Source organism: Sporomusa malonica (assembly GCF_900176355.1).
GTDB lineage: Bacteria > Bacillota > Negativicutes > Sporomusales > Sporomusaceae > Sporomusa > Sporomusa malonica.
Genome location: NZ_FWXI01000029.1, coordinates 1 through 57292, shown reverse-complemented (window position 1 = coordinate 57292; position 57292 = coordinate 1). Strand labels below are relative to the sequence as shown.

At 44.8% G+C, this 57292-nt stretch carries 48 protein-coding genes and 1 pseudogene; 39 read left to right on the top strand and 10 right to left on the bottom strand.

Annotated elements, in window-relative coordinates; translation table 11 throughout:
• The 8 genes from B9A22_RS26510 to B9A22_RS22495 form a co-directional block, all read left to right on the top strand.
• Nucleotides 1-2298, top strand: a 2298-nt coding sequence (locus B9A22_RS26510) for an autotransporter outer membrane beta-barrel domain-containing protein (RefSeq protein WP_139796349.1), incomplete at its 5' end; no start/stop codon positions are given.
• A 161-nt stretch (nucleotides 2299-2459) separates the two neighbouring features.
• Nucleotides 2460-2654, top strand: a complete 195-nt coding sequence (locus B9A22_RS22525; RefSeq protein WP_084578196.1) for a hypothetical protein — start codon at nucleotides 2460-2462, stop codon at nucleotides 2652-2654.
• Between the two features lie 36 nt (nucleotides 2655-2690).
• Nucleotides 2691-2912 (top strand): hypothetical protein, encoded by a 222-nt coding sequence (locus B9A22_RS22520; protein WP_084578195.1) that lies wholly within the window; start codon nucleotides 2691-2693, stop codon nucleotides 2910-2912.
• A gap of 370 nt (nucleotides 2913-3282) precedes the next feature.
• Entirely contained in the window at nucleotides 3283-3675 is a 393-nt protein-coding gene (locus B9A22_RS22515; RefSeq protein ID WP_084578194.1) for a DUF3592 domain-containing protein, read from the top strand.
• 44 nt (nucleotides 3676-3719) lie between these two features.
• Nucleotides 3720-3899, top strand: a complete 180-nt coding sequence (locus B9A22_RS22510) for a hypothetical protein (protein ID WP_084578193.1) — start codon at nucleotides 3720-3722, stop codon at nucleotides 3897-3899.
• Nucleotides 3900-3937: 38 nt separating this feature from the next.
• On the top strand, nucleotides 3938-4408 hold the full coding sequence (locus tag B9A22_RS22505) for a protease inhibitor I42 family protein (protein ID WP_084578192.1): 471 nt from the start codon (nucleotides 3938-3940) through the stop codon (nucleotides 4406-4408).
• Nucleotides 4409-4478: 70 nt separating this feature from the next.
• Nucleotides 4479-4865: a DUF1036 domain-containing protein gene (locus B9A22_RS22500; protein ID WP_084578191.1), complete on the top strand. Its 387-nt coding sequence runs from the start codon at nucleotides 4479-4481 to the stop codon at nucleotides 4863-4865.
• A 317-nt stretch (nucleotides 4866-5182) separates the two neighbouring features.
• A complete protein-coding gene (locus tag B9A22_RS22495) occupies nucleotides 5183-5749 on the top strand; it encodes a transposase (protein WP_084578190.1) in 567 nt (188 codons plus the stop codon).
• Between the two features lie 1410 nt (nucleotides 5750-7159).
• On the opposite strand, the gene B9A22_RS22490 is transcribed toward B9A22_RS22495, so the two are convergent.
• Entirely contained in the window at nucleotides 7160-8389 is a 1230-nt protein-coding gene (locus B9A22_RS22490) for an ATP-binding protein (protein ID WP_084578189.1), read from the bottom strand.
• 359 nt (nucleotides 8390-8748) lie between these two features.
• On the opposite strand from B9A22_RS22490, the gene B9A22_RS22480 reads away from it, so the two are divergent.
• Nucleotides 8749-9261 (top strand): recombinase zinc ribbon domain-containing protein, encoded by a 513-nt coding sequence (locus B9A22_RS22480; RefSeq protein WP_245824108.1) that lies wholly within the window; start codon nucleotides 8749-8751, stop codon nucleotides 9259-9261.
• Nucleotides 9262-9515: 254 nt separating this feature from the next.
• Here B9A22_RS22480 and B9A22_RS22475 read toward each other — a convergent pair whose 3' ends face one another.
• The 4 genes and pseudogenes from B9A22_RS22475 to B9A22_RS25080 form a co-directional block, all read right to left on the bottom strand.
• Complete coding sequence (locus B9A22_RS22475) at nucleotides 9516-10100, bottom strand: cupin domain-containing protein (protein WP_245824107.1); 585 nt, start codon at nucleotides 10098-10100, stop codon at nucleotides 9516-9518.
• A gap of 133 nt (nucleotides 10101-10233) precedes the next feature.
• Nucleotides 10234-11598, bottom strand: a complete 1365-nt coding sequence (locus B9A22_RS22470) for a nickel-dependent hydrogenase large subunit (RefSeq protein ID WP_084578186.1) — start codon at nucleotides 11596-11598, stop codon at nucleotides 10234-10236.
• Nucleotides 11573-12568, bottom strand: a pseudogene (locus B9A22_RS22465) (hydrogenase small subunit); the annotation flags it as partial. The pseudogene B9A22_RS22465 and the gene B9A22_RS22470, both read right to left, overlap by 26 nt.
• Nucleotides 12569-13198: 630 nt before the next feature.
• A complete protein-coding gene (locus tag B9A22_RS25080; protein WP_139796347.1) occupies nucleotides 13199-13429 on the bottom strand; it encodes a hypothetical protein in 231 nt (76 codons plus the stop codon).
• Between the two features lie 519 nt (nucleotides 13430-13948).
• Between B9A22_RS25080 and B9A22_RS22460 the strand changes: the two genes are divergently transcribed.
• The gene (locus B9A22_RS22460; RefSeq protein WP_084578184.1) at nucleotides 13949-14779 is read left to right on the top strand and encodes a class I SAM-dependent methyltransferase; all 831 of its coding nucleotides are present in this window, start codon (nucleotides 13949-13951) and stop codon (nucleotides 14777-14779) included.
• 242 nt (nucleotides 14780-15021) lie between these two features.
• Here the strand turns inward: B9A22_RS22460 and B9A22_RS22455 are convergent, their stop codons facing one another.
• Nucleotides 15022-15987 carry a helix-turn-helix transcriptional regulator gene (locus B9A22_RS22455; RefSeq protein ID WP_084578183.1) on the bottom strand — a complete coding sequence of 322 codons (966 nt, stop codon included), beginning with the start codon at nucleotides 15985-15987 and terminating at the stop codon, nucleotides 15022-15024.
• 198 nt (nucleotides 15988-16185) lie between these two features.
• Between B9A22_RS22455 and B9A22_RS22450 the strand changes: the two genes are divergently transcribed.
• From B9A22_RS22450 to B9A22_RS22390, 13 genes are all read left to right on the top strand, one after another.
• Nucleotides 16186-16560, top strand: coding sequence for an ATP-binding protein (locus B9A22_RS22450; protein WP_084578182.1), 375 nt, complete (start codon nucleotides 16186-16188; stop codon nucleotides 16558-16560).
• 92 nt (nucleotides 16561-16652) lie between these two features.
• Nucleotides 16653-16892 carry an ATP-binding protein gene (locus tag B9A22_RS22445; RefSeq protein WP_139796346.1) on the top strand — a complete coding sequence of 80 codons (240 nt, stop codon included), beginning with the start codon at nucleotides 16653-16655 and terminating at the stop codon, nucleotides 16890-16892.
• Between the two features lie 475 nt (nucleotides 16893-17367).
• Nucleotides 17368-18027 (top strand): GntR family transcriptional regulator, encoded by a 660-nt coding sequence (locus tag B9A22_RS22440; RefSeq protein ID WP_084578200.1) that lies wholly within the window; start codon nucleotides 17368-17370, stop codon nucleotides 18025-18027.
• Nucleotides 18028-18193: 166 nt separating this feature from the next.
• Nucleotides 18194-20563: a glycyl radical protein gene (locus B9A22_RS22435; protein ID WP_084578180.1), complete on the top strand. Its 2370-nt coding sequence runs from the start codon at nucleotides 18194-18196 to the stop codon at nucleotides 20561-20563.
• Entirely contained in the window at nucleotides 20550-21317 is a 768-nt protein-coding gene (locus B9A22_RS22430) for a glycyl-radical enzyme activating protein (RefSeq protein ID WP_084578199.1), read from the top strand. Before B9A22_RS22435 ends, B9A22_RS22430 begins: the two co-directional genes overlap by 14 nt.
• Before the next feature lie 231 nt (nucleotides 21318-21548).
• On the top strand, nucleotides 21549-22715 hold the full coding sequence (locus B9A22_RS22425; RefSeq protein ID WP_084578179.1) for a M20 family metallopeptidase: 1167 nt from the start codon (nucleotides 21549-21551) through the stop codon (nucleotides 22713-22715).
• Nucleotides 22716-22777: 62 nt separating this feature from the next.
• Complete coding sequence (locus tag B9A22_RS22420) at nucleotides 22778-23437, top strand: nucleoside recognition domain-containing protein (RefSeq protein ID WP_084578178.1); 660 nt, start codon at nucleotides 22778-22780, stop codon at nucleotides 23435-23437.
• Nucleotides 23430-23939, top strand: coding sequence for a nucleoside recognition domain-containing protein (locus B9A22_RS22415; protein WP_139796345.1), 510 nt, complete (start codon nucleotides 23430-23432; stop codon nucleotides 23937-23939). The genes B9A22_RS22420 and B9A22_RS22415 overlap by 8 nt, the downstream gene beginning before the upstream one ends.
• Nucleotides 23940-24051: 112 nt before the next feature.
• Nucleotides 24052-27561, top strand: a complete 3510-nt coding sequence (gene nifJ / locus B9A22_RS22410) for a pyruvate:ferredoxin (flavodoxin) oxidoreductase (protein WP_084578177.1) — start codon at nucleotides 24052-24054, stop codon at nucleotides 27559-27561.
• A 49-nt stretch (nucleotides 27562-27610) separates the two neighbouring features.
• Nucleotides 27611-27988: a RidA family protein gene (locus B9A22_RS22405; RefSeq protein WP_084578176.1), complete on the top strand. Its 378-nt coding sequence runs from the start codon at nucleotides 27611-27613 to the stop codon at nucleotides 27986-27988.
• Nucleotides 27989-28146: 158 nt separating this feature from the next.
• On the top strand, nucleotides 28147-28998 hold the full coding sequence (locus tag B9A22_RS26445; RefSeq protein WP_084578175.1) for a methyl-accepting chemotaxis protein: 852 nt from the start codon (nucleotides 28147-28149) through the stop codon (nucleotides 28996-28998).
• A gap of 14 nt (nucleotides 28999-29012) precedes the next feature.
• Nucleotides 29013-30179 (top strand): M20 family metallopeptidase, encoded by a 1167-nt coding sequence (locus B9A22_RS22395; RefSeq protein ID WP_084578174.1) that lies wholly within the window; start codon nucleotides 29013-29015, stop codon nucleotides 30177-30179.
• Nucleotides 30180-30407: 228 nt separating this feature from the next.
• Nucleotides 30408-30644, top strand: coding sequence for a hypothetical protein (locus B9A22_RS22390; protein WP_084578173.1), 237 nt, complete (start codon nucleotides 30408-30410; stop codon nucleotides 30642-30644).
• 530 nt (nucleotides 30645-31174) lie between these two features.
• Here the strand turns inward: B9A22_RS22390 and B9A22_RS22385 are convergent.
• Nucleotides 31175-31402, bottom strand: a complete 228-nt coding sequence (locus B9A22_RS22385) for a DUF1450 domain-containing protein (protein ID WP_084578172.1) — start codon at nucleotides 31400-31402, stop codon at nucleotides 31175-31177.
• 186 nt (nucleotides 31403-31588) lie between these two features.
• Here B9A22_RS22385 and B9A22_RS22380 point away from each other — a divergent pair, with 186 nt between their 5' ends.
• The 5 genes from B9A22_RS22380 (at nucleotide 31589) to gltA (ending at nucleotide 36090) form a co-directional block, all read left to right on the top strand.
• On the top strand, nucleotides 31589-31984 hold the full coding sequence (locus B9A22_RS22380; protein WP_176215653.1) for a carboxymuconolactone decarboxylase family protein: 396 nt from the start codon (nucleotides 31589-31591) through the stop codon (nucleotides 31982-31984).
• A gap of 54 nt (nucleotides 31985-32038) precedes the next feature.
• A complete protein-coding gene (locus tag B9A22_RS22375; RefSeq protein WP_084578170.1) occupies nucleotides 32039-33007 on the top strand; it encodes a DUF1858 domain-containing protein in 969 nt (322 codons plus the stop codon).
• A 27-nt stretch (nucleotides 33008-33034) separates the two neighbouring features.
• The gene (locus B9A22_RS22370) at nucleotides 33035-33703 is read left to right on the top strand and encodes a hypothetical protein (RefSeq protein ID WP_084578169.1); all 669 of its coding nucleotides are present in this window, start codon (nucleotides 33035-33037) and stop codon (nucleotides 33701-33703) included.
• Between the two features lie 117 nt (nucleotides 33704-33820).
• Nucleotides 33821-34699, top strand: coding sequence for a sulfide/dihydroorotate dehydrogenase-like FAD/NAD-binding protein (locus B9A22_RS22365; protein ID WP_084578168.1), 879 nt, complete (start codon nucleotides 33821-33823; stop codon nucleotides 34697-34699).
• The gene (gene gltA, locus B9A22_RS22360) at nucleotides 34699-36090 is read left to right on the top strand and encodes an NADPH-dependent glutamate synthase (protein ID WP_084578167.1); all 1392 of its coding nucleotides are present in this window, start codon (nucleotides 34699-34701) and stop codon (nucleotides 36088-36090) included. The genes B9A22_RS22365 and gltA overlap by 1 nt, the downstream gene beginning before the upstream one ends.
• A 27-nt stretch (nucleotides 36091-36117) precedes the next feature.
• Here the strand turns inward: gltA and B9A22_RS22355 are convergent, their stop codons facing one another.
• Entirely contained in the window at nucleotides 36118-36564 is a 447-nt protein-coding gene (locus B9A22_RS22355; protein ID WP_084578166.1) for a bleomycin resistance protein, read from the bottom strand.
• 48 nt (nucleotides 36565-36612) lie between these two features.
• A complete protein-coding gene (locus B9A22_RS22350; RefSeq protein ID WP_084578165.1) occupies nucleotides 36613-37302 on the bottom strand; it encodes a heparan-alpha-glucosaminide N-acetyltransferase in 690 nt (229 codons plus the stop codon).
• Nucleotides 37303-37490: 188 nt separating this feature from the next.
• Here B9A22_RS22350 and B9A22_RS22345 point away from each other — a divergent pair, with 188 nt between their 5' ends.
• The 4 genes from B9A22_RS22345 (at nucleotide 37491) to B9A22_RS22330 (ending at nucleotide 40141) form a co-directional block, all read left to right on the top strand.
• The gene (locus tag B9A22_RS22345; RefSeq protein ID WP_245824106.1) at nucleotides 37491-37838 is read left to right on the top strand and encodes an EamA family transporter; all 348 of its coding nucleotides are present in this window, start codon (nucleotides 37491-37493) and stop codon (nucleotides 37836-37838) included.
• Nucleotides 37839-37947: 109 nt separating this feature from the next.
• Nucleotides 37948-38577 (top strand): DUF47 domain-containing protein, encoded by a 630-nt coding sequence (locus B9A22_RS22340; RefSeq protein ID WP_084578163.1) that lies wholly within the window; start codon nucleotides 37948-37950, stop codon nucleotides 38575-38577.
• Nucleotides 38570-39562 (top strand): inorganic phosphate transporter, encoded by a 993-nt coding sequence (locus B9A22_RS22335; RefSeq protein ID WP_084578162.1) that lies wholly within the window; start codon nucleotides 38570-38572, stop codon nucleotides 39560-39562. The genes B9A22_RS22340 and B9A22_RS22335 overlap by 8 nt, the downstream gene beginning before the upstream one ends.
• A 153-nt stretch (nucleotides 39563-39715) precedes the next feature.
• Nucleotides 39716-40141: a helix-turn-helix domain-containing protein gene (locus tag B9A22_RS22330; protein ID WP_084578161.1), complete on the top strand. Its 426-nt coding sequence runs from the start codon at nucleotides 39716-39718 to the stop codon at nucleotides 40139-40141.
• Nucleotides 40142-40232: 91 nt separating this feature from the next.
• Here B9A22_RS22330 and B9A22_RS22325 read toward each other — a convergent pair whose 3' ends face one another.
• Nucleotides 40233-41144: a LysR family transcriptional regulator gene (locus B9A22_RS22325; protein ID WP_084578160.1), complete on the bottom strand. Its 912-nt coding sequence runs from the start codon at nucleotides 41142-41144 to the stop codon at nucleotides 40233-40235.
• Nucleotides 41145-41256: 112 nt separating this feature from the next.
• Between B9A22_RS22325 and B9A22_RS22320 the strand changes: the two genes are divergently transcribed.
• The 7 genes from B9A22_RS22320 to B9A22_RS22290 form a co-directional block, all read left to right on the top strand.
• Nucleotides 41257-45036 carry a phosphoribosylformylglycinamidine synthase gene (locus tag B9A22_RS22320; RefSeq protein ID WP_084578197.1) on the top strand — a complete coding sequence of 1260 codons (3780 nt, stop codon included), beginning with the start codon at nucleotides 41257-41259 and terminating at the stop codon, nucleotides 45034-45036.
• Nucleotides 45037-45114: 78 nt separating this feature from the next.
• Complete coding sequence (locus B9A22_RS22315) at nucleotides 45115-46248, top strand: ABC transporter substrate-binding protein (RefSeq protein ID WP_084578159.1); 1134 nt, start codon at nucleotides 45115-45117, stop codon at nucleotides 46246-46248.
• Nucleotides 46249-46264: 16 nt separating this feature from the next.
• On the top strand, nucleotides 46265-48043 hold the full coding sequence (locus B9A22_RS22310; protein ID WP_084578158.1) for an ATP-binding protein: 1779 nt from the start codon (nucleotides 46265-46267) through the stop codon (nucleotides 48041-48043).
• 3 nt (nucleotides 48044-48046) lie between these two features.
• Nucleotides 48047-48415: a VOC family protein gene (locus B9A22_RS22305; RefSeq protein WP_084578157.1), complete on the top strand. Its 369-nt coding sequence runs from the start codon at nucleotides 48047-48049 to the stop codon at nucleotides 48413-48415.
• 395 nt (nucleotides 48416-48810) lie between these two features.
• The gene (locus B9A22_RS22300) at nucleotides 48811-49395 is read left to right on the top strand and encodes a lipid-binding SYLF domain-containing protein (protein WP_084578156.1); all 585 of its coding nucleotides are present in this window, start codon (nucleotides 48811-48813) and stop codon (nucleotides 49393-49395) included.
• A 604-nt stretch (nucleotides 49396-49999) separates the two neighbouring features.
• Nucleotides 50000-51703: a ShlB/FhaC/HecB family hemolysin secretion/activation protein gene (locus B9A22_RS22295; protein ID WP_084578155.1), complete on the top strand. Its 1704-nt coding sequence runs from the start codon at nucleotides 50000-50002 to the stop codon at nucleotides 51701-51703.
• Between the two features lie 40 nt (nucleotides 51704-51743).
• A partial coding sequence (locus B9A22_RS22290) for a two-partner secretion domain-containing protein (RefSeq protein WP_139796344.1) occupies nucleotides 51744-57292 on the top strand: 5549 nt, incomplete at its 3' end.

The following is a 57292-nucleotide window of genomic DNA, read 5'->3' as shown; positions in this document are numbered from 1 at the left end:
GGCGGGACACAGCAGGTAGAAGGCAGCGCCGCCAGCGCCACCATCAACAGCGACGGAATGCAGAATGTGTACAGCGGCGGCAGCGCCACCGACACCACTTTAAACGGCGGATTGCAGTATGTGTCCAGCGGCGGCAGCGCCGTCGGCACCACCATCAACAGCGGCGGAAGGCAGGATGTGAACAGCGGCGGCAACGCCACCAGCACCACCATCAACAGCGGATATCAGATTGTGTACGCCGGCGGTAGCGCTACCACCACCACCATTTACAGTGGTGGCTTGCAGCGGGTGAATAGTGGCGGCAGTGCCACCGACACCACGATAAACAATGGTGGACAGCAGGTTGTGTTGGGCAGCGCCGCCAGCGCCACCATCAACAGCGGCGGAAATCAGTATGTATCCAGCGGCGGCAGCGCCAACGGTACCACTGTAAACAACAGTGGAACGCAGTATGTGTCCAGCGGCGGCAGCGCCAGCGGTACCACTGTAAACAGCAGTGGAAGGCAGTATGTGTACAACGGCGGCAGCGCAGTGAGCACCACGATATACAGTGGTGGGTGGCAGGCTGTGTACGACAGCGCAGTGAGCACAACTATCAGCGGCGGAGAACAGTCTGTTTATAGCGGCGGCAACGCCACCAGCACCACCGTAAACAGCGGCGGAAAGCAGTGGGTAAATGGCGGCGGCAGCGCCACCGGCACCACGATAAACAGCGGCGGCTACCAGGATGTGTATAGCGGCGGCAGCGCCACCAGCACAACCATCAACAGCGGCGGTTTGCAGCAGGTGAGTAGCGGCGGCAGCGCCGCCAGTACCACTATAAACAGTGGCGGACTTCAGCAGGTGAATAGCGGCGCCGTGGTCACCGGCACCACCGCCAACTCCGGCGGTGTCATTCAGATGAACTCCGGCGCGGCACTGTCCGGCACAACATCCCTTATTCTGGGAACCATCAACCTTAGCGGCACTTCCGGAACATACGCCATTGCCAACCTGGCCGTAACAAATGGCGGCACAGTCAGCCTCGCCAATGGCACCACCGCCGGCAACCAGCTCAATATTACCAACATGAGCGGCGGGGCAAAATTTGTCATCAACACCGATCTTGCCCACGGTCAATCGGATCAGATCAACATTACCAGCGCCGCCAATTCGCAAAATACCGTCCAGGTAGCGTATGACCCGGGGTTTGCGACAGGCAAGAATATCAGCGGCAGCGCCAGCTTTGCCACCGTATCGGGCGGCAGCGCCGCCTTCACGGCGGCGCCGACCGAATACGGCGCGTACCGCTTCACCCCGACCCTGTCCGAAACCACCAGCGGGGGCGTGGACACCTGGTCGGTAACCGGGCTTACTGTTCCGTCCGACGGTCCGGCCGGCGTGAGCGAAACCGTGCATACAGCCTCCGACATCAATGCCGGCAGCTTGATGCTGTGGCGCAGCGAAAACAACAACCTGACAAAGCGCATGGGCGAACTTAGAAATGCCAAAGGTCAGGAAGGGGAATGGGCCAGGGTTTACCGGGGCTCGGAAGAGACCGTTGATTCCTACGGCCGCAGCACTACATCGGATTACACTGCGATCCAGGGCGGCTATGACACCAAGCATCGCGTTGACGGCGGCACATGGTACACCGGCTATGCTCTCGGCTACCTCAGCGGGGATGCCGCCCTGGCCCGGGGCAGCGGCACGTACAGCAGCGTGACGGTCGGCGCCTATGGCAGCTGGCTGGGAGACAAAGGCCACTATTTTGACGTCATCGCCAAAGCAGGCCGGCTGCGGACCAGCTACTACAACTATCTGAACGACGCGGTAAGCACCAGGGTAGATGGCAGCTACGCCAACTGGGGCACAAGTGTTTCGGCGGAATACGGCTTTAGAAAAAAGCTGGCCGATAACTGGTATCTGGAGCCGCAGCTGGAAATAAACCTGGCCCGCGTCAATTCGGCGAGCTATACCACCAGCGACGGCACGTCGGCATACAATCAGGGGAGCAATTCCACTGTCGGCAGATTGGGCCTGGCCATAGGCCGGAACATGGATCAGAAGAACAGCTTCTATGTCAAAACCTCAATCGCCAGGGAGTTCAGCGCCCGTTCGGCGGTAACCATGTCGACAGGCGGTCTGACGCCGGTGACGCTGGAGCAAAATCTCAAACAAACCTGGCTGGAATACGCCCTGGGACTGACCACAGCCTTCAATAGCAGAACCAACGGCTACATGGAAATCAGCAAAACCACCGGCTCCACGACCAAGACCCCGTGGCTGGTCAACGCCGGGATCAGGTGGAACTTCTGATAATAACAAACCGGGGAAAGATAGAAATTTGAAGGTTTTTACGGCCGGGGAACAATAATGAACCCTAGTGTGACTGGTTGCGCGGAAACCACGGCTATAGCTTTATGAAACTCTAGCCGGTGGTTTCTTTTATCCCTTATGAAACTGTGGGAGGGATACTGATGCCTATCTGGACGGCTTCCGGTTTTAACTGGGACATATTAGCTATTCCTGCGATAATTGCTCGGATCGTACCGCAGAGAACTGGGGTCCGGCCGGCGGCTACCTGCCCGGCACAACCGGCGGATAATAATGCCGCTGGAAGGCTTTGTTCAGTCGCTGGCCGTGCAGGAGGATATCGTGAGGCACACGGTTAAGGTAGACAAATATTAACAATCAAGAGGGGGATAAAAATGAAACAAAATAAAAAACTCATTATTGTATTCTTATTAGTGGCTATAAGTATCATTGGTATTTCGGGTGTATACGCCGCCACCCGAGCCCTTGAATGTCCAAGTTGTCACGAGCAAACATATGCACCTAATGGGAGGAAATATACCGCAACTGACGCGAAACAATATGAATGTAGCAATTGTGGACACAAGGGAACTGCAAATGAGTCGCCAGATTTTTAACAAATAGTTATAAGCTGTAAAAAAATTCGTATGACTCAATAATGATAGACGGGCAAAATTGCTCATTTCAAATCCGCGCTTTGTGTCGTACCAGAGATGAAGCAAAAAGAACTTTCAAAAAAGAAGTTCTTAAATTCCAACGCTTATTATACTGTACTGTCAACCTCCGGCCAGGAATTATCAGAAGCGGGAGTAAGGAGGATTCTACAAGAAATGGTTGCTTATTGGGCTTGCTGCAGGCTGAGTCTGGTCTCAGGCAAGGTGAGCAGCGTTAAGAGGCTCACTTCTTCGCTGCATGGAATTTGAGAATTAGCAATCATGGCAGTTGAGACAATTCCTTGTGAGCTCACTGTACGCGAGAGGTGATAAAATGGATTTAATGATTTTTTCTGGCATAGGCTTTATTACCTTTTTAGCAGGGCTATTATCGCTGAAGAGGGAAATTAGATTATTCAAAAATGTTGTTACTACTACAGCAACTGTTGTTAAATATAATGAGTATGAGGATATAAATAGACTTACCATGTATACCATGGTTGCTGAATATAAGTTGATAGATGGCAGAATCATCCAAGCACCAGAGCAGGCAGGCTGCACTCGACGAAAATATTCAATAGGAACTGAGCTTCAGATCGGGTATAGTCAAGAAAAACCAGAGCTGTTTACTGTCAAAAATGATTATTCAAGAAAAGCTGCTATGGTAGGAATGTGTATTGTAGGATTAGCAATGTTTATATTTGGTGTATTATACGAACTTGGTTAGAGGAAATCAGGTATAGTTAGCATTACGTACATGAGGGTGACATTATGATTAGTTTATTGCGTGGTCTACGTTGGTTGTTATGTCTGGTTTATCTGTTAATAGTTTTTGCTATTCTAGATTTTTTGCCTGCCGACACTATGGAGGTTGCTGTAATATTATTTGTCATCGTTGGTTTTTGCGGGTATCGAATCCTCTTTGTTGGTGATGGTACCAGCATCTTTTGACGGCCAAAGTAGAAAACGAAAGGTGGGCGGTGGCTAGGGTGAAAATTCCATATGGAGAAATGCTCAAGAAGGTGTTTGCCATGCTGAGCATGTCATTCCTTATCTGGGGTATGGCAGCAGCAGGGGTATTGGCGGAAGACATGACTGTTCGGGAACCGCCTATAGCCATGACGGTTAAAGCGGATGCCGACGATGCGGCCAGCGAAGGCTTGGCTGTTGATATCAAAGCGGGCGATTTTTTCAAAGTCGAATTATATGCGGCCAGCGGCACCGGTTATGACTGGGAATTGCTCAATAAAGCGTTACAGTTGGTTAAAGTAGAGAAGCGCTATTCGGTGATGGAAACGCCAAACCTGCCAGGCGGAAAAATGTGTACGGTATATATTCTTCAAGCCAAACCAGACACTGTTGGTCAGGAACCCGTTGTTTTTTCGCTGCGGCGCAGTTGGGAACCGGCTAATATGGCAGCTAAGACAATTAACTGCGAGGTCAAAGTCAGCAAAGAGTAGCTGCGACTAGACTAAAGCAGCTTCTTTATGACTAGCCTTATGTGATAAATAATAAATGGAGGAGTGTAAAATGGCGAAAATGATTAGGGGTATTGTGGCAAAAATATTCCTGGGAGTACTGCTGGTGGCGCTTATTACTCCGCAGCAGGCGTGGGCGGCGACTAAGCCATCAACTCTGCACCTAATCAACAATCGATCCGAAACAGTGTGGGTATCGATTAGTAATTGGGATTTTGACAGGAACACATCGTTTACCAGAGGCTGGTATGGTGTTAAGCCGAATAGCAGTATAACTATCCCGGTTGGGCCTTATCTCGATTACGAGCAAAGCATCTACCTTTATGCCAAATCAAGCACCCGTGTGTGGGAAGGCACTTTGGCCGAACTTGGCGAATGTGATGATAGAGTTACTATGGCGTTGTCCGTACAGACACGAAGTTCGAATACTGGGGTGTAGGAGGATGGAAGGATAGCTGGAAAGATTGGAAAAGGTGCCTATTCATTTCGGTGAGTAGTGATGAGAGTGGTAATTTTACATACACATTTGATTAGTACCAGTGGTTTTACAGGAATTACGGTGAAAAAGATGAAAAATTGGTTATAGGCAAAATAATGTATCGTTTTGTGCCTGCGTGAAAGGTGGAATGGTTTGATAAGAGCCAACAACGCCCGCAAGAAGAATCTTACTAAAGGCAAGATAGCCAAAAATGCTAGACCACTTTGAACAATCTGCCGCGCGCTATTTAGAGCTACTAGAACAAGGTGACGACCCTGATGGCGCTACTGACGTCTACCGTACTTGCCGACAAAGGGTACTATACGGGAGAATGCCTAAGAAAGTGCGAACGAGGCCAGATTACGGCCATCGTATCCAAGCAAAATCCCCCATCGAGCACGGGAAATCCAGCCTACACATTAGACAAATTTAAGTATAATCAAGAAAGCGATTGCTATATTTGCCCACGAGGGGAAATTTTTCCTAACGTAAGCAAGAATGATGCAAAAGAAAAGGTGTACCGGAGCAAAGTATGCAAGAACTGCCCTTGTAAGGATGAATGCACAAAAAATAAACGAGGCCGGCAAATCATAAGAGGCGAATACCATGACATCATGGCGCGGGCAGATGAACGATTTGCGAAAAATATGACGCTTTACAAACAGCGGCAGATGATCGTGGAACACCCATTTGGAACCATCAAACGAGCAATGGGTTACACACACTTCTTGTTGCGGGGAGTAGAAAAGGTCCAGGGCGAAGCGGTTATGCATTGTTTAATGTATAACCTAAAACGCGTGCTCAGAATTTTAGGAACGGAAAAATCAATGGCAGCAATCAGCTAAGCGTTCAGCTTTTACTTCCAGGATTGCTGCCGTTTTTTTCATATTCTGCTCTTTAGACCATTAACCGCCTGAGAATATCACCATTTTTGCACAGTCTGACGTTTCTTTATTGTCAACAAACGATAAGTTGACGACAATAAATTGTTACAAACATTACCAAACAAAACTGTTCTCTCTCAATTAGAGGAACAGCTTTAGATTATAGACATATGCAACATTGCTTACATGCTTGGGTACAAAGTAAAGCTAAAGTAAAAAATGGTTTCTTAATGAGAAGAATGACGTGCGCCAGTCCTATTTCCTGGAGGACTCGGATACAGTATTTGGGGTGCCGAATCTTTACGCAAAAACTCCTATTTCGCGAATCAGTATCACGATTCTATCAAATGACACGTGGAGTACATAAGGAGATGTGCTCTTTTTTTAGTGGATTCATTTTTAAGATTAACGCAGTGCTAATGTACCCCGGTAGGCCCCTATCAATCTCTACAGCCTTTACCACCAAGACCGCCGCCCCCCTTCACGCGAAAAATTGCAGAATTAACAAGGGGGGATACCCCTTATGCCACCAAAACTCTATGGTTTTAGCGGTTGGTGGGCTTTTGTTTCCCTAAATTGTTCTGTACTCAGTAAGAAAAGGCAGTATAAAACGTTGTGAAAAATATAGTTTTACGCGCGTTTTTCGGCAAAAGTGCTGCAGATTTTACTTGATATTCTCTGTATTTGGAGTGATATATAGTGTAACGAAAAAAACAGGAACGGGAGTTTGGGGATCTGCTTCAAATCGAAGATAACTTTCCTAAGCTTGTGGTCAGTATGGACGATATCGATATGTCCCACAAGGGGATTGTACATTTGAATATCAAAGATTTTTTTGTTGAATAGTTGGTAAAGATAAGCCGCAAATATCTGAAAAAGAGCAGGTGATGATAATGAATGAGATGTTGTCCGATAAGGTCTGTGAGGATGTCGTTATAAAATACTTTAATAAGGTTGTTCGGAACGTGAATTTGAATTTGCTAAGACCCTTTTAGGAATAAACATGCCGCTTGACCAAATCGTTACAAACTGACCTGACCGTTGCGGAAGAAGACTTGCGTGACACCGATTTAGACTGGTGGTAGCCACGGGTCGATCAAGTTCTATGCGTAATGACAAAAAAAGGAGGCATTCCTAACATAACGCATGTTTTATAGGGTTCTGCTTAAGGTATTAGTGACGTTCTCTTCCTCTCCGCCAGAGAAATCAAGGCTTCCAGCGTTTTTGCTGGAAGCTTTTTTATTGCCGAAAAATAGCTTCTGGCAACAAGGTTGGCAACAAAAGAGCCGCAACTCTCTTTTTTGAGAGTATGCGGCTTTGATTTTTAGTCAAAGATGGCGGCGGCAATGTCGCAGATGTAAAAGAAAAAACTTATATCCCCCAAATAGGCACAATCAAATTCTGGCTGTCAAACGCTGACAACCTATCAGTCGTACAAAGCACAGCTCCTGTGCCACGCTCTAAAGTAGCCTTGTCAATCACGCCAAACACACGAGTGAGCTGCTTTTGCGGCGTGGCAGTTTTCTTGATTTCCATGGGGTATAGCTTGCCGCTGTCCTCTAGCAGAATATCAATTTCCTTAGTGTCCTTATCCCGATAGTAATAAATAAAGGCCTCCCAGCCGCAATTCTGATAGCTCTTGACAATCTCAGATACCACAAAATTTTCAAGAATAGCACCACTCATGGCACCGTTCATCAGGGTATCGCTGTTACTCCATTTGGTCAGGTATGCCACCAACCCGCAGTCATAGAAATAGAGCTTTGGCTTGGTTACCATGCGCTTGAGCATATTGTTAGAATATGGGTGGAGATAAAACACGATTCCCAGTCTCTCTAAAATCCCAAGCCAGTTTTTGGCGGTAATCTGGTCAATACCGGCAGCGTCAGCAATGGTCTTGTAGTTGAGCATCTGTCCGCACAAAGCGGCGGCGGCAGTGATGAAATCCATAAACCTGAGCGAATCGATAGTGCCGGAAAGTTCCTTTACATCCCGGTCTATATAGGTACTGATGTAGCTGGAATAAACTGCCCGATGGTCGCTATACTGTCCACTAATGAGGGCGGGCATACCGCCTCTGAAGATACGCTCATAAAGTGCAGGCGTATCGATAGGCGTGCGCTCCTTGATTCGTTGTGACAACTGTTCCAAATCCAGCACAAAAGGTGCAGTGGCAGCACCATAGATTTCCGCCTGTGACATGGGCGACATATGCAGCAGGCAGACACGCCCGGCCAGCGACTCCTGTATCCCCTCCATCAATTTGAATACCTGCGAACCAGTCAACCAAAAGTCACCGGCCCGCCGGTTCTGGTCAACGTGTATTTTGATATAGGTAAACAGCTCTGGCGCATACTGTACCTCATCGATAAACACCGGCGGCTTGTGGATTTGCAGGAACAGCTTCGGATCGTTCTTCGCCATTTGGCGCTCTGTCAAATCGTCCAGTGTCACATACTCCCGCCCTATGTTCTCCTCTGAAGCTAGTTTTTGAAGCATGGTTGTCTTGCCAACTTGCCTTGGACCTGTGAGCAGCAACGCGGGAAACTCCTTGTTAAGACGGAGAAACGTAGCTTCCATTGCTCTGTGTATATAATTCATGAGTTCACCTCGTCGTCTAAAAATAACGTTTATTATATTATAGCCGAACTGCGTTGCGTGGGCAATTGGGTTTCGTCTATTATTTATATTTATTATATTTTAGACGAAATTATTACAATATATACTGTAAATAAGAAGTTTCCAGTGTTAGAACGCGGGAAACTCCTTTCGTTAATTGGTTTGCTTAAACTATTCGAAGAGTGCAGCTACGAAGCACAGGTCAGATACTACGAAGAGCATATTAAAAAACGGCCAGAATCGGATTTTGCCACTATCTACGCTGACGAAGTGCATTACCGCACCAATACCAAAAGCGCACCGATTTTCATCGAATGATCGGCGATTGCCTGTTGGCAAAGATGGAACGCAGGCGAAATTTCGCGGTAGAACATAGTATTCAAAAGCTTGAGTACGCGACAACCACTAATCCTTTTGCGGGCAGGGTGATTTGCGGCTCTTATGGTAAAGCCTTTGGCAGAAAGGTATGGAATTCTACCGATGAACGATTTCGGAGAGTTATCTGGCGCTGCAATGGCAAGTATCCAGCCAAAGGTGAAAAGGGCTGTAATAGTAAGCATATTTATAATGAGGTTTTATACCAAGTCGTTATCAATATTTTTAACACGCTGATTGAAAACAGGGATTACTTTATAGCCAAGTGGAACGAGCGACTAAAAAGTGATAACGCTCTCTACCGATACAAGGCAAGGCAATTCATGAAGATAATTTTGGAGACTGCACCGCTAACGGAGTTTAAGATAGATTTATACAAGGCATTGGCTGAAAAGATGACAGTGGTTGACGGGAAGCAGATAATAGTGACGTTGCTTGATGGGACAGAATTAGAATGTGTATTTGAGCAAGAAAATTAATTGCCGGTGCCGTGCTTGGATTCCACGGTAACCGGCTTTTTTTGTTATGTTTAGATCGTCAATAAATAAAATTAATGTAATAGCGCCCCAGCACAGCGGATATTTAAAGAAAAAGACAGATTGCTGATAAAATTCACAAAATTAATTAAACACGAATATCGTATGTAAAATTCTGTGCTTTTTTCTTTTTTATAGATATAGTTTTCTAGAATTTTTTAATCCTAGAAAGCTAATTTCTAAGTCTTTTAAAAATCTCATCGGTAGTAGCCTTGGTGGTTATCTTCAGCATCTTCTTTAGTTTTATGAACTGTACTATGTGGATGCTGAGGCGGTGCATAAATAGAATATAATTTAATTGGTATATCGCCGGTGTTAATTAGATTATGCCATTTACCAGCAGGTATAATGAAGGCATAATTTTCCCGAACATTTACTCGAAAATTCAATCTGTTTTTTCTATCTCCCATTTTGACAAGTCCTTGACCTTCTTCAATGCGTATGAGTTGGTCGAGATTTGGGTGATTTTCTAAACCTATATCTTCCCCTACGTTGATACTCATCAAGGTAAGTTGAAAATATTTACCTGTCCATAAGGCAATACGAAACTTATTGTTTTGCTTTGTAGCTTTTTCAATGTTAATAGCAAAGGGGTTAGGCCCATAGTCCTTTAGTTTAATAGGATAACTGGCAGGAGGATAATGGCAATGGAATTGATTACAAGTATTATAAATATGTTCACAGTAAGGGCAGTGACACATTTTATAATTGGAATACATATCATCGTGATCGTACATTGGCATGTTAATCTGCCATGGATATCGATTTCTATTATAAACCAAATTTAACACTCCTCTCTCAACTTCAACATTATTATATTGACCTAGTATAATATATGAAGATATCATTACATAAGTTCTCTGTATAAAACCCGGAAATAAAAATGAGAGGGGAAATCCCTCTCACTAATGAAACCTAATGGGTTGCGCAGGATATGCATGGATCAAACGAGCGTATAATTCGGCCAAGAATAACATTTCTTAGTTCCGGTGACGGAATATCAGTGCCCACCAGGGCGCTTTCAGCCGGACCTCGATTATTTTGCTCGTCTTTTGGCGAGAAGTTCCAAACGGTCGGTGTAATAATATCATATCTCTCTACTTTTTCATCTCGCACCAGCGCAGAATGGAGCAATGGCCCTCGCATAGCATCTGTTACTGCAGTAGCCTGGTTACGGACAAGATCTTTTTTCTGATGGATAGGAGGTTCTTCTGGTTGTAGCTCATGAAGCCATTCTTCCATTAATTCTGATATAAGAAGAGTTTCTAAAGAACGAGCGATTATCCGATCCATGGTTGAAGTACCGCCGTCATAAAACCCGTTCATAAGCATACGGGCTAATGGACCGCCTTCATAATGTTTTCCCCGATATTGCACCGATTTGGTCCAGGTGTAAGCTTCCGGCTTGTGTGGGGCAGGGGAGAGTTCATCTGATTTTTGCCAAGCTGCACGTTCGAACCAAGCTCTCGAAATATCTTCTTGGATAAGGCCAAGATTAACATCACTTAATCGTCCATTTTCCAATACACCTGAGTGCCATAGCATTGGATTGTTTTTACTGCCAAAACGAAACAATCCAAAAGAAAGAAAGCGCCCAGGTGTTTCGCCAATATGAAAGTAGTCGCTATAGCATCTGGCGATTAGCTCAGTATCTGGCATTAAGTAGCGTTTCACAAAATCCTGAATATCGCGTACAAGTGCAAGAGCTTGGTTAATTTTATCTGCTGTTGGTGCTACAGCGACCCCGCCGTGAACAAAACTGTGTTGGTGGGGTGCCTTGCCGCCGAACAGGGCGAGAATTTGATGGCTCTTTTCTCCGGCTTTGATAGCTTCTAAATAGTGACTTGCTAAGCGTCGATTGTCTGTTTCATCAAATCGGCAGTCATAGCAATTTTGACTTAAAAATGGCGGTTGATTAGGCATGACGACAAAATCAGGTAGTCCAAAGAAATAGAAATGACGGATATGGTTCTGCAAGAAGTCTGCGCCCATCATAATGTTTCGTAAATACTGGGCGCTCTCCTCGATATCATTGTTGTACAACTGATCAAGCAGATAGCTTGCTACAGCTCCGTGGACGGAGGAGCATATGCCGCAAATACGCTGGGTGAGATAGATTGCATCAGTAACATGGTGGTTACGCATTATATACTCAAATCCACGAAACATCGTACAGCTAACATCTGCTTCGGTAACTAATCTATGTTCTACTTCAAGTTCAACAGAGAGTAAGCCACTTAGCCGTGTAACAGGGCTAAACAGGATTTTTTGCGGACTCATGTGTCTCCCCCTTTTCCGGTGTTATCTGTTGTGGGTGACCAGTTCCTTCGGATTTGTTTTTCTGAGGTAAAGGGGTGAAAAAGGGAGCAGACCCGTCAGGAAAGTCGCGATTGGTGCAACCGATACAAGGAGTATTTACTTTGACTGGCCAACTGACATGATTAATCCACTGCCTGTATGGGCAGTCTGACCCTGTACGCGGACCTGTGCAGCCTTGTGAAAACATGCATTCGATATCCCCAAGCTTTTCGGCAAAATCCTTTTTATCAAAATAAGACCGCCGTTGGCAATGCTGGTGAACGGTATGACCATAAAAAAGCTTGGGCCGGTTTAACTCATCCAGCTCAGGCTCGCCATACATCAAAAGATGAGCCAGTGTCCCTACAAACCAATCGGGATTAACGGGACATCCGCTGACATTGATTACGCGCCGCTTCAAAACCTTACTTACTCCTACTGAGCCGGTCACGTTGGGAGCAGCGGACGATACACCGCCAAAACTAGCACAAGTTCCAATAGCCACAACAAACTCGGCAGCTTCCCCTAGCCTCGTTACTGCTTCTAATGCTGTGATAGGACCTCTTCTCGTTCGGGCGATAACGTTATATATGCCACCATCTTTGGTTGGTATGGCACCTTCAACCACTAACGTAAACTTTCCATAGTAATTGCTTAGAGTATCTTCTACTAGACTTAGAGCATCACGCCCCTGGGCGGCCATGAAGGTGTTGCTGTATATTAAGTCGATCATATCTGTAAAAATCTGGTTCAAATATGGATAGGTTGTGTTCATAAACGCGATATTGTTATCGCCGCTGTCACTTGTCTCTAGCCAGATTACAGGAAGCTTGCCTTTATTATGGTGTGCCAAATATTCGCGGGCTGCAGGCAAGACTCTTGCTGAAAACGCAAAAGCGTCTTCTGTTGCAGTTTCTTCACAAAGCCGTAAAAAATCTACTTTGTTCATCGTACTCCTCTTTAGTTTTTAAACATTATATGCATCTAATAGAGGAATAACGACTATGCTATTAGAGATTGGCTTCTATAAATCTAGAAATGGTTTTTTCCAGAACTAACAACTGAAACATCACCATGTGAGTTATTTGTGGAGCTTGCCTTCTATCCATAGGTGTTTTGCGAAAAAGTATAGCCCATAAAGCTAAGCCGACCCCCTTGTCAAAAGGGGGTCGGAACCATTTCGCGAAACCACTATTTCGTGTTTTAGTATCGTCTAGTTACCATAATACACATTGAGTTCGTCACGATGATAGAATCTAAAAATAATGATATTTTGATTACCGACCATGCTTGCCTAAATGTTTTTTCTTTATAATCGTTATGTTGACTTGATGCATATAGAATCGATTTGCCTGTTAAATGAGCATAAACCCCTAAACCTTTGTTGAATAGCTGGTAAAGATAAGTAGCCAATCCTAATTTTAGGATCAGCGGCTTTGGTTATCCACTCGCGAGGTTTAAACCCACCGCTTTTAGACGAGATTTAGACTGGTGGTAGTCTCAATGAAAAATAGGGTCAAGGGTCGATCAAATTCTATGCGTAATGACGAAAAAGAAGGCATTCCTAACATAAACGCATGTTTTATAGGGTTCTGTTTAAGGTATTAGTGACGTTCTCTTCCTCTCCGCCAGTGAAATCAATGCCTTGCGCAGTTTTGCGCGAGGCTTTTTTGTGTTTAGAAATAAGTCGATTTGCCTTTTTGCCCCCATTTTGCCCCATCAAAAATGAGGAATAAAATAAATGCAAATGAGTATTTGAATAAATTACCTGATGATTTGGAAAATCTTCAGAATGAGAATCAACAAATATCACTAACGGCATTAGGATAAGTAATGCCAAGGGTATAGTTTTGATTTATCAGTAATTATCACAAGATAATTCACGGATGTTGATATCGTCAGCTATAGGCACGAACTGGTAACCTCTTCGGTGCATTTCGTGATTGCGAGTAATTGGCAGGATGCAGAAGGAAGCAAGTACCAAATCCTAAAATAATGAGATAGACAGCCAACAAAACGGAATGTATGGATGAGAACGTAATAATCTCTCCATTGACAAGCAAAGCAATACGGCTATAAAATAAAAATATAATTTAATGAAAAGGTGATGAATATCCGGCGTGTCGGATACCACAAAATCGGTGGTATAGATGCAACTGGAAAAGAGTAAATAAAATCAATTCAATAGGTGAAAAGCAACCGTTTAGCGGTTTTGTTTTTGTGCCTACTGTTTGGTTTTATTTTATTCTTAAACTTATCTTCACCTTAAGAAGATTAGCCGTAGAGTAAAATCTACGGCTTTTTTAGTTGACTAATTTTAAGGAGTGGTTTTATGTATAATGATATTTTTATGTATTTGGAGCATCCTGCGATTTATAAGCAAAACGAGGTTAATTTCTGGAATGATGAGCATATTTCTAAGCATATGCTCACAGCCCACCTTAATCCAGATTACGAAGGTGCAAGCCGAAAATTGAGCTTTATTGAACAGTCCGTAAAATGGATTCAAGAAACTATACCATCTTCCGAATACCCCCAATTATTAGACATCGGCTGTGGACCTGGGCTGTACACTGAACGGTTTTGTAAAGCTGGTTACAGAGTCACTGGGCTTGATTTTTCAAAGCGGTCAATAGAGCATGCTACAAGTTCCGGTCACCAACAAGGCTTAGACATAACGTATATTTACCAGGATTATCTGAAAATGAATTATGACAATGTGTTTGATGTAACAACGTTTATTTACTGTGATTATGGAGCACTGTCAGTCGAAAACAGGGCGATAATACTACGAAAAATATACCATGGTCTAAAAAGCGGTGGAAAGCTTCTATTAGATGTATTTTCCATGGTGAAGTACAACGAGTTTGAAGAATTAAAGACTTGGAAAGTTCATGAAGATGGGGGATTTTGGAGTGCAGAAAAATATCTTTCATTGAATGCACAGTACAAGTATTCCGACAATGTGACACTAGAACAAACCGCTGTAATTACGGATAACAGAATCAGAAAATATTATATATGGAATTGCTATTATACTCCAGCAACTTTAACAAAAGAAGTATATGAAGCAGGGTTTAAGAAATTTGATTTATTCAGTGACGTTACGGGCAAACCTTATATGGAAGATAGTTCGACTATTGCAATTATCCTGGAAAAATAGCAAACGATTAAACCTCTATAAAAAAGCGCTTTATGAATAAAGAAGTCCTTTTTATGATAAATAAAATTGTAATATTTACATTTTCGCGCAACTATAAAAATTTGGCATATGGGTATGATGGAAGACAGCTAATTTAGATTAACAAGAAATCTTGGAGCATTATGGGAAAGATATAGAAAATGAATTAAACAAAACATGACTTCATATGGTCATTGACTATAGTGGAAAGCAGTCGATTTTATTTACCTCCGCACTGGTCTGATATACTTAAAAAACCGTTCCGGATTATGATAAAAGTAAATTATTCTGCCGGGGGAAGTATCAAAGCAGTAACCAGTGCCTGCAAAATCAAAAGTTGCCATTGCCTTTTCAATCTTTTCCTCCACACTACGATTTTCCTGCTCATAATCGAATGGCCCGTGTTCAAAAACAATATACTCGGCTTCGGGAACATCAATCATAAGCATTTGTGGCGGTACTTCGCCTTTATAATCAAAAGGAAGTCGTACACCATAACACTCTGTGCGTGGAATACCCCAATCGCAGAGTCTGCCGTCCGGGTCATTAATGTACGCCATAATCTGACCGCTTCCGCCGTTAGATTCGCTCCCACCATCATCATCCAATTTGCCCTTGATACTATCGAGCAAGCCGCAAATTGTTTCGCAGTCCTGTCCCGGAATAAGACTTTGTTTTTGCCAAAAATCCCAATACCCATTACTCTCATAGTTTTTAATGTGCAAAAATTTGTGCGCTGAAATGGTTATAAAATAAAATTTAATATCATCTGTAGATTTCATCATCCCAATCTCTCCCAATCCTAAAAAGTAGCGATCAAAAGGGTTTATTTTTGTACGAAGGACAACAGGCTTAGGCTTTTTTCGGTATTCACTTGGAGTTACACCATATGTTTCCTTGAAAGCTCTGGTAAAAGCTTCATGTGATGAAAAACCATAATCAAAAGCAATATCCAAAAGGCTTTTTTCACTATCCCGAACCTCTTTTAGTGCAAAGGCTAATTTTCTATGACGCAGATAATCCCTAAATTGCATACCCGATATTTCTTTGAATTTTCTCGTTGTATAAAATTCAGAATAACCCAGCCTCCGAGAAAGAAAGCGTAGTGTCAAGGCTTCATCATTATAATTTTTAACACATTTGTCAATTTCATCAACGATTATTTGAATTTGTTTCTGCCACTCGTACATTCGTCTATCCACCTCGTTTCAATCACCCTACATTTATTATAAAGAAATAGAGAGATTACTGCTTGATTTTACTTGCTGTTATTTCATTTTTCTCTTTTAAGTTCTGCATCTTTGCATCAGGCCTACAATAATGGAAAACAGCTTCAGTAAATTCGTGGAACTGGTAAAGGTGCGGTGCATAGTGCGAGGATATCGCAGTTGCCTGAAACTAAATTTCTTAAAATTTGTACTCCTATTTGCCTACGGAAGGATGAAGCTTATGTTATCGTGAAAGATATTTACAACACTACCATTTTTACTGACATTGTTAAGCGCAACCAATTTCGGAAGATTGACCAGTTGGAACGTGTTGTGAAGTACGCTTTTGATAACATTGGCAACACCTTTTCAGCGAATTCTATCAAAGGTTTTTTGACAAGCCAAAGCCGGAGTATTGATGTAGAAACGATCTATAATTACCTTTCGAAGCTAGAAAGTGCCTATATCTTGAACGGGCGTTCGCGCCAGGCAACTACAAGGCAGAGAGATTCTGAAAACGCAAGAGAAGTTTTATTTAGCGGACAAGGCCTTTAAGCACGCTGTTTTAGGATATATGCAGGATGATATATCTCAAACCCTTAAAAATATTGTATATTTAGAGCTTCGACGGCGCGGATATGATGTATATGTCCGGTAAACTTGACACAAAGGAGATTGATTTTGTTGCCGAAAAGCAAGGGAAAAGCATCTATGTTCAAGTTGCCTATCTCTTAGCCGATAAAAAAATACAGGAACGGGAGTTTTGGAATCTGCTCCAAATTAAAGATAACTTTCCTAAGTTTGTGGTCAGTATGGATGATGTTGATATGTCCCAAAAGGGGATTATCCATTTGAATATCAAAGATTCTTTGTTGAATAACTGGTAAAGGTAAGCCGCCAATCCTGAACTAGGATCAGCGGCTTTAGTTATCTACTCGTGAGATTTAAAACCATCGCTTTTAATGAGGTTCAATGAGGACTGACCATTGAGGAAGTAGGAGGCTTGGGTGACGCCGATTTAGGCTGGTAGTTTCAATGAAGAATAGGGTCAAGGCCGATTAATTTTTATGCGTAATGATAAAACGGAGGCATTCCTAACATAAACGCATGTTTTATGGGGGTTTGTTTAAGGTATTAGTGACGTTCTCTTCCTCTCCGCCAGTAAACAAGCCTTTGAAGGTTATTCAAAGGCTTGTTATTTATTTTCGGCTGTTTCTTTTAGTATAATAATGAATACAGATGAAATGATGTATGATGGTCAGGATTAAAGGCTCTCTGCATCCGAATGGTATTTTCGAATGTATACATCATACAATCGAAAATGGAGTTTACAAAACCGTTAAAAAGTTCTATAGTAAAAGCATGAAAAATAACTTTACTGGTCAGATAAAAACTGCATATCGTACGTTGCCTGGCATGATTACGAATATTCTTCGCGAAGCCATTCTGTCCGGGGAACTTAGTGGGGGAGTCCAACTCAAACAGGAGGAATTAGCTACCAAATTCGGCGTAAGCATGAGTGCCCTGCGGGAGGCATTGAAAAGCCTGGAAGCGGAGGGATTGGTACGCTTTTATCCTAATCGTGGAGCGGTGGTTAGTGAATTATCCGTAGCCGAAGCGCAGGAGATTTTTGATATACGGCTTTTTTTGGAATTAGGGGCATTAGAGCTGGCTATTCCTAATTTGACTGAAGACGTTTTGGCAGAGGCGGACGAAATTTTAAAAAAGGCAGATGAAGAAACCCAGAGTAATCATTGGAGCGAACTGAACTGGCAGTTTCACGAAACTCTCTATCGATCCGCAAACCGGCCGAAGTTACTTGCGATGATTCAAAACCTACATAACAATGTTGAACGTTATATGCGGTTATATTTGACAACAATGCATTACCAGACAAAATCGCAGGAAGAACATCGTGCGTTACTAAATGCTTGTGCCCAGGGAAATATTAAAGGTGCTCAAAAAATATTACGCAAACATATGGCTGATGCAAGCAATAACCTGATCGAATACCTAAGCTAATCGATTTATTAAAATTCTTCTTTTAATAGTATTAAAACGAAACCGAACACACCAAAGCTAAATGTTTATAACGTTAGCTTTGATTATTGTATATATTCGAAAATCGAAAATAAAATCTAAATGCTGCTTCGTAGAGAATTGTATCAAAATCCGAGGAGGGACAAATATGTCTAGTAAACGTATTGAAGGTTTTAAAAAGTCATACCTTGATGCTAAGCCATCTATTAGTATTCACCGGGCAATGGCTTTTACGGCATCACACCAAAAATCTGAAGGTGAATCAGTGATTAGACGACGGGCAAAAGCATTTCAGGATGTGTGTAAGAGTATTCCCGTAACCATTTTTGACAACGAACTTATTGTTGGATCTGTCGGTGAATTCCTGAAGTCCGGGGCTGTTTGTCCCGAATATTCCTGGAAATGGGTCGATGAGGAAATGGACTTCTTTGAAAGTCGGGATCAGGACCCCTATTGTATTGATCAAGAAGCAAAAAATATCTTGCGCAAAGAGATTTTTCCATACTGGAAAGGCAAATCTTTGGAGGAAAATTTTTTGTCACGCATCAATCCGGAAACGGCAAAAATTTTGATTGATACAGGCATTATCGATAACGATTCCAAATGGAGAAACGCAATTGGCGAGATTACTGCCGACTATCAGGATATCATCTTTAAAAAAGGTTTTGGCGGGCTTAAGGAAGAGGCGCTCAGGCAGTTACAAAGTTTGGAACCGGTTAGCGCCGAGGCCTTGGAAAAAATCGATTTTTACAACTCTGCCGTGTGGGTATGCGAAGGAATTGTCATTTTGGCTAACCGCTATGCGGATAAAGCCATGCAGCTAGCGCAAGTCGAGGAGGATAGTCTGCGTAAAGAAGAACTGCTTGAAATTGCCAGGATTTGCCGTAAGGTACCGGAACAGCCCCCGGAAAATTTTTATGAAGCAGTACAGGCAGTATGGTTTACCCAGCTTGGCTCGATACTGTCCGAAAACTCCCTGGCCTTGAATCTGGGCAGATTTGATCAATATATGTATCCATACTATGCCGCTGATATAAAAGCAGGCAGTGTAACGGCGGAAAAAGCGCAAGAATTAATTGAGGCGCTTTGGATTAAGCTTTCTGAATGGGTATGGGCTATTTCGAGTAATACCGCCAAATTTTTTGCCGGCTATAACTCATTCCAGAATTTGACTCTGGGCGGCAGAACAAGAGAAGGCCGGGATGCAACAAATGAACTTTCTTACATGTGTCTTAAAGCCACTGAGAACGTAAAAACACACCAGCCAGGCTTGAGTGTGCGGATTCACCCCGATAGTCCGGCTGAATTTCTCTTAGCTGTATGTAAACTAATTCGTGTCGGGACAGGATTTCCTGCAGTACACAACGACGGGATTGGGGCGGCCATGCTGCTCGCGGAAGGACTATCGCCTGAAGATGCACGTGATTGGAGTAATTGCGGCTGTGTGGTGCCGCACTTTAGGAAAATCGGCAAGTGGACGTCGGCAGTTAATATTAATTTGGCCGCCGCTCTTGAATTTGCCTTAAACAGCGGTAAAAGCCGCATCTACGGAAAAGATATGGGTCTTGCTGAAATCCCTGTTTCTGAATTTAATGGCTATGAAGAAGTAAAAGCAGCCTTTTATAAACAACTTGCTTATCTGGTAAAGCATTCTGTGATCGGGTCAATTACCGCCCAGCAGATTCATGCTGAAATGGTACCAAGGCCATACCTTTCCATGCTTGTGGAAGGCTGTATGGAGCAAGGAAAAGACCTTAGCAAAGGCGGCGCTAAATATAATCTGGGACCGGTTCTTACCGGAATCGGGATTGCTGACTCGGCCAACTCGTTAGCCATGATCAAAAAACTGGTATTTGAGGATAAAAAATATACATTAGAAGAAATCGGCAAGGCTTTGGAGGCCGACTGGGAAGGTTATGAAGAGCTGAGACAAGCGGCGCTTGCTTGTCCGAAGTATGGCAATGATGATGACTATGTTGATTTTATCGCTGCCGAAATAAGCGATTTCTTCTACAGAGAAGTACGGGCCTATAAAGACTATTTTGGCGCACCTTTCAATTCGGCGTTCATGGGTATCTCCAACTATATCCCGGCAGGGAGTGTAATCGGGGCGACACCGGATGGCAGAAAGGCTAAAACACCTTTGACCGAAGGCGTTTCACCACATGCAGGGACTGACCTGACAAGTCCGACCGCTGCGATGCGCTCTGTTGCCAAGATCAATCATGACGTGCATTCAGGTGGTACGCTGATGAACGTTAAATTATCCCCTGACTTATTGAAAACAGATAGAGACCTGAAAAACCTGGCAGCTATTATCAGAGCGTACTTTGCCCTTGGCGCTTTTCATGTTCAGTTTAACGTGATTTCCACTGAAGTATTGAGAAAAGCACAGGAGCATCCGGAGGAGTATAAGGATTTGCTTGTCCGGGTGGCCGGTTACAGTACACAGTTTGTCAACCTGTCCCGCGAAGCGCAGGATGCGATCATTGAAAGAACAACCTATGAAGCCATGTAGTGGCAATATATTTCAAATACAGCGCTGGTCGCTGCATGATGGTGAAGGAATCAGGAGCACTATTTTCTTTAAAGGCTGCCCGCTAAGATGTAAATGGTGTTCGAATCCGGAGTCGTGGAATGGAAATCCTGAAGTATGTCCGACTGGTGCCCGCAAGACAATAGGCTCTACAGTGACGGTTGAAGATGTTTTGAAAGTAGTAAAAAGAGATGCTGTCTTCTATCGGGAGTCTGGAGGCGGGGTTACCTTTTCCGGGGGAGAGCCCTTTGCCCAGCCTGAATTCTTGCGGCAGCTTACAGCAGCCTGCAGTCAACTGGGGATTGATACGGCTGTTGAAACGAGTGGTTATTTTGATTTTGAACAAGTAAAAGACATTTTTGAACAGCTGGATTGCGTTTTTGTAGATATCAAGCATATGGACGACGAGGTTCATAAGAAAATGACCGGAGTCAGCAATCGTAAGATTTTAGAAAACATCAAGCAGATATCCCGGATGCATCCGAATACTATTGTTCGCGTGCCGTTTATTGAAGAAGTTAACGCCAATGAGCAAAACATCAAAGCAATGTGTGAATATCTTTCGCATACGCGCGTGGTGGGTGTCGAACTTTTGCCTTATCATGATTTCGGCCAGTCGAAGTATAGTGCAATGGGAATTCAGGGGCAGGACTTCACAACTCCTGCCGCCGCTAAAATAGATGATGCCAAAAGAATAATAGCTGACTATGGTATCTGCATTGTAGATTTTAAGTAGCTTAATGATAGCTATCGGTATTTACGGGTAAAGAAAAAATTTGAGGTATAAAGCAAAGGTGCTTTAAATGGGGAATATTGGAAAAGCTCTTCATTTAAAGCACTTTTTGCAACTGTGCAATTAACAGAATAAATAATAACTTTTAAATATTAATACTTAACTGGCGGTTTCCACATTGGAACTTAAATAAAAGTTCCAAGTCTAATATATATAACAGGAGGAAAGTCAAAAATGAATGACAAAAAACAAAAAGCATTTCAGTTTGTGGACGAGCATCGTGACGAAATGGTATCGCTATGGAAAGAAGTTGTTTCGATGGAGAGCGGTCCCCACGAAAAAGCGGGAATTAACCTGGTTGCCGCTCATTTTAAAAAGATACTTGAGGCTGAAGGCGCAAGTTCCCGTATGGTCGAGTTCGAAAAAGCCGGCAGTATGCTGATTGCAGAGATTGACAAAAACCCTGCTAGGCCAGGCGTAATTTTTATGGGGCATATGGATACGGCTTGTCCTGCAGGGGCCATCATTGAGCGACCTTTTACCATCAAGGATGGCAAGGCTTACGGGCCAGGCGTTCTCGACATGAAGGGCGGGATTGTATCGGCTCTTTATGCGATAAAAGCATTGAATGCTGCAGGCTATGACTCGCGCTCAATTAAAGTTCTTTTGGCTGGGGATGAAGAGGTTTTACACGCCCATTCTACTGCGCCTGACATATTTATTGAAGAAGCAAGAGGGTATGCGGCGGCTTTTAATGTGGAGACAGGCTTTGTTGATGACGGGATTGTTGTCGGGCGTAAGGGTGTAGCTCGGATCATGATGGAGGTAAAAGGGGTTGCCGCACATGCGGGCAATGATCCGGAAAACGGACGGAGCGCGATTTTAGAAATGGCGCACAAAATTATTGCCGTTCAAAACCTGACTGACTGGGAGAAGGGCATCAGCTTTAATGTAGGGGTAATGCAAGGCGGGACGACATCAACTGCTGTTCCTGATTATGCAAAAATATATATCGATGTTCGCTATAAGGACCCTGATGATCTGCCGGAGATTATTAAACAGATTGAAGGCGTTGCGGAAAAAATCTATATTGCAGGGACAACTGCCAGTGTTGTTTTCATGGATGGCATAAAGCCAATGAAAACAACCGAGGGGGTCAAACAATTATTTGAGATAGTGAAAAAAGCCTATGAAGAAAACGGCTTTGGAACGCCTTATGCAAAATCGGTGGGCGGGGGCTCTGATTCGGCTTACACAGTATTGGCTGGAGTGCCAACAGTATGTGCGATGGGAGTAAAAGGCGGACGCAATCACAGTCCGGAGGAATATGCCATTGTTGAAAGCCTGTTTGAAAGAGCTAAGCTAATGGTTGCCTGCGTGCTTAAACTAGACAGCAACTAGTTAGCGGTATGGAAGCAAGTAATTTAGTGTTTAAATATTTAAAATTATGAGGAGGAGAGTACATGGCAGAGCAAAGTCAGGAAAAGTACCAAGTAACCTGGAAAGGGTGGTTAGCTTTAATCATTTTGATTATTTCTTTCTCCGGTGTATTTGCGAAGATGGATGGTCCTTTGAGAGCGCTGGATTTTCAGGTGCTTACGGGAAGCTTCGGGCAAGTATCCAAGGGTGTAATCTTTACAGGCAAAGGAGGCACCGGGGCGCGTGATGGTTTCATGTTTGCTTTGACCCTTTTTCCGACACTGATGTTTGCGTTAGGATGCATTCAAGTTGCCGAGTCACTTGGTGCTTTGCGGGCGGCTGAAGTATTGTTTCGTCCGATTCTCCAGCCTTTTATGGGAATTCCGGGTGCAAGCGGGCTGGCTTTCGTCAGCAGCTTTACCAGTTCTGATGTGGCGGCAGTCATGACTAAGGAGCTAGCGGAAGAAAAAATGATGACAGAAGAAGAACGGGCAATATTTGTCGCTTACCAGTATGCCGGCTCCGCCCCGGTTACCAATACCTTCGGTACCGGAGCCGCCCTGCTGCCAATCAGCGTCTTGCCGGTGGGGATTATTATCGGATTGATCTTTATTGTTAAAGTCATGGGCGCCAATCTGGTTCGCTTATATCTAAAATGGCAGGCATCAAAAAACAGGGTAGAAGGGAGCGGGGCAAATGGCTAATCAGAGTGCCACAGGAATGGACCTGCAGAAAGTTAAGCCTAGTGTAGTAGAAGAATTTGTGGCAGGAGCTAAAAAAGGTTTTTATATTGGTGCCGAAATGATTGCTCCGGCCATGGTTCTAGCGTATGTACTCATTCAGTTTTTGGATATCACCGGGCTGATGCAGAGTGTCGGTAAAATACTTCAGCCAGTAATGGCCATATTTGGTCTGCCGGGTGAGGCTGTATTTGCTCTGGTTGCCGCATTCTTTGCCAAAGCTGCAGGTTGTGCCACCGCGGCTACCCTGTATTCTAAAGGTGCGATAACTGCTGCTCAGGCGACAATCCTGTTTCCCGCGTGCGTAACCATGGGAACGCTGATTGGTCACTTTGTGCGGATTGTAATCGTATCAAATGTCAATAAGAAATGGCATTCGCTGTTAATCTGTGTTCCGCTTGTAGATGCTGCGGTTGTTATGCTGTTGACCAGACTGGTACTGAATGTTATGGGGCTAAACGGATAATTTTGACAGGGAAGCTGAGGGGGCAGAATTGTGACAGACAAGCCTGCCTCCTTGGTTTTGTAAGAGCGGGAAATATGTACTTAAATTTACGATAAGAGGATTGAAGCAGAATATGAAAAGAACTATGAAGACTATGGACGGTAATACGGCAGCAGCATACATATCCTATGCATTTACAGATGTTGCAGCCATTTTTCCCATTACTCCGTCGTCAAATATGGCGGAAAGTGTGGATGAATGGGCATCTCAAGGCAAGAAAAATCTTTTTGGTCAGACGGTTGAGGTTGTAGAAATGCAGTCAGAAGGCGGCGCTGCCGGAGCTGTCCACGGTTCGCTGCATGCCGGCGCATTGACGACTACCTATACCGCCTCTCAGGGGCTTTTGCTAATGATCCCTAATATGTATAAAATAGCCGGTGAACTATTGCCAGGCGTATTTCATGTCAGTGCCAGAGTAGTGGGGGCCAATGCCATCAGTATATTTGGTGATCATTCTGACGTTATGGCAACAAGGCAGACCGGTTTTGCCTTATTGGCTGAAAGCAGTGTTCAGCAAGTAATGGATTTGTCGGCTGTAGCGCATTTGTCAGCAATCAAAGGCCGTGTTCCGTTTCTCAACTTCTTTGATGGATTTAGAACCTCACATGAAGTGCAAAAAATTGAAGTTCTTGAATACGAGGAGTTGGATAAGCTGCTAGACCGGGAGGCTGTCGATGCCTTTAGAAAGCGGGCGCTTAACCCGGATCATCCACTGACTAAAGGTACCGTGCAGGGCATTGATATTCATTTCCAGCAAAGAGAAGTGTCAAACCGTTTTTATCAGGATATTCCCGCAATCGTAGAAGGCTATATGGCCGAAGTTAGTAAACTGACCGGCAGGGAGTATCATCTCTTCAATTATTATGGTGCGCCTGATGCCGAGCGAATGATTATTGCCATGGGTTCTATGTGTGAAACCATTGAAGAAGTGGTAGATTATCTAAATGCACAGGGCGAAAAAGTAGGCTTATTGACAGTACATCTCTACCGGCCATTTTCTTTGGAACATTTCTTTAAATACATTCCTGCTACTGTGCAAAAAATTGCCGTACTGGATAGAACCAAGGAAATGGGATCATTAGCAGAACCACTTTATCTGGATGTCAAGCATGCATTTTATGGTAAAGCCTGGCAGCCTGTTATTGTTGGCGGACGGTGCGGGGTTGGCGGTAAAGACGTAATCCCAAGTCATATTCAGGGTGTTTTTGAAAATCTTAAAGCCGGCAGCCCCAGGGACAACTTTACTGTCGGTATCATTGATGATGTTAATCATACTTCCCTGCCCTGCGGTGAAGACATTGATACCACTGCCGCAGGCACAAAGGCCTGCAAATTTTGGGGAATTGGCTCAGATGGCACAGTAGGTGCCAATAAAAATGCCATTAAGATTATTGGCGATCACACCGATATGTATGCCCAGGCTTACTTTGCCTATGATGCCAAAAAGTCCGGCGGTGTTACTATATCTCACTTGCGGTTTGGCAAAAAGCCGATAAAATCGCCGTATCTTATTAATAAGGCTGATTTTATTGCTTGCCACAATCAGTCCTATGTGCATAACTACAATGTTTTGGAAGGCTTGAAACCAGGTGGCAGCTTCCTGCTGAATTGCCAGTGGGATGAAGCCACGCTGGAACAAAATCTGCCGGCTGCGATGAAACGGTATATTGCAGACAATAATATTCAGATGTATATCATTGATGCTGTAAGGATTGCCCAAGATATTGGCCTCGGCGGCAGAATCAACATGATTATGCAGGCGGCGTTTTTCAAAATTGCCGGGATTATTCCGGAAGAAGAAGCCATAAAGTACCTAAAAGAAGCTATTCTAAAATCCTATGGCAAAAAAGGTGAAAAAGTCGTTGCCATGAACAATACAGCCGTAGACCAAGGGATAAACGCTATTGTGAAGGTCAATATTCCTGCTACTTGGCAAGATGCTGCTCAGGAAACCGAAACCAGCAGTAAAGAAGTTCCGGCATTTATTAAAAATATCTTAATTCCGATGAATCGGCAAGAAGGCGACAAATTACCGGTTAGTGCCTTTATTGGCTTGGAAGACGGTTCGTATCCTATGGGAACAGCTGCCTATGAAAAGCGGGGCATCGCGATTGATGTGCCTGAGTGGCAAGCCGAACAATGTATTCAATGTAATCAGTGCGCCTATGTCTGTCCGCATGCAGCGATCAGGCCGGTATTGCTTACCGGAAAGGAAAGGCAGGAGGCCCCGGCAGGCTTTATTACCAAACCTTGCAACGGGCAGAAAGAGTTGCATTTTGCGATGGCAGTTTCACCATACGATTGCACCGGCTGCGGCAACTGCGCCCAAATTTGTCCGGCGAAAGAAAAAGCATTGGCAATGAAACCATTGGCTACACAATTACAGCAAGCGCCGTTTTGGGATTATGCGATGACAATTACTCCGAAAGCCAATCCGCTGAGCATCTTCACGGTAAAAGGCAGCCAGTTTGAACAGCCGCTCTTAGAATTCTCCGGGGCCTGCGCCGGCTGCGGCGAAACGCCCTATGCCAAGCTAGTGACACAATTATTTGGCGACCGGATGATGGTGGCCAATGCCACTGGCTGCTCATCGGTTTGGGCCGACAGCGTCCCCTCTATGCCGTATACTACCAACCATCGTGGTCATGGACCGGCGTGGGGGAACTCCTTGTTTGAGGATAATGCCGAATATGGTTTAGGGATGATGATGGCTGGAAAGCAGCTTAGAAAACAAGTGGCTCTGGCGATTGAAAAGGCCGCTAAACTGGATTGTGGAGAAGAATTCAGAGCCGCGTGTGAAAGTTGGTTAGCCTGTAAGGATAAGGGTGAAGGCACAAGAGATCGTGCAGATCAATTGATTACGCTGTTAGAACAAGTAAAGGGCAGTGATGTGCTGCTCAATGAAATCTATAACAACAAAGACTTTCTGGTTAAACGCTCACAATGGATTTTTGGCGGGGACGGGTGGGCTTATGATATCGGATTTGGCGGCTTGGATCATGTACTGGCTTCTGGTGAAGACGTCAATGTGCTGGTATTTGATACCGAAGTATACTCCAACACCGGCGGTCAGTCTTCCAAGGCTACCCCAACCGCTGCTATTGCTAAATTTGCGGCTAGTGGCAAAAAGACCAAGAAGAAAGATCTTGGCATGATAGCCATGAGTTATGGCTACGTCTATGTAGCGCAAATTTCCATGGGGGCAGATAAAAACCAAACCCTCAAAGCCATTGCTGAGGCTGAAGCGTATCCGGGCCCATCGTTGATTATCGCCTATGCTCCCTGTATCAATCACGGGATGAAAGTGGGCATGGGGTGCAGCCAATTGGAGGCAAAACGTGCGGTTGACAGCGGCTATTGGGCGATGTATCGTTATAATCCCGAGCTCAAGGCTAGCGGCGAAAATCCTTTCAAGCTGGATTCAAAAGAGCCAACGATGAACTTTAAAGAATTTTTACTGGGCGAAGTGCGTTATTCGGCCCTGAAACAACAATTTCCCGATATGGCAGAGGCGTTATTTGAAAAAACCGAGCAAGATGCCAAAGAAAGATTGGAAAACTATAGGATGCTGGCTAAACAATAAGGGGAAATAACCCAAGAGATGGCAGCAAGAAATTAGGAGGAATTACTCTATGAAAAGCGTTGTTAATACCGATCAAGCTCCCGCAGCAATAGGACCTTACTCGCAGGCAATCAAAGCAGGCAGCTTCCTGTTTATTTCCGGTCAAATTCCTGTTGATCCCGTTACTGGAATTGTAGTATCCGGTGGTGTTGCGGCCCAGACTAAACAGGTTTTAGATAATATTACAGCAATTTTAAAATGCGAAAATCTAAATTTGGGGAATGTCGTAAAAACTACCGTATTCCTTACAGACATGAATGATTTTCAAACAGTAAACCAAGTGTATGGAGAATATTTTTCACAGGATGCTCCGGCCAGGGGTTGCGTCCAGGTAGCCAGGCTGCCTAAAGACGTCTCAGTTGAAATTGAGGCTATTGCTTATCTATAATTCTAAGAATGATTGCATTGGTAATTATTTTATAAGCTAAGCAGAGTATTCTTACCTTGAAAGCGGGTGACGGGGTGGGTTAGCCCGCTTTCTTCACCTGCAAGCCTAACAGATAATCAAGGGATTATGCTAGAGGCTCTTAGCTGAGGAGGATACAATTGGATAAAGCTATTGCCGATAAAATTGTGGATTTTATTTTTCAAGAAACAGAACTAAGTGCGGTTATCTGTGACCATGAAGGGATCATTGTTGCAGCTAAAGATCTTTCAAGAGTGGGCAAAGTTCACAGTGGCTCGCAAAAGGTACTTACCGAGAAAATCGAGCATCGAATTGTAACCGCTGAAGACGAGCAGCGTTCGGGTGGGACTGTTAAAATGGGTGTCCATCTGCCTATCGTGTATAAAAACCAGTGGGTTGGCAGCTTTGGTATAGGCGGCGACCCTATCTATTCAAAACCTATCGCCAAGATTGCCACAGGTCTTTTTCGGTGGGAGCTGCAGGCGGCGGAAAATAAGGAAATGCTGCTTGAGCAAGCACAGCAAGTTAACGATTCGATTACAACTATCGCAGCCACTATTGAGGAACTGAACGCTTCCCAGGAGGATCTGGCTGCTACCATGCATGATGTCGCCAATTTATCTGACCGTGTGTCAGTTAATGTCAATAATACCGATACGGTTATATCAACTATTCGGCAGATAGCCAGTCAGACGAATCTGCTCGGTCTTAATGCCGCTATTGAGGCCGCCAGAGTTGGTGAGCAAGGCAGAGGGTTTGCTGTCGTAGCCGAAGAGGTTCGCAAACTCTCCGACCAGAGTCATCATTCCGCCAAAGATATTCAGGCTACCCTCCAGGAGTTAAAGTCGTCGATGGAAATGGTTATTAATCATACTCAGCAAACCGCAGGTATTACCAAAGAGCAAGCCAAGGCGACTGAATCCATCACCGAAAGGGTGATTACATTAAAGTATGTTGGCCAAAAATTGCTTTCCATGGCAAAAGATGAATAGAATAGGAGGATCACATGAATAGTCAGAAGGAGCAAGCTTTCCAATTTATTAATGAACACCGGGATGAAATGTTGACGTTATGGCAGGAGCTTGTCAACATGGAAAGCGGATCACAGAATAAACCGGGAATTGATGCTGTTGCAAGCAAAATTCAGCAAGTGTTGGCAAGCGAAGGGGCAGTGACTCGGATCATTGAAATGGAGCAGGCCGGAAACATGCTAATCGGTGAGATTGGTGCTGATAGAAAAGAAGCGAAAGTGTTGTTCCTTGGTCATATGGATACCGTTTTTCCAGTGGGGACTGTTGCCAACCGGCCATTTACCATCCGTGACGGTGTCGCTTATGGGCCGGGTGTCCTCGATATGAAGGGCGGGATTGTGGTTGCACTTTATGCTATGAAGGCGCTGCAGGCAACCCGATACAACACACGGCCGCTAAAGATGATTCTGGCCGGTGATGAAGAGGTGGCCCACGTGAAATCTAATGCGGCTGAGACGTTTATGGCAGAAGCGCGGGGCGCGGCGGCTGCGTTTAACTTTGAAACAGGGTTTACCGATGACGCGATCGTTGTCGGAAGAAAGGGAACGGCTCTATTTGAGCTGGAAGTTAAAGGTGTTGCTGTACACGCCGGCAACGAGCCCGAAAACGGACGGAGTGCCATTCTGGAAGTAGCCTATAAAGTAATCGATATTCAGAATTTGACAAACTGGGAGACAGGTACAACGTTTAACGTAGGTGTGATTGAGGGCGGAACAGTACCAAACGCAGTGCCAGGGCAGGCGAAAATCGTCGTGGATGTCCGGTATCTTGATCCTGCATTATTGCCGGAAATTCGCCGGCAAATGAAGGAAGTAGCTGCTAAAATATATGTCCAGGGAACAACTACCACGATTGCTGAGATTCCTGGTATAGCCCCGATGAAAAGAACGCCATGCGGTGATGAACTTTTTTCTATCGTCAAAAAGACCTATGAGGAAATGGAGCTAGGTATTCCCTATGCAAAACTGGTCGGCGGCGGGGCAGATTCGGCTTACAGCGTAATGGCCGGCGTACCCACTGTTTGCGCCATGGGGGTTAAGGGCGGTAGAAATCATAGCCCGGAAGAATTCGCTATTGTGGAAAGCCTGTTTGAGCGGGCCAAACTATTAGCTGCATGTATAATCAATTTGGATGTAAAATAGATAAGCATTTGTATGGCCTATTGTAATAAAACAGTAGGTCTTTTTTATCAAAAATTAACCCTGCTGTTGGCTTAATGAATCTTCAATAGAAAAAGAGACCGTTAGCCCGAACCCAGGCCTTTACGGTATCAAGTGCAGAACTTGTCCGGTTAATGTCGTTTTTTAATACAACCATCAAGCAGATATGATATAATTAACATAACGTAAGTATTATAAGGAGGGCTGTCTATGAGAAGGGAGACCTTTATCCGTATTTTGACTGCGATAAAGCTGGTTTCGAATAATGTAAGTGTGGTAGAGAATTTTAATAATAAGGCACTTGTAACCGTTCGAGTTCCCGAAATAGCAGGGGATTCTCCTAAACAGTTCCGGTCATTACGAAAAGTACTTTCTTATTGTTCCTATTTTAGTGTAAGAGCTGAAGCGGGTGAGCTTGTTGTTACCTTGGAGTTTAATTGGATGTAAAGATAAATAGTTTGTTTTCAGGCGCCCTTCAGGGCGCTTTTCCTATCTGTTAGTACAACTGCAAACTTGTCTGACTGATAGATTGTTAAATTACTTTGAATAGATAGGATATTTGATTGCTAGTGAAAAGATAAAGTGAATAAAGTGAGATACAAAAAAGGAAATTACTTCCATATGTAGAATAATAAAGGAAAAATATGGAAGGTGATTGCTTTGAGGATTGTGAAAGTTGCACCGGTATTCCCTATTCCCAAATCGAACTTACGAGATAAGCATACTGAAAATGAAAACAATCTAAGAAAAAGGTCGGAAACGTCTTTTAAAAGCTTGCTGGAAAAGGAATTGCAATGTAACACTGCAAAACTTTCAACTGGGTTATTTACCGGGCAGCATACAAAGATATGGTAGCTATTTAAGAGTCCGACCAATTGCTTCAAATTAAGCTCTTGCCTTCGAGGTATTGAAGTGATGATTGCTATAGATAGACCAAGAAGCCAGCTACTTATCAAAGGTAGCTGGCTTCGCTTTACTTATTCATTAAGCAAGTTTTGAATCTCTTCAAATAGGTAGTGGGTTGTGTCCCCGGTCACTAAGTTGTCGTTAACTTTAGCAATATAGGTTTCGGCACAGTCGCCGCATTCGCCCAAACAAGGTTCTACTGATATCTCAACTTTTTTTAATTCAGTCCGGCATTTTTCAACAAGCTCATCCATACCCTCGTGTTTCAGATTATTTTCACAGAACTGTATTGTGTGCATATTTCTTTGCCTCCTCCAGCTTTTTCGAAGTTTAGTTTTGGCCTGTTAACGGTAAACTATGTAAAGATATTTTGCCCCTTTTTACGTGTGACGAAAATCACACCAGATTGTGATGCCTGCCAATGAATGGGAGGAAGACTTATAATACAATGTACTCAAGAGATAAGGGTGAAGGAGACAAAAGCAATGGCTAACTTTGATAAGCAGCAAATGATTGCCGAGTTTAAAAAACAGTTTGGATTTGTGCCTCCCTGTAGTATGGGTGCAGGTGATTTGGGCGAAGATATGCAGAAAATCATTAGCGAGTATCACCACATAATCTGGGGCGAGGGTGTTATTCCCTTAAAATATCGTTACCTTATTGCATTAGCGACCGCGATTTATGGCGATGACGATGTACGTGCCAAGCTGGAACTCTTGAAAGCATTAAACCACGGCGCTACTCGCGAAGAAATCATCGAGGTGTTTCGCCAACAGGTATGGATGAAAGGCGCTCACACTATTGTCAAACTCAGCCCGCTGATCAAATTCATGGATACAATTTATAAAGCACAACATGATGGTGAATCTAGCGGTCATTAATAACCACGGCTATTTCAGTGAAAAATAAATTGAGAATATTGAGGAGGTGGCAGCATGCTGCCCAAAGGAGCAAACCTGCAAAAAATTAGGGACGGAAAACGTACTTATGCCATAACCCCGCATCTGCCTGGTGGCTTTATCAAACCTGAGGTAATGCAAAAATACGTAGATGTTACTAAGAAATACGGTGGTACCATGAAGCTGACATCGGCTCAGCGTATCATGATTACTGGACTTAAGGCCGAAGATATTGAAAACATCTGGGAAGATCTCGGGATGACGCCGGCACTTGGCTTTGCCAACTGTGTGCGCAGTGTTAAGATTTGCCCAGGGATCGCTTTTTGTAAACGCGGCAAGCAAGACAGCATTAAGCTTGGCCTGGAACTTGACAAGCGTTATATCAAAAAAGAAATGCCGAGCCGTATCAAAATGGGGGTGTCGGCTTGTCCGAACTCCTGTGGCGAATCGGTAGTTAAAGACATTGGGGTCATTGGTACTGACGAGGGCTGGGATGTCTATGCCGGCGGCAGCGCCGGTTCCCATCCCCGCTTAGCTGATAAAATCATTACAAGCCTTGATTATGATGATACCTTGCGGATGGTGGACATCATTATGCGTTATTACCAAAAGCATGCTGATATTGAGCGCATTGGGCAGTTTATTGAACGCATCGGCTTAGAAAAATTTAAAACCGATGTTTTGGCCGAGTTTTATGGTGAAAAGAGCGCCGCAACTGAGCCTAAAGTGCCACAATCTGAGGCTAGTGAGAAAATTGTGCCAGTCCCGGGCGGTTTGACTGAAGGTGACCTGGTTTTTGGCGATCCCATCACAGCCGACAGTGTTATCAGCGATATTATCCGGGTTTATCCGCAGACTGTCCCAGTATTCCGATCCTTCGGTATGGGTTGCCTTGGCTGCCCGTCTTCGGCTGGCGAGCCTGTTCGGCAAGCGGCAGAAATCCACGGCTTGAACTTAACTGAACTACTGGCTGCACTGAATAAAGTCGTTCCGGCTAATAGCTAGCCAATAATTTAAAGGGGGAAATTTATTATGAGTGCCTTTTTAGCGCCTATCCACTACTGGTTATACAATAAAATCCGCCATGTTATCGAACGTGAGCAGAAGATTTTCGAAGGGGCTGACAGCTTGTGCGGCGGCACTGCTGAGGAAGCCCGCTCCCAGGCCTGGCAAAGCTATGGTGAGCCGCTGCCTGACGCTGACTTAACAGAACACATTGACCAGAGCAATATCCATGGCTGGCTGCAGCGGCAGATTAATGTGGCTGAAAGCCGGGAAGCGGCCTTTATCCAGGCGCTTGTTGACAATTGCGGGGATGCCGCCATTGATGTAACCCAAGAGGCTTTTAGGGAACATGGTGCTCACTGTGCCCGCCATGCCGATGCTCAGGGTAAGTACGAAACCTCCACCGCGACAGGTATCTATAAAGCCATAAATGACTATTATCTCAACGGCATGCCTTGTGATCAGGCGGACACTGTGATTGAAAGTACACCTGACAAAATGGTCTGGGAAAGCGAGGTTTGTCTACAGGAACCCAACTGGAAACGGGTTGGGGCTGATGGCAAGATGATGAAAAACCTCTACAATGAATGGCTTACCGCCTTTGTCAGTATTCTTAATCCGGGATTTGTCTTTCGGCAAATCGCTGATTCTAAGGCAGGCGGCACTACTAATAAATATGAAATTACCCGGGTGTAACCCCGGAGCCGCAGTTGTATCTGCGGCTTTTTTCTGTTCCCAAACTTGGTTATATGTGATATAATTCTCATGCTGAATTTTTGTCGCATAATGTCGAAGCAGGAAAGGGAGATTAAGATGTACAAAATAGTCGAGAAACGGAAATTGGCGCCGCAAATTTATTTAATGGATGTAGAAGCTCCCCGTGTAGCTAAATCGGCCAGACCGGGTCAGTTTGTCATTGTCAAAATGAATGAAAAAGGCGAAAGAATTCCTTTAACTATTTGTGATTATGATGCTGACCGGGGAACGGTTACAATTGTTTTCCAGACATTAGGTCAGTCGACAGTAGAGATGGCTGGCTATGAGGTCGGTGACTATTTCACTGATTTTGCCGGACCGCTTGGTGAAGCCTCTGAATTTATCTATGAGGATATTGCTGAATTAAAACAAGAGCGCCTTGTTTTTGTGGCTGGCGGCGTGGGCACTGCGCCGGTGTATCCGCAAGTAAAATGGCTGCAGCAGCAGGGTGTTCAAGTTGACGTAATTATTGGTGCGCGCTCCCAAGATTTTGTCATTCTCGAAGAAGAAATGAAGGCTTTGGGTGCTAATGTATATGTTACCACCGATGATGGCTCCTATAGCCGTAAAGGTTTGGTGACAGATGTGCTAAAAGGACTTATTGATGGCGGTGCTGCCTATGATCATGTGATCGCTATTGGCCCAATGATTATGATGAAGTTTGTAGCCAAGCTGACAAAAGGATATAACATAAAGACAACGATCAGTTTAAACCCTATCATGGTAGATGGGACTGGCATGTGCGGTGCCTGCCGTGTTTCTGTCGGCGATGAAATTAAATTTGCCTGTGTTGACGGCCCTGAGTTTGATGGCCATTTAGTCGATTTTGACGAAGCCATGCGCCGCCAGGCTATGTACAAAACCGAAGAAGGCCGGTATAAGCTTGAAGCCGAAAAAGGAAGCCATACTGGCGGATGCTGCGGGGGTAAACAATAATGAGTAAAGCAGCGAGAATACCAGTACGGGAACAGTGTGCTAAAGCACGGGTTACTAATTTTGATGAAGTGTGCCTGGGCTATTCGCTGGAAGAAGCGATTGCCGAGGCCGCGCGGTGTTTGAATTGTAAAAATGCAAAATGTGTGGGCGATTGCCCAGTAGCTATAGATATTCCAGCCTTTATCAGCCATGTTAAAAAAGGCGAAATTACCGAGGCGGCTAAAGTGATCGCTAAGGCGAGCGCCCTGCCTGCCGTGTGTGGTCGTGTTTGTCCACAGGAAAGCCAGTGTGAGGGCAAATGTATTGTGGGCATTAAAGGCGAGGCTGTAGCCATCGGTAAATTAGAACGGTTTGTAGCCGATTGGGCCCGGGAAAACCAAGTAGATACGGCTGAAGTAGAGCCGAAAAACGGCAGAAAAGTGGCTGTTATCGGCAGCGGCCCGGCAGGCTTAACCTGCGCTGGCGAGCTCGCCCGTAAAGGCTATGAAATCACAGTATTTGAGGCGTTGCATGAACCAGGCGGAGTACTGGTATATGGTATCCCTGAGTTTCGCCTGCCTAAAGAAACAGTGGTAAAAACCGAGATTGAAAACCTCAAGAAAATGGGTGTCAAGATCGAGACTAATGTGATTATCGGGAAAACGGTTACTATTGATGAACTGTTAAACGAAGAGGGCTTTGACGCTGTATTTATCGGATCAGGTGCCGGTCTGCCTAAGTTCATGGGCATTTCGGGAGAAAACGCCAATGGCGTTTTCTCGGCCAACGAGTTTTTGACCCGTAATAACCTGATGAAGGCCTTTAAGGAAGAATATTCGACCCCTATCAAAGTGGGAAAAAGGGTAGCTGTAGTTGGCGGCGGCAATGTAGCCATGGATGCGGCCAGAACTGCCGCCCGCCTTGGTGCCGAAACGCACATTGTCTACCGTCGCTCAGAAGCCGAGCTGCCGGCCCGTGTCGAGGAAGTACATCATGCCAAGGAAGAAGGCATTATCTTTGATGTGTTGACCAATCCGACTGAGATTTTAGTGGACGACAAAGGCTGGGTTACGGGTTTAAAATGCATTAAAATGGAGTTAGGTGAAGCTGATGCCTCAGGCCGGAGAAAGCCTGTCGAAGTGGCTAACTCCGAGTTTGTCATGGAAGTAGACACTGTGATCATGTCACTCGGCACTTCGCCAAATCCGCTCATTTCCTCGACCACCCAAGGCCTTGAAATCAACAAGTGGCAGTGCATTGTAGCTGATGAAGAAACCGGCCTCACCAGCCGTGAGCGCGTCTACGCGGGCGGTGACGCTGTAACCGGTGCAGCCACGGTAATCCTGGCCATGGGCGCAGGCAAAAAAGCTGCTGCTGCGATTAATGAAATGCTTATGGGTGCCAAGCAATAAATCACAGACCGATATTCAAAAAGGTTGTCAGGGCGAAATCCTGACAACCTTTTTAGACTCAACATATTCTTTTACTCCTGAATTTTGAGCAAATCTTAATAGATAACCATCTGGATCCATAATTAAAAATTCTTTCTGTCCAATCAATGTATTATCTGCTCTATACCAATTCTCTTGCAGCTCAATTTTAATTGGATAGTCATATGTTTTTATATTTTTGTATAATTGATCTATATTATCTACTACTATTTGAAAGTTGATTCCTCTACCAAAAGGATACGATAAAACTCCAGTCTGCCAATATCCATTTATTTCTTCAATCATAATTTGAGAATCATTTAGTGATAATAAGGCGAACTTATCATTTTTTCGTTCGTACTCTAACTTGAATGAAACAATATTTAAGTAGAAGTAAAGACTTTTATTGATATCTGAAACAGATAATTCTGGTATTAACGCATTAAGTTTAAACACAAAAATCCCTCGTTTATATCGTAATATCCTGCGGTTGTGTATTTCACTCTATGGGTTTACTATATACAGGATTGCGAGTATGATTGGCTGATGCATAAGATAAATGAGTAGTGACCGGCGGCCGAGCGAGCTTAGCCAACAAACAAGGCGATAAGAAGCGGCTGACGGCCACAGTGGACGGTTTTGCGAATAGAGTAGCTTGCCTGCTGCCATGCCAAAGAGCACTAGACCCAACCATGGAAACAGTGGATAGTAGTCAAGCGAGGCAAAGCTGGGTGGTTTGATACCGAAAGGTACTAGGCAGGCTGTTGCTGCTGTTATCTGGGAGAACTCATTGCCAATGACAATAACTGCCGTACCAATAAGGCTGAGCAGTAGTGCACTGCACCGGCTAACAAGGGGGGCAGCAAGCATACCGATGCCCAGTAGGTGCAGAATGCCAAACCGGATATATACAGCAGGACTATAGGCATAGGTTGCTGCAGTAATGAGAAGCCCTATGGCAAACACGGTAAGCCCACGCCGAACCGGATTACGGCTGAGTATACTACTTATGCCTGATACCAACATGAACAGCACGGCTGCGGCTTTGCCCTGGTAGTACCAAAAACCATCCAGATAATCAAGCGGCCAGTTATAATAAAAAGCCAAGTCAAATACTGTATGGAAAACGATCATTAAAAGTATTGCAATTCCCCGGAAAAAATCTATTTCAACAAGCCGGGCAGTCTCTGGCAACGTTGATTCCCTCCTTTGTGATGGTAGGGTAAACCATTCTACATTAACAATAAATGACAATTAGGTTGTCGTCAAGTAAACAGTGAAGATTTGGGTAACAACTGGAAGGAATACCGCAGTGAAAAGGGAATATACTACCAGAGACAGGTCTTGGCTCGCTTAGCCAGGGCCTTTAACAGGGCGGTGCTATGATGAAAGATATCTATATTATCCTATTGTCGGTTCTTATTGGCGCTGTTGGACAAATCGCCTTCAAGTACGGAGCTACACATATTCCGGATACTGGCACTTTCCTGGAGAAGGTTATAGCCGCCTGGCCGATTACAGCAGGATTGGCCCTTTATGGTGTGAGTACCTTGCTTTGGATTTATGCTTTGCGTACCGTCGAACTAAGCTACGCCTACCCGTTGATTAGCCTGGGATATGTATTGGTGTTTCTTGCTTCATACTTTCTATTTCATGAGACCATTGGACCGCTCAGGGTAGGTGGCTTGATCTTAATCTTAAGTGGCATTGTACTGGTCGCTAAATCATAATAACTAGTACTAAATTAACCGAATCTTAACATTAATTTACATTTAGTTAACAAAAGTAGAGAGGATATGCTATAATCAGTTTGAATCCGACAAATTGAGGAGGCTAGGTATGGGATTTGGCTTAAAGCCCCGCGAAGAGAAGTTTTATGGTTATCTTCTGGAAAATACTCAACTAATTCGGGAAGCAGCCGATGTCTTACAAGAGGCATTAAACAAAGAAGGTGACTTGTTTGAGTTAATGGCCCAAATTGACGTGCTTGAGAAGAAAGCTGACGTCAATACGGCTAAGATTGTTGGCTTGCTGCACAAAAGTTTTATTACTCCGCTTGACCGTGAAGACATCTATGCCATTGCCCACAAACTTGATGATGTGATTGACTGTATGCAAGGCACCATCGAGCGAATGGGTTTATATAATGCTGGCGCGGCGTCTGAAGGTGCCAAAGAGCTTGGCGAACTTGTGGGTAAAAGTGCCAAGCAGATTGACAAAGCATTTAGTCATTTGCCTGAGATCAGGAAACAGAAAGACAAGTTGGAAGAACGCTGTGCCCGGATTATCGAACATGAGTCTCAAGGGGACAAGGTATACCGCCAAGAAATGGCCAAGCTGTTTAGAGAGTGTAATGATCCGATTGAGATCATTAAATGGAAAGAAATCCTGCTTCATTTAGAAGAGACGCTTGATATCTGCGAAGATATCGCCAATTTGTTAAAGGGAGTCATCGTGAAATATGCCTGATTTGACGCTGGTCTATGTTGTGGTATTTTTCGCGCTGGCGTTTGATTATATTAATGGCTTTCATGATACTGCCAACGCAATTGCCACTTCGGTATCCACCCGGGCGCTAGAGCCGCAGTATGCCGTTATGCTGGCCGCAATTCTTAATTTTGCCGGGGCACTCTACAGTACAGGGGTAGCAAAGACTATTGGCGGCGATCTTGTTAAGGCTGCTTCTTTGGTTAACCAGCCTGTGATTATTTCGGCCTTATTCGGTGCTATTGTCTGGAATCTGATTACTTGGTGGCTTGGTATTCCGAGCAGTTCCTCGCATGCCCTTGTCGGCGGAGTATTAGGAGCTGTCATCGTCGGTGCAGGGTTTGATGCCATTAACCTTGCCGGTGTGAAAAAGATTGTTCTCTCGCTTGTACTGTCACCGCTCATTGCCATGGCAGGTGGATATATTATCATGATTGCCATGATGTGGATTTTTGGTAGGCAAGAGCCGGGGAAACTCAATGCCGGGTTCAAGAAAATGCAGCTCTTATCTGCCAGTATGATGTCCTTCTCGCATGGCTCCAATGATGCGCAAAAAGCCATGGGGATTATCACATTAGCACTGCTCAGTTCAGGGCAAATCCCGTCATTGGAAGTCCCTCTCTGGGTTAAATTATCTTGCGCGATTGCTATGGGCCTGGGAACGGCAGCAGGTGGCTGGAAGATTATCAAGACTATGGGCGGTAGGATATTTAAGCTTGAACCCATTAACGGTTTTGCTGCTGATTTGAACTCAGCGCTTGTTATTTTTGCAGCCACCAATCTACATCTGCCAGTCAGTACTACTCACGTAGTATCTGGTTCAATCATGGGGGTTGGCTCCGCTAAACGTATTTCGGCTGTACGATGGGGTGTAGCTAAGCAAATGCTGTTTGCCTGGATATTGACTATTCCATTTAGCGCAGCAACAAGTGCCCTAATGTATAAATTTTTAGCTTTGTTTTTATAAATCCAGGGTCTTAAGTCCTGAAAAATATAGGTATTATGACTTAGGAAATGCAGGAATTTAATGCTTTAACCCCGAATATCTCGCTTTTGGTAAGAGTCTGAGTGACATGGCAGTCTGGTAGCGAATCGTTAGAAAAGGCGGGGTTAAGGAAAAATGAGCCTTGGATACTGCTCAGAGTGCGGCGGTCTTTCTAGTATTGATATTGGGGGGCTCTGCCCTGCCTGCCATAAACAGGAAATGGGCGAAGCAGACCGGGTATTTGACTACCTGCGGCGATGTCACGGCAGCGTGTCTGTTGACCAGATTGCAGCGGTAACAGGTGTAAGACGCCCAACAGTCATGAAAATGCTGAAGCGGGGCTGGTTTTTAGAAGAGTTTAGTGTCACTTACCCGTGTGAACAGTGTGGCTCGCTTATTGTAGATGGTCAGTTGTGTCCTTATTGTATCTGCGACATCAGACAGGAAATGAAGCGTATTGGCTGGTGGACTATGGGAAAAAAAGACGCTGATAGCGGGAGATTTACCCAAACTGGATTAAAGAAGCAGAACAAAGGCTTTTACAGCAAGACAAAGAAATAGTTAAACTAGCAGCTCCGGCGTACGCAGGGGCTGCTTCTTTATATACGAATTTATCCAATTTGACTACATAGGATGAGTCAATGGTGCTATTTCACAGTGTGTCTGTAATCAAATTGATAAATTTTTGGGCTGCAACCGGCAGCGGCACGGTGCTGTTTGTAATGGCGCCCAGATACCGTGGCGGAATCGCTTCTTTGAGCGTTAAGAGAAAGAGGTGTTCGCTCTCCAAATGAGCGGCAATATATTCTTTAGGCACGAAAGCGATGCCAAGTCCGATATATGCCAAATCGATGAGTAAATCAATACTTCCGAGTTCTATTTCGGGGGTTATGAATATGTCATAACTCTTTAAGATGGCGTCAAAATAGCTGCGGGTCACTGTGTTCTTTTCCAGAACGAGAATTGGATAGTTTTCTAAGTCCTTTAAGGAAAGAGTCAGTTGCTGAAGCTTACGGTAATCCTTGCCAGCTACAAAGACATCCTGGATTATATTTAATTTTGTGATAGTAAGTTTGGTATCACGTTCCCTTTGATGAATCGGTGACTCGTGGAGCAGGTTAACAAAACTGATATCTACCAGCCCTTTGCGAACAAGTTCAGTACAGACAGGCGAGGTTCGGTTAGTGATATTTATTTTAATATGGGGGTACTGCTTATTAAATTGTTTTAGATATGGCAGTAAATAATATCTGCAGAGGGTATCACTGGCGGCAATTCTAAGTTCACCCCTTGTCAGGGAATGAATGTCCTGGAGATTACGTTCGCCTGTCTTAATAAATTGATAGGCTTGTTCTATAAACGAAAATAGCATGGTTCCTTCCGGTGTCAATTTCACCTGTTTAGTAGTACGGGAGAATAGGCGGCTGTTAATTCTATCTTCCAATAAACGGATGGATTGACTGACGGCGGATTGGGATATGTGAAGTTGTGAGGAGGCTTCCGAAAAACTTAGCGTCTTGGCCACATGATAGAATACCTTATAGAGCTCAAAATTGATATCCATTTATAAGTACTCCTTATTAGTTAAATAATTAATATTAATTTTTACGATTAATTATAATGTGCTACGATAGTCATGTAAAGTTTATTTACAGGGGGCGAATAGTTTGAACACAGTGAAAGATTCAGTACGCCGGATATTTGTAGAAAAGAAACCGGGATTTCAAGTAGAGGCGACAGGTATTTATTCAGATCTTAAAGAGAACTTAGGGATAAAAGGGCTAAGCGCAGTAAGAATGCTTCACCGCTATGACGTAGCTGGTTTGACTGACCAGGAATTTGCAGACGCCATTCATACCATCTTCTCTGAGCCGCCTGTAGATGTTATTTATCTTGAAAATGTTGATCTAGAAGCATCAAATCAGGTATTTGCTATAGAATACTTGCCAGGGCAGTACGACCAGAGAGCCGACTGGGCGGCACAGAGTATCCAAATTTTAACACAGCAAGAGCCGCCAACAGTAAACACCGCTAAAGTGCTGGTTCTTGAAGGCGATATTAATGAGCAAGAATTAATAAGAATTAAAAATTATTGTATTAATCCGGTTGAGGCAAGGGAGGCATCCCTGGCAAAACCGGAATCACTGAACATGTTAGGTGATGAGCCTAATGACGTAGCAGTGCTAAACGGTTTCACTACAAAGACCGAGCAAGAACTCATGGATTTTATGAATACCCAAGGGCTGTCTATGAGTTTTGAGGATTTGGCTTTTTGTCAGGAGTACTTCCGCGAGGCTGAGCGCCGGGACCCGACTATTACTGAGATAAAGGTAATTGATACGTATTGGTCAGACCATTGCCGGCATACGACGTTCCTAACCGAGATCCAGGATGTCACAATTGAGGAAGGCAAGTTTAATAATCCGGTCAAAGCTGCCTATGAAGAATATTTGAACTGCCGGGAATTTGTTTATGCCGACAAAGTGAAAGATGTCAGCCTTATGGATATCGCCACTGTTGCCATGAAAGAACTAAAAAAACGCGGCCAGCTTACTGATCTGGATGAGTCAGAGGAAATAAACGCCTGCAGTATTATTGTACAAGCCGATGTTGATGGCCAGAATGAAGATTGGCTTGTCATGTTTAAGAATGAGACACATAACCATCCGACCGAAATTGAGCCATTTGGCGGAGCAGCTACTTGTCTGGGCGGCTGTATCCGTGATCCACTGTCAGGGCGTTCCTACGTCTATCAGGCCATGCGTGTCACCGGTAGTGGCGATCCGCGCGCGCCGTTGGAAGCAACGCTCTCTGGCAAGCTGCCACAGCGTAAAATTACCACAAGTGCAGCAGCAGGATACAGCTCCTACGGTAACCAGATCGGCTTGGCAACAGGCCAGGTGACCGAAATCTATGATCAGGGGTATATTGCGAAACGGATGGAAATCGGGGCTGTCATGGCAGCTGCCCCGAAAAAAAACGTTGTGCGCGCTATTCCTGAGCCAGGCGATGTTGTTATTCTAGTAGGCGGTCGTACCGGGCGCGATGGCTGCGGTGGCGCAACAGGTTCCTCCAAAGCCCATACCGAAGAATCCCTGATGAGTTGTGGCGCTGAAGTCCAAAAAGGCAATCCTCCCACCGAACGTAAAATCCAGCGCTTGTTCCGGCATCCTGCCGTTAGTACCATGATTAAACGCTGCAACGATTTCGGCGCAGGTGGTGTGTCTGTGGCGATCGGCGAGCTTACTGACGGTCTGAATATTAACTTAGATGCTATCCCGAAAAAGTATGAAGGACTTGATGGCACAGAACTTGCTATCTCAGAATCGCAGGAACGAATGGCTGTAGTGGTAGCGGCGGAGAACGCCCGGGAATTTATTCGCTACGCCGATGCGGAAAATGTGGAAGCGACCATCGTAGCCAACGTGTCTGACGATAACCGGCTGAAGATGGTCTGGCGCGGTAAGTCTATTGTTAGCATTAGCCGCGATTTTTTAAACACTAACGGTGTCAAGCAGCACACGGCAGTACAAGTGACTGCGCCGGCAGATAACAGTTATTTCAAAGGGCTGCCCGGTCCGGGCCGGATTGAACCGCAGAATATTAAAGAAGCATGGCTTAATATGCTGCAAAACCTCAACATATGCAGTCAGAAAGGACTTGTTGAGCGATTTGACAGCAGTATTGGCGCAGGCACTGTGCTTATGCCGTTTGGTGGCAAGTACCAGGACACTCCAGCCGAAGGTATGGCTGCCAAACTGCCGGTATTGTCAGGTGATACCACAACAGGAACAATCATGACACATGGCTTTAATCCCGGCCTCTCGGCCTGGAGCCCATTCCACGGCGCCGTATATGCAATTATTGAGGCTGTTGCCAAGGTGGTGGCGTTAGGTGGTAATTTCCACACAATAAGGCTGACCCTGCAGGAGTATTTCGAAAAGCTGGACAAGGATAGCATTAAATGGGGCAAGCCCTTTAGCGCGCTGTTAGGTGCATTTTACGCCCAAAAACAGCTAGGCATCCCTGCTATCGGCGGCAAGGACAGCATGTCAGGTACTTTCAAAGAGATTGCTGTCCCCCCAACTCTGGTAGCATTTGCCGTAACAGCAGTGGACGTGCGGCATGTTATTTCGCAGGAGTTTAAACAGGCTGGCAGTAACGTTGTGGTAGTTCACGTTAAACGGGATGAACATGAACTGCCTGATTTCGCAGCCGTAACCATGGCCTATGACCGAGTTGGCCAACTCGTCCAGGCAGGCAGGGTTCTGGCTGCCTATACTGTCAAACTCGGCGGTCTGGCGGAAGCTGTCAGCAAAATGACATTCGGCAACCGCATCGGTATTGATTTAACTGCTAGAATTGGTGGAACTGCTCTGTTTGCGCCAGACTATGGCTCGCTTGTTTTGGAATTGCCTGCTGAAATAAAGCTGGAACATGAGCTTAACGGCATTGATTATACATTGATCGGTCAGACTATAGGTCTCCCTGTTATCCGCGTCAACGACGCAGAGATAACGCTTGACGAAGCTTTTGCCGTATGGGAACGGCCGCTGGAGAAAGTATTCCCTGTCCGGCCTGACCTGATTGAAGGTGAGCCACAGGGCTTTGCCTATTATACAAAACGAAACAGCCGCCGCCCGGCGGTAAGTATAGCCAAGCCCAAAGTCCTAATTCCGGTATTCCCTGGCACCAACTGTGAATATGATACAGCTAAAGCCTTTGAACAGGCTGGGGCCATTCCTGAAACACTGGTCATCCGTAACCTGACATCAAAGCAGATTGAAGAATCTATCGAGCTGTTAGCCAAGAAAATCGCGGACGCACAGATTGTCATGCTGCCTGGCGGGTTTAGTGCTGGGGATGAACCTGACGGCTCAGGTAAATTTATTGCCACCATGTTCCGCAATCCCCGGGTAAAAGAGGCCGTGACTGAGCTTTTACAGCATCGCGATGGTCTGATGCTAGGCATTTGCAATGGCTTCCAGGCACTCATTAAGCTGGGGCTGGTGCCATATGGCGAAATCCGTGATTTGACTGAGACCAGTCCGACACTGACCTTTAACAAAATTGGCCGGCATATTTCCTGTATGGTAAATACCAAGGTTGTATCAACCCTATCGCCCTGGCTGAACAACGCCGAGGCTGGTGAAGTATTTGTCATTCCAGCGTCCCATGGTGAAGGCCGGTTCTACGCTACAAATGATGAAATTTCCCGGTTGGCAGCGAACGGCCAGATTGCCACCCAGTATGTTGATTTTGACGGCCAGCCGACTTATGATGTCAAGTTTAACCCGAACGGCTCCTGCCACGCCATTGAAGCAATCACCAGTCCGGATGGACGGGTGCTGGGGAAAATGGGACATTCGGAACGCATTGGCAATAATGTAGCGATAAATATTCCTGGGTACAAAGATCAGCAATTATTTAATGCTGGTGTCAATTATTTTAAATAAAAACTGGAAGAAATAGCAGGGAAAAGCTCCCTCTGTGGCTAATTATTATTTACAATAATTGTCGGACGGAGGGAGCCTATGTCAGCTGCCAAACAGTATCGGCTTATTGTTTTTGCAGTTTCTTTGATCATTGCCTTGTCAGCTCTCGGCTGCGCTAACCGTCAGCCGGTAAAGGTTGCTTTTGTCGCTGGGTTGACAGGCCGCCAGTCTGATATTGGCGTTGCCGGACGCAACGGCGCAGTATTGGCTGTTGAGGAAATGAATAAGGCTGGCGGTATTCTTGGTCGACCGGTTGAGCTTATTGTTAAAGACGATAAAAATGATCCTAATGTAGTCCGTGCGGTTGATGAGGAACTCGTCAGGGCTGAGGTAGAAATTATTATCGGGCATATGACAAGTGCTGCGGCCGTAGCGGCGCTGCCTGTAGTGGCTGATGGGAAGGCGCTTATCATTAGCCCTACGGCGCGTGCTGACATATTGAGCGGACGCGATGATTTATTTATCAGTGTTATGCCTCCGCTTAAGGTTTCGGCAGACCATCAGGCTATGTACGCAATAAACAAGCTTGGACTTAAGCAGATGGTAGTTGTTTATGATCTTTCTAATCCTGATTTTTCTCAGGCATGGGCGGACGCTTTTGCTGCTAAATATGAAGAAATGGGTGGTAAAGTTATAGCCAAGGTTGCTTTTACCTCAGGTAGTGGTGTACCCTATGAGCGTTTAACAAAAGATGTGGCTGCCTACCGGCCTGAAGGTGTACTGCTTGTGGCTAGTGCCGTGGACGCTGCTATGCTTAGCCAATGGATAAGAAAAAGCCAGCTAACTGTGCCACTGCTTTCCAGCAGTTGGGGCATGACGGCTGACTTCATATATCATGGTGGACAAGCTGTTGAAGGTGTTATTTTTAGCAGCCCGTTTATCCCCGATGATCGCGGTCAGGCATACAATCAGTTTGTGAGCAAGTATCAGGAGCGATTTGGCAGTCAGCCTAATTTTGCTGCCGCGTATGGCTATGAAGCGGCGCAAGTAGCACTGGCAGGCATGAAAAAGGCCGGTAATAATAAAGCACAAGCTGTTAAAAACGCGATCATTGCCCAAAGCCAGTTTCCGGGGATCAGGAGCGATATCGCCATTAATGCCACTGGCGATGCCAGCCGGGAATGTTGGATGGTTACTGTAAAAAACGGTCAGTTTGTCACATTGGATTATTAAAGTGAGCAGATGGCATATGAACAAGATTACAGGCAGCCTAAAGGGTATTATGACCATTAACTTTATAGTGGCAGTTGCGTTACCGATCTTTGTCATTAGCGTGATTACAATTACACTGTTGTCGCGGAGTATGGGTGAGCAAGTTATCAAATATAATACGCAACTGGCAAGCGACTTGGCAGCCGGTACCCAAGACTTCCTGATAACAGCTGATATGGTAATGGGGCAGACTGCCGTTATGATAGACACTGGGGGGCTTGACAGTCGTCAAGTTCAGCAGTATCTTGACGCTTTGGTTGCCAGTCATACCTATTTTGAAGCAATACATGTTTTGGATAATAATGGGCAGTCGGTCTTTGGCGCGCCGCATGACCCCAGCTATTCAACGCTTGATCTGTCACGACAGCCTTTTTTTCAAATCACCAAACAAACGGCTGAGACCCATTGGTCAACTACCTTTATCTCTCAGCATACTGGGCAGCCAACCCTAACGATAACACGGCCAACCAGGAATGGTATGATTGTGGGCTATATCAATTTGAGTAAACTCAACGAGATAACAGCAAAAGGTGATGTCAGCCAGCATAGCTGGGCTGCGATTCTTGATGTCGAAGGTACGTTTATCGGTCATTCAGACAGGGGGCAGGTTTATCAGCGCAATAATATCGGTGACCGGGAGTTTATCAAAACAGTGCTAGCCGGAAATCCGAATTCTGCACGCGTTCGGTATGGTCAAGACGACTATCTCATCACGGTAGCGATAGCTAAGCCGACAGGCTGGCCGGTTATAATCGCCCAACGAACCGATATTGCCTTTGCTCCGGTTACGCATACGCGAAATATCTTCCTGGTTGGTTCAATATTGGCATTGGGGCTGGCCGTGTTTATTGCCGTGCGCAATCTGAGAAAAATTTTTAAACCATTGGGTGAGTTTACCAGGAAAATGCAGCAAGTGGCAGCAGGCAACTACAACCTGCCGCTAGAATGTTATGAATATATCGAATTTAATACAATATCAGACCACTTCCGGACTATGGCTGATGCTGTTCGTCATCGTGAGGCCGAACTGCGGCGCAAGCAGGGGGAATTGGCTAACTACATGCGAACACTGGAGCGCAGCAATCAGGAGCTTGATCAATTTGCCTATGTAGTTTCCCATGACCTAAAGGCACCGCTTCGTGCCATTGCCAACTTGTCGCAGTGGCTGGAGGAAGACCTAGGGAGCGTCCTTGACCCCGAAATCCAGCATAAGCTGGAGCTTTTGCGGGGGCGGGTACAACGCATGGAAAACCTTATTGAAGGCATATTGGAATACTCGCGGATCGGCAGGATTAAATCAGATGCTGAGCTGGTTAATGTCGGCGAACTAATTGCCGAAGTCATTGAGGATTTGGCACCGCCGGAAGGGTTTCATATTTTGGTTGGACCAAACATGCCGGTGATTGATACGGAGCGGATTCGCCTTAAGCAGGTATTTGCAAATCTTGTCGGCAATGGCATAAAACATCATAACAGACCAGATGGCCAAGTGATCATTGGCGGGAAAGACGTAGGCCGTTTTTTTGAATTTAGCGTTGCTGATAACGGGCCTGGAATTGCCGCCAATTATCATCACAAGGTTTTTGAGATGTTTCAAACCCTAAAGCCGCGTGATACCCTGGAGAGTACCGGTGTCGGTCTGGCGCTCGTTAAGAAGATTGTGGAGAATCAGGGAGGATCGATTCGGATACTATCGTCCGAGGGTCAGGGGGCCAACTTTATCTTTACCTGGCCTAAAAAATTGAAGGAGGGATAGAATATGGTTGAGGTTGCCCACATTGGTGTGGTCGTTACAAATGCGGATAAATCTCTGAATTTTTATACCAGAGTATTAGGTTGCCAAGTTGAAGACACATACCAGGACGAACGTATTCGATTGGTATTTATTAAGTCAGGTCAGCAGACGATTGAGCTTATTCAATATAAAGAAGACCCCGCCGGGGCACGTGGTGCAGGCAGGGTTGACCATATTGCTTTTGCTGTGACTGACCTTGAGGTCGAGCTTGATAAACTCCGGCAGCATAACGTTACACTGCTCTTTGATCAGCCTAAGGTGGTTGGGAATAAAAAGATTATGTTTTTTGCAGGTCCGGACGGTGAGCGCTTGGAGTTTGTGCAAAAAATTTAACAGAACTCTGTCTTATCCTTTAAAGCTGATGCTTATCGCAATTATCGTTGCAACAGTCGCTGGAAAATGTGTTATCTATTTTTAAACGGCCTATGAGACCCTAACCGTTAGATAATATGGTTAGGGTCTTGTATTAAAACTGTGTATTGTGGATAAGTCTGCCCGTTCCCACTTATATTGCTAAATACAAATGAGGTGCCCACACTATGAGGAAGCAATGCCGCAATTCTTGTTGTTACAAAAATTGCGGTTTCTTTTCTGTTGCTGCTGACAAATAAACAAATTCGATAATCGATCAATGAATATTGCACTAAAATATAACTTGCAAACAAGAATTAATATAACTATTATTATATTAAATGGATTATTCTGTAAGAAGAAAAAGGAAGGTAAATATGCGTAAAATAATTATCTTCAGGGCGTGTATAATGCTTATGCTATTCGTGACATGTGTCACCTCTATAGTCAATGCGGCTAGTATTGGTGAGAAACGTCAATCTATCCGCGATATGGCTAATGAAACATTGGACAGGTTGTACAATGTAAATCCGGGAGCCAGGAACGCGATTGAGAATTCTGCGGGATATGCCGTATTCAGCAACCATGGGATTAAGCTCTTGGTACTTGGGAGCGGTCATGGCAAAGGGATAGCTGTCAATAATAACAGTAGCCGAGAAGTTTTTATGAAAAAAGCCGAAATTGGCATCGGGTTAGGTCTGGGAATAAAAGACTATAGCGAGATTTTTGTCTTTGAGACAGAAAAGGCCTTTGCACGTTTTGTCGATCAAGGATGGAGTTTCGGCGGGCAAGCTACTTTAGCTGCAACCGATGGTGTAAATGGCGGTGCTTTTCAGGGGGCTGTCTCTATTTGGCCTGGCGCTTGGCTGTACCAATTGACTGACAAAGGACTTGCTCTTGAAATTACCGGACAGGGAACCCGGTATTACAAGGATAATGACCTTAACAGCCGCTCACATTAGGCGAATATTTGCTAGATACGTGTATTTAACCAGGAGATTCATCTTGAAAACGAATATTGATTTTGGACGGATAACCTTTGGTTTCTGCCACTAAAAGGCTTTACTTGTAAGCCAAACAACTTCATTGCACAACAGGTTCCATAAAATCATATAGTTCGTTTACTAACCAGTATTCGCAACTACAAAGATATAATAATAGTGAAATCCGCCTTATTCCATAATCCTTGGAATAACGGCGGATTATTTGCTTTCATTATGACGCAGTCATTTTACGGTTTGATCCCGGAAAGGCCATATTTAAGTGGGATCGGAGCAAATTTTGTCCGAATTACTTTAATGAGAGGCATTCTCTTACAGGCAATCAAAAAATACAAGAAACTATAAATTTTACATAATTATTCCATTTTCAAAGGGAAAGATTGGATAGCAAAGAACTATATACATAAATGGCATATTGGGGTATATATATATCCTAACTTGAACCAGAAATTCTCGTTGGTGCGATTTCAGAATGAGAAAAAAATGTGTTGAAGTACCTTAGCTAGGAACCAATTGAGTATGATTTTTAGTTATATTTCATCTTTTAGAACAGGAGACATACTACATGCCACAGCATAAATCCAAATATTCACGATTAATTAAGACTTGTGCGCTTATTTTAATAATCTTATTTACTAACACGAATCTGACCTTGGCGGCGCCAACCTGGACAGACATTGAGGAACAAAATCGCAAAGCCCGTCAAGAAGAGCAGGAGCGCAGGCAGCGCGAACGAGGCCAGGATGTTTTCCTGCAGAAAGAAAAACAAGGCGCTGAAGTGGCAAAATTGCCTGACGAGACACCTAGCTTCACCATAAACACGATTATGATCCAAGGCGATGAATCTGGTCAATTTCCCTGGGTACATGACCTGGTAAACAAGTATCTAGGCCAAAAGATTGGTTGGCAAGGGATCAACATAATCGTCAAGACACTCACTAACGCGTGCATTGACCGTGGCTTTATAACCACACAGGTACTTATTCCGGAGCAAAACTTATCGACAGGTGTCCTTAGATTACAGTTAGTTCCCGGAATGATTAAAGATATTAAGCTTGCTGACCCTAAGCTGCGGGCAAATTGGCAGAGTGCCTTCCCGGCAAGGCCGGGCGATATACTCAATCTGCGTGATTTAGAGCAAGGCTTGGAGCAAATGAAACGCGTACCGTCACAAGATGCGGAGATGCAGCTTGTTCCGGGGGACAACCCTGGGGAATCTATCGTTTTGATTACAGTGAAACAGACAAAGCCGTGGAAACTAGTGCTGTCGTTGGACGACTCCGGAAGCGAAGCAACTGGTAAACTACAAGCTTCAGAGACCTTCTCTTTAGATAATTTGTTTGGCATTAATGATCTTTTTAATATCTCATATAACAGCGATGCTGAGAGGCACGGCTATAAGCTTGGCACCAGAGGAAACAGCTTTTACTATTCCGTTCCCCATGGGTATTGGACTTATACCTTGTCGGGCTATGAATATAAATACCATCAAACTGTGGAAAGCGATGCTACCTCATTCGTCTCCTCCGGGCGTTCTAACAATTTGGAACTTAAAGCAGAAAAGTTGATTTATCGCGATCAGACACAAAAAACCAGTGTATCATTTGGTGTAACAAAAGCACGCAGTAAATCGTTTATAGATGATACAGAGATCGAAATACAAAGACGAGAGACAACCGCTGCAGAACTTGCGTTCATCCACAAAAAATATAACGGACAAACTGTTATTGAATATACTGCAGCGTATAAGCGGGGAGTGCCCTGGTTTGGAGCCCAGGAAGATCCTGCCGCCAACGCAGACGATCAGCCAACAACTCACTATAACATCTGGACATTAGACACACGCCTTTCAACCCCTGTTACTCTCGGCAAGACTAAGGCCCGTTACAGCGCCATATTGTCTGGACAATATACCAAAGACATGCTGTACGCATCTGAATTTATGAGTATCGGTAACCGCTATACCGTACGCGGCTTCGATGGCGAGGAGACACTATCCGCCGAAAATGGCTGGTTTCTGCGTAATGAACTGAGTGTACCACTCCGGAATGCCGCTTTAGAATTTTACTTAGGGTTAGACATTGGACAAGTGAGCGGTGCATCGGTTGACCAGTCGATAGGAAGAACATTAGCTGGTTCGACCTTCGGACTACGCGGTAACCTGGAAGGAGCCCAGTACGATATGTACATCGGCAAACCTATCAAAAAACCGGCCGGAATGCAAACGTCAGTACCGATTTTAGGTTTCCAAGTGCTTTGTCAGATATAGGAGCAGATTGGCAACTGTGATTTCAAGGAGGAAGTCATATATGATTGGTTTTTCATCAAGGAAGAGTAAAATCAATAAGCTGGTTGTGTGGATTACGCTAGTATTATTTAGCTTGCAGCCGGTCTTGGTAACAGCACAAACGGTAGCTGATCCTAACGCACCAAAACAAAACCGTCCTACGATAGGCAGTGCCCCAGATGGTACTCCATTAGTGCAAATCACTGCGCCATCGGCGGCAGGTGTGTCTCGCAACCTCTATCAACAGTTTAATATCGACACTAAAGGTCTTATCTTAAACAACGCATTGGGCATATCTAAAACGCAGCTTGCTGGATATATACCTGGCAATCCTAACCTTACAGCCGGTTCAGCCCGGATCATTCTGAATGAAGTCACTGGGAATAACATCAGTAATTTACGTGGTTACCTAGAGGTAGCTGGCCAGAGAGCAGATGTTATTATTGCCAATCGCAATGGCATAATCGGTGATGGCTTTGGATTTATTAACACCGGTCGAGGCATGCTTACTACCGGTACGCCGGTATTCGGCGGTAATAGTAGCTTAGACTCTTTTCGAGTCACTGGTGGCCAAATAACCGTAAAAGGAGCTGGAATTGACGGAACGAGTGCCGACCGTGTGGATCTAATCAGTAGAGCCATAGCAGCGAATTCCGGTATCTGGGCGAAAGAACTTAACGTAGTTACCGGCAGTAACAACGTTGCCTACAACACCTTGAATACACAAAATGTTGCCGGCGACGGCAGCCAACCCCAGGTAGCCATTGACGTCGGCGCCTTGGGGGGCATGTACGCCAACAAAATTAAACTGGTAGGAACTGAACATGGCGTTGGTGTAAACAGCCAAGGTACCCTGTCTGCCAGTGGCAGCGACCTCATACTAACTAACGATGGCAAAATTACGCTTGCGGGCAATACCAACGCCAGCGGCAACGTAACGATACATGCTGCCGGTAATATAACCAACCAGGGAACAGTTTACGCTCAAGGCAACACGAGTGTCATCAATGCCGGTACCATCAGCAATACCGGTGTTATAGCGGCTGCTCAAAACACGGCTTTAGCTGCGCAAAACATATCCTCTGTAGGAACATTAGCCTCTGGTCTCAATAGCGACGGTACAATCCAAACGACAGGTGATCTCAGTATAATTGCAGCAGGCTTTGTAAGCGCCAAAGGTCAGACAATAGCCGGTGGCAACCTTTCTGTAACCGGGGCAACCATTGACCATAGTGGTGCAACTATCTATGTCGGAGGCACAGCCAACATAGCGGCAACAAGCGGCGATGCCGACCACACTGGGGCCGTGCTGCAGGTGGGTAATGCTCTAAATATAAGGGCGGCTGGTACAGTTAAAAACGATAAGAATGCGAATGGTGTTGCTGGCCAAATGACAGCAGGCAAAATAGCGATTATAGCAGATGACATCTCCAACAAAGGTGGCAGTATTTTGCAAACTGGATCAGAAGCGACCAGTCTAATAGCTGCAGATAGCATCGACAACACTGGCGGCAAGATTGCCACCAATGCTTCAGACCTCACCCTTAATGCAAATATGACAAGCAATATCCAAGGCCAAATTCAACACGCAGGTGCCGGCACGCTGACAGTACAAACGACCGGCGACCTAACAAACATTAATGGCAAGATAGTGAGCAACGGCCAAACTAGTTTTTTCGGCCGGAACATCGATAATACTCAAGGCAGTATAGTGGCGCAGAAACAAATTCATGTTACTGCAGATTCGATTTTAAATAACCAAGGCACGATGATTGGTGCTGATGCCATTAACATCACCGCTTCTGGTGTGATGAATAACCAGCAAGGCATTATCCAGGCGAGTAAAGGATTGGATGTCACCACCCAGTCATTGGATAATAGTGGTGGACAAGTTATCAACCTCGACGCAAGTGACACGAAAGTACATGTAACTGGCGATCTTCAAAACCAGTCCGGATTGCTTGGCGGTAATGGTAGTGTAACTGTTAAGGCACAAAACCTTACAAACCAGGGCGGTAAGGTCATCGCGAAAGATAACTTGATAATTACGAGTGAGCAAAGCACGGATAATACTGATGGTACTATTTCTGCTGGACAAGACATCAGTTTTAACGAGAGTAGAGGCAACTTAACCAACACTGGTGGGACCATCAATGCTGGCAGAGCGTTGATTATCCAGGCGGCAGCAGTAGATAATACCAGCGGTAATTTGGCAGCAAACCAAAATATTAACCTCAACGCAAAAAGTCTGAACGGTAATGGTCAGACCATTGCTGGGCAAGACCTAATTATTTCCTTAGATGGAAATCTAACAAACAGTACCGGTGGCCAACTTAAGGCTAATCGAGACGTAATCGTGAACGTGGCTGGTACTGTGACTAATCAAGGAAGTATTGCGGCTGTTAAAGATGCTAATTTAAGTGCGCACCATATTCTTAACAATACTGGTGCTACTACAGCGAGTGGGAACGCTTTAGCTATTTCCGCATCAGGCAATATAAATAATAATGGCAAAATGGATGCGAAAATCGTTAATATCAAGGGGGGGAATCTAAATAACACGGGGATAATGGTTGCAGATACGTTGACGGTGCAGTCCCAAACCATGACTAACAGTGGGCCGTCAGCTGCTATTAACAGTACAAATGAAATGAGTCTTGATGTGAATGGAAATTTGGCCAACCAAGGGACAATCTACGCCAAGGGTAATGCTACTATAAGTAATGTTAATATATTGACCAATTCTGGCGTACTTGCATCTGCCCAAAATACAACTATATCGGCTCAGGGCGTATCTTCTACTGGAGCTCTTGGTGCAGGAATTAAGAGCGATGGCAGCATTGGTACGTCCGGTAATCTAACTGTCTTAGGTAATGGTAGTGTTACTTCGAAAGGTCAAACACTAGCTGGCGGCGACCTAGTCATAACCGGCGCCTCCATCGATCAAAGCGGTGGTAAGACGTATGCTGGCGGAACAGCTAGTATTACCGCCAGAAGTGGTGATGTGAATCATACTAGTGCTGATTTACAAGTAAGAGCGCTAACTTTAACAACTACCGGAACCGTTAAGAATGATATGGGCCAAATTGTTGCAAATAAAATGGCTATTACGGCAAATTCCATAAGCAATAAGGGCGGTACCATTAATCAAACGGGATCAGATTCTACTAACTTGATTGCGTCAGACAACATCGATAACACCAGTGGTATGATTGCCAGCAATGGCGAGAATCTAACATTGCAGAGTGCTTCTATAACCAATAGTGGCGGTCAAATCCAACACGCAGGAACAGGTACATTGACGCTACAAGCTACAAACGATCTGAAAAATGTCAGCGGGATAATAGCGAGCAATGGACAGACCAACCTTGTTGCTCAGAGTTTTGATAATATGCAGGGTCGAATCGTTGCACAAAAACGGCTTAATGTTGCTTCTGATTCGCTTATAAACAATCAAGGTGAGATTATTGGCGCAGACGCTGTTACCCTCGCGGTGGGTAATGCCTTGGACAACCGCCAAGGTGTTATTCAGTCAGCTAAAGGATTAAAAGTGGCTGTTCAGTCATTGAATAATAGTGAGGGGCAAGTCATCAACCTTGACGCGAGTGATACAGAAATTAATGTGAGAGGGAACGTTCAAAACCAATCTGGCTTGATCGGTGGTAACGGGAATGTGGCAATCATAGCACAAAACCTTACGAATCAAGCTGGTCAGATTATCGCGAAAAATAACCTTACAATTAGTAGTAAACAAAGTACGGACAATACGCAGGGTACTATTTCAGCCGGACAAGACATTAATTTTACCGAAGAAGGAGCTAATTTAACTAATATTGATGGAACCATCAAAGCCGGAGGGGCGCTTAGTATCCAAGCGGCGGTAGTAAATAATAGCAGTGGCAATTTGGCAGCCAACAAAAATATTGACATCAATGCAAAAATCCTGGATGGCAATGGACAGACTATTGCCGGACAAGATCTAATTATTTCCTTAGATGGAAATCTAACAAACAGTACTGGTGGCCAACTTAAGGCTAATCGCGACGTAACCGTGAATGTGACTGGTACCGTGATCAATAAGGGAAGTATTATTGCTGTTAGAGATGCCAAGCTAAGTACGCACGATGTTACAAATACTGCCGGTGCCACTATGGCAAGCGGAAACAACTTGACAATTGTTGCATCAGGTAGTGTGAATAACAATGGCCGGATGGACTCAGATACTGTTGAGATTAAGGGTCAAAATCTCAATAACACTGGCACTTTAACGGCAGATACTTTGAAGGTGCAGTCCGAGAACATGACGAACAGTGGGACCGCAGCTGCCATCAACAGTACGGCAGATATGAATCTTCAAGTAAATGGCGTTTTAGTTAACCAAGGAACAATTTACGCCCAAGGTAATGCTACGATAGAGAATGTCGATACACTTACTAACACGGGTGTACTTGCCTCTGCCCAAAATACAACCGTATCGGCTCAGAATGTATCTTCAACAGGAGCTCTTGGAGCCGGAATTAAGAACGATGGCAGTGTTGGTATTGCCGGCAATTTAACGGTAGTGGCCAATGGGGTTGTTACGGCAAAAGGGCAAACGCTAGCAGGTGGCAATCTTACAATAGAAGGAGCCACCATCGAGCAAAGCGGCAGCAAATTATATGCCGGCGGTACCGCAAATATTATAGCCAAGAGTGGTGATGTAAATAACACCGGAGCCAATATGGAGGTGAATGGAGCCTTAGCTATAACTGCTGCCGGGAATCTAAAGAATGATGCGGACGCGCAGGGTAATGCGGGCCGTATTATTGCCGATAAAGTCTTTGTTACCGCAAATATCATTAGCAATAAGGGCGGCATTATAAAGCAAAAAGGGTCTGGGGCTTCTACCCTAAAAGCAACCAACAGTATTGATAATACAAATGGTACAATAGCAAGCAATGCCGAGGATCTAGCCTTACAGAGTGCGTCTATAACCAATAGTGGCGGTCAAATCCAACACGCAGGAACTGGGAAGCTGGACGTAACAACTAATGGAAATCTGACAAATGTTGGCGGGGCCATCGCAAGTAACGGACAGACTACTATTCAGAGTCAGACCATAAATAATACAAATGGGTCAGTCGTATCTCAGAAACAGCTAAATATAGAAGCCGCTTCGATTAATAATAACCAAGGGGCTCTTGCGGGTGATGCTGTCAACATTAATACTCAAGGGGCATTAACTAATAAACAGGGTTTAATCCAGGCCAGTAAAGGTTTGATGCTTAAAGCGCAGTCGCTTGATAACCAAGGCGGTAAAGTTCTAAGCCTCGACAATAGTGGCGCAACAGTTACTATTGCTCAAGCGATTGAAAATGCAGACGGTCTTATTGGTGGTAACGGTGATGTCAGCCTGACGGCTACCAGTCTATCTAATCACGGAGGTCAGTTCTTAGCCCAAGGGTCACTTACTGTTAACACTAGTCAGGGACTTAATAATACCGGTGGCAAATTAATGTCTCAACAGAATATGAATCTTAATCAAAGTAATTCTGCGTTGAATAATACTAACGGAACCATTAGTGCGAGTGG

Bases quoted from the DNA above. Each gene is read 5' to 3' on its own strand.
- B9A22_RS22525 (WP_084578196.1), top strand. From the start codon at position 2,460: ATGCCTATCTGGACGGCTTCCGGTTTTAACTGGGACATATTAGCTATT.
- B9A22_RS22520 (WP_084578195.1), top strand. From the start codon at position 2,691: ATGAAACAAAATAAAAAACTCATTATTGTATTCTTATTAGTGGCTATA.
- B9A22_RS22515 (WP_084578194.1), top strand. From the start codon at position 3,283: ATGGATTTAATGATTTTTTCTGGCATAGGCTTTATTACCTTTTTAGCA.
- B9A22_RS22510 (WP_084578193.1), top strand. From the start codon at position 3,720: ATGATTAGTTTATTGCGTGGTCTACGTTGGTTGTTATGTCTGGTTTAT.
- B9A22_RS22500 (WP_084578191.1), top strand. From the start codon at position 4,479: ATGGCGAAAATGATTAGGGGTATTGTGGCAAAAATATTCCTGGGAGTA.
- B9A22_RS22495 (WP_084578190.1), top strand. From the start codon at position 5,183: ATGGCGCTACTGACGTCTACCGTACTTGCCGACAAAGGGTACTATACG.
- B9A22_RS22490 (WP_084578189.1), bottom strand. From the start codon at position 8,389: ATGAATTATATACACAGAGCAATGGAAGCTACGTTTCTCCGTCTTAAC.
- B9A22_RS22480 (WP_245824108.1), top strand. From the start codon at position 8,749: ATGGAACGCAGGCGAAATTTCGCGGTAGAACATAGTATTCAAAAGCTT.
- B9A22_RS22470 (WP_084578186.1), bottom strand. From the start codon at position 11,598: ATGAGTCCGCAAAAAATCCTGTTTAGCCCTGTTACACGGCTAAGTGGC.
- B9A22_RS22460 (WP_084578184.1), top strand. From the start codon at position 13,949: ATGTATAATGATATTTTTATGTATTTGGAGCATCCTGCGATTTATAAG.
- B9A22_RS22455 (WP_084578183.1), bottom strand. From the start codon at position 15,987: ATGTACGAGTGGCAGAAACAAATTCAAATAATCGTTGATGAAATTGAC.
- B9A22_RS22445 (WP_139796346.1), top strand. From the start codon at position 16,653: ATGTCCGGTAAACTTGACACAAAGGAGATTGATTTTGTTGCCGAAAAG.
- B9A22_RS22440 (WP_084578200.1), top strand. From the start codon at position 17,368: ATGAAAAATAACTTTACTGGTCAGATAAAAACTGCATATCGTACGTTG.
- B9A22_RS22435 (WP_084578180.1), top strand. From the start codon at position 18,194: ATGTCTAGTAAACGTATTGAAGGTTTTAAAAAGTCATACCTTGATGCT.
- B9A22_RS22430 (WP_084578199.1), top strand. From the start codon at position 20,550: ATGAAGCCATGTAGTGGCAATATATTTCAAATACAGCGCTGGTCGCTG.
- B9A22_RS22425 (WP_084578179.1), top strand. From the start codon at position 21,549: ATGAATGACAAAAAACAAAAAGCATTTCAGTTTGTGGACGAGCATCGT.
- B9A22_RS22420 (WP_084578178.1), top strand. From the start codon at position 22,778: ATGGCAGAGCAAAGTCAGGAAAAGTACCAAGTAACCTGGAAAGGGTGG.
- B9A22_RS22415 (WP_139796345.1), top strand. From the start codon at position 23,430: ATGGCTAATCAGAGTGCCACAGGAATGGACCTGCAGAAAGTTAAGCCT.
- nifJ (WP_084578177.1), top strand. From the start codon at position 24,052: ATGAAAAGAACTATGAAGACTATGGACGGTAATACGGCAGCAGCATAC.
- B9A22_RS22405 (WP_084578176.1), top strand. From the start codon at position 27,611: ATGAAAAGCGTTGTTAATACCGATCAAGCTCCCGCAGCAATAGGACCT.
- B9A22_RS22395 (WP_084578174.1), top strand. From the start codon at position 29,013: ATGAATAGTCAGAAGGAGCAAGCTTTCCAATTTATTAATGAACACCGG.
- B9A22_RS22390 (WP_084578173.1), top strand. From the start codon at position 30,408: ATGAGAAGGGAGACCTTTATCCGTATTTTGACTGCGATAAAGCTGGTT.
- B9A22_RS22385 (WP_084578172.1), bottom strand. From the start codon at position 31,402: ATGCACACAATACAGTTCTGTGAAAATAATCTGAAACACGAGGGTATG.
- B9A22_RS22380 (WP_176215653.1), top strand. From the start codon at position 31,589: ATGGCTAACTTTGATAAGCAGCAAATGATTGCCGAGTTTAAAAAACAG.
- B9A22_RS22375 (WP_084578170.1), top strand. From the start codon at position 32,039: ATGCTGCCCAAAGGAGCAAACCTGCAAAAAATTAGGGACGGAAAACGT.
- B9A22_RS22370 (WP_084578169.1), top strand. From the start codon at position 33,035: ATGAGTGCCTTTTTAGCGCCTATCCACTACTGGTTATACAATAAAATC.
- B9A22_RS22365 (WP_084578168.1), top strand. From the start codon at position 33,821: ATGTACAAAATAGTCGAGAAACGGAAATTGGCGCCGCAAATTTATTTA.
- gltA (WP_084578167.1), top strand. From the start codon at position 34,699: ATGAGTAAAGCAGCGAGAATACCAGTACGGGAACAGTGTGCTAAAGCA.
- B9A22_RS22345 (WP_245824106.1), top strand. From the start codon at position 37,491: ATGATGAAAGATATCTATATTATCCTATTGTCGGTTCTTATTGGCGCT.
- B9A22_RS22340 (WP_084578163.1), top strand. From the start codon at position 37,948: ATGGGATTTGGCTTAAAGCCCCGCGAAGAGAAGTTTTATGGTTATCTT.
- B9A22_RS22335 (WP_084578162.1), top strand. From the start codon at position 38,570: ATGCCTGATTTGACGCTGGTCTATGTTGTGGTATTTTTCGCGCTGGCG.
- B9A22_RS22330 (WP_084578161.1), top strand. From the start codon at position 39,716: ATGAGCCTTGGATACTGCTCAGAGTGCGGCGGTCTTTCTAGTATTGAT.
- B9A22_RS22325 (WP_084578160.1), bottom strand. From the start codon at position 41,144: ATGGATATCAATTTTGAGCTCTATAAGGTATTCTATCATGTGGCCAAG.
- B9A22_RS22315 (WP_084578159.1), top strand. From the start codon at position 45,115: ATGTCAGCTGCCAAACAGTATCGGCTTATTGTTTTTGCAGTTTCTTTG.
- B9A22_RS22310 (WP_084578158.1), top strand. From the start codon at position 46,265: ATGAACAAGATTACAGGCAGCCTAAAGGGTATTATGACCATTAACTTT.
- B9A22_RS22305 (WP_084578157.1), top strand. From the start codon at position 48,047: ATGGTTGAGGTTGCCCACATTGGTGTGGTCGTTACAAATGCGGATAAA.
- B9A22_RS22300 (WP_084578156.1), top strand. From the start codon at position 48,811: ATGCGTAAAATAATTATCTTCAGGGCGTGTATAATGCTTATGCTATTC.
- B9A22_RS22295 (WP_084578155.1), top strand. From the start codon at position 50,000: ATGCCACAGCATAAATCCAAATATTCACGATTAATTAAGACTTGTGCG.